Origin of the sequence: Acetobacter okinawensis JCM 25146 (genome assembly GCF_000613865.1) — a bacterium.
Lineage (GTDB): Bacteria > Pseudomonadota > Alphaproteobacteria > Acetobacterales > Acetobacteraceae > Acetobacter > Acetobacter okinawensis.
Genome location: NZ_BAJU01000001.1, coordinates 115,344 through 172,322 on the forward strand (window position 1 = coordinate 115,344; position 56,979 = coordinate 172,322).

47 protein-coding genes, 1 tRNA gene and 11 pseudogenes (2 of these 59 running past the window's edge) are annotated in these 56,979 nt (G+C 56.8%); 45 read left to right on the forward strand and 14 right to left on the reverse strand.

Translation table 11 applies throughout. The features are described 5' to 3' along the window. The 4 genes from JCM25146_RS00565 to JCM25146_RS00580 form a co-directional block, all read left to right on the forward strand. Window positions 1-669: the 3' portion of a ComF family protein gene (locus tag JCM25146_RS00565; protein ID WP_242400807.1), read on the forward strand. The gene continues 120 nt to the left of window position 1, outside the view; 669 of the gene's 789 nt are visible here — the last part of the coding sequence; its start codon lies beyond the left edge, outside the window; it ends in the stop codon at window positions 667-669. A gap of 78 nt (window positions 670-747) precedes the next feature. Next, complete coding sequence (gene grxC, locus JCM25146_RS00570) at window positions 748-1,008, forward strand: glutaredoxin 3 (RefSeq protein WP_025825082.1); 261 nt, start codon at window positions 748-750, stop codon at window positions 1,006-1,008. Between the two features lie 42 nt (window positions 1,009-1,050). Next, complete coding sequence (locus JCM25146_RS00575; RefSeq protein WP_025825084.1) at window positions 1,051-1,533, forward strand: DUF1178 family protein; 483 nt, start codon at window positions 1,051-1,053, stop codon at window positions 1,531-1,533. After that, the gene (locus JCM25146_RS00580) at window positions 1,509-2,159 is read left to right on the forward strand and encodes a DUF2147 domain-containing protein (RefSeq protein ID WP_242400808.1); all 651 of its coding nucleotides are present in this window, start codon (window positions 1,509-1,511) and stop codon (window positions 2,157-2,159) included. The genes JCM25146_RS00575 and JCM25146_RS00580 overlap by 25 nt, the downstream gene beginning before the upstream one ends. Before the next feature lie 56 nt (window positions 2,160-2,215). On the opposite strand, the gene ubiG is transcribed toward JCM25146_RS00580, so the two are convergent. Continuing rightward, window positions 2,216-2,956: a bifunctional 2-polyprenyl-6-hydroxyphenol methylase/3-demethylubiquinol 3-O-methyltransferase UbiG gene (gene ubiG, locus JCM25146_RS00585; protein ID WP_025825088.1), complete on the reverse strand. Its 741-nt coding sequence runs from the start codon at window positions 2,954-2,956 to the stop codon at window positions 2,216-2,218. Between the two features lie 168 nt (window positions 2,957-3,124). Here ubiG and JCM25146_RS00590 point away from each other — a divergent pair, with 168 nt between their 5' ends. From JCM25146_RS00590 to prfA, 6 genes and pseudogenes are all read left to right on the forward strand, one after another. Further along, the gene (locus JCM25146_RS00590) at window positions 3,125-4,378 is read left to right on the forward strand and encodes an aspartate kinase (protein ID WP_025825090.1); all 1,254 of its coding nucleotides are present in this window, start codon (window positions 3,125-3,127) and stop codon (window positions 4,376-4,378) included. Continuing rightward, entirely contained in the window at window positions 4,371-5,459 is a 1,089-nt protein-coding gene (locus JCM25146_RS00595; protein WP_051543839.1) for an NAD(P)H-dependent flavin oxidoreductase, read from the forward strand. Before JCM25146_RS00590 ends, JCM25146_RS00595 begins: the two co-directional genes overlap by 8 nt. A gap of 80 nt (window positions 5,460-5,539) precedes the next feature. Further along, window positions 5,540-6,748 (forward strand): helix-turn-helix domain-containing protein, encoded by a 1,209-nt coding sequence (locus JCM25146_RS16200; protein ID WP_242400809.1) that lies wholly within the window; start codon window positions 5,540-5,542, stop codon window positions 6,746-6,748. 138 nt (window positions 6,749-6,886) lie between these two features. Beyond that, window positions 6,887-8,046, forward strand: a pseudogene (gene ispG, locus JCM25146_RS16205) (flavodoxin-dependent (E)-4-hydroxy-3-methylbut-2-enyl-diphosphate synthase). 130 nt (window positions 8,047-8,176) lie between these two features. Continuing rightward, window positions 8,177-9,427, forward strand: coding sequence for a histidine--tRNA ligase (gene hisS / locus JCM25146_RS00610; RefSeq protein ID WP_025825093.1), 1,251 nt, complete (start codon window positions 8,177-8,179; stop codon window positions 9,425-9,427). Beyond that, entirely contained in the window at window positions 9,424-10,482 is a 1,059-nt protein-coding gene (gene prfA, locus JCM25146_RS00615; RefSeq protein ID WP_025825095.1) for a peptide chain release factor 1, read from the forward strand. Before hisS ends, prfA begins: the two co-directional genes overlap by 4 nt. Before the next feature lie 5 nt (window positions 10,483-10,487). Here prfA and JCM25146_RS00620 read toward each other — a convergent pair whose 3' ends face one another. After that, window positions 10,488-10,832: a hypothetical protein gene (locus tag JCM25146_RS00620; RefSeq protein WP_242400810.1), complete on the reverse strand. Its 345-nt coding sequence runs from the start codon at window positions 10,830-10,832 to the stop codon at window positions 10,488-10,490. Window positions 10,833-10,983: 151 nt separating this feature from the next. Between JCM25146_RS00620 and prmC the strand changes: the two are divergent. After that, window positions 10,984-11,885, forward strand: a pseudogene (gene prmC, locus JCM25146_RS16210) (peptide chain release factor N(5)-glutamine methyltransferase). Window positions 11,886-12,133: 248 nt separating this feature from the next. Further along, window positions 12,134-12,577: a DUF4167 domain-containing protein gene (locus JCM25146_RS00635; RefSeq protein WP_025825099.1), complete on the forward strand. Its 444-nt coding sequence runs from the start codon at window positions 12,134-12,136 to the stop codon at window positions 12,575-12,577. A 152-nt stretch (window positions 12,578-12,729) separates the two neighbouring features. Here JCM25146_RS00635 and JCM25146_RS00640 read toward each other — a convergent pair. Further along, window positions 12,730-12,804, reverse strand: a tRNA-Met gene (locus JCM25146_RS00640). A 96-nt stretch (window positions 12,805-12,900) separates the two neighbouring features. Next, window positions 12,901-13,358, reverse strand: a pseudogene (locus JCM25146_RS16215) (MlaD family protein). 131 nt (window positions 13,359-13,489) lie between these two features. Here JCM25146_RS16215 and JCM25146_RS00650 point away from each other — a divergent pair. Next, window positions 13,490-14,338, forward strand: coding sequence for an undecaprenyl-diphosphate phosphatase (locus tag JCM25146_RS00650; RefSeq protein ID WP_025825101.1), 849 nt, complete (start codon window positions 13,490-13,492; stop codon window positions 14,336-14,338). Between the two features lie 12 nt (window positions 14,339-14,350). Further along, window positions 14,351-15,895 (forward strand): APC family permease, encoded by a 1,545-nt coding sequence (locus tag JCM25146_RS00655; protein WP_025825103.1) that lies wholly within the window; start codon window positions 14,351-14,353, stop codon window positions 15,893-15,895. Here the strand turns inward: JCM25146_RS00655 and JCM25146_RS00660 are convergent. Both JCM25146_RS00660 and JCM25146_RS00665 read right to left on the reverse strand, forming a co-directional pair. After that, complete coding sequence (locus JCM25146_RS00660) at window positions 15,885-16,958, reverse strand: ATP-grasp domain-containing protein (protein ID WP_025825105.1); 1,074 nt, start codon at window positions 16,956-16,958, stop codon at window positions 15,885-15,887. The two genes, JCM25146_RS00655 and JCM25146_RS00660, sit on opposite strands and share 11 nt — an antisense overlap. An 8-nt stretch (window positions 16,959-16,966) precedes the next feature. Continuing rightward, on the reverse strand, window positions 16,967-17,533 hold the full coding sequence (locus tag JCM25146_RS00665) for a DedA family protein (RefSeq protein WP_025825107.1): 567 nt from the start codon (window positions 17,531-17,533) through the stop codon (window positions 16,967-16,969). Between the two features lie 207 nt (window positions 17,534-17,740). Between JCM25146_RS00665 and JCM25146_RS00670 the strand changes: the two genes are divergently transcribed. From JCM25146_RS00670 to JCM25146_RS00705, 8 genes and pseudogenes are all read left to right on the forward strand, one after another. After that, window positions 17,741-18,730 carry a lytic murein transglycosylase gene (locus tag JCM25146_RS00670; protein WP_025825109.1) on the forward strand — a complete coding sequence of 330 codons (990 nt, stop codon included), beginning with the start codon at window positions 17,741-17,743 and terminating at the stop codon, window positions 18,728-18,730. Further along, window positions 18,727-19,578 (forward strand): septal ring lytic transglycosylase RlpA family protein, encoded by an 852-nt coding sequence (locus JCM25146_RS00675; protein WP_025825111.1) that lies wholly within the window; start codon window positions 18,727-18,729, stop codon window positions 19,576-19,578. Before JCM25146_RS00670 ends, JCM25146_RS00675 begins: the two co-directional genes overlap by 4 nt. A gap of 9 nt (window positions 19,579-19,587) precedes the next feature. Further along, window positions 19,588-20,802: a D-alanyl-D-alanine carboxypeptidase family protein gene (locus JCM25146_RS00680; RefSeq protein ID WP_025825113.1), complete on the forward strand. Its 1,215-nt coding sequence runs from the start codon at window positions 19,588-19,590 to the stop codon at window positions 20,800-20,802. A 3-nt stretch (window positions 20,803-20,805) separates the two neighbouring features. Beyond that, window positions 20,806-21,444 (forward strand): dTMP kinase, encoded by a 639-nt coding sequence (tmk, locus tag JCM25146_RS00685; protein WP_025825115.1) that lies wholly within the window; start codon window positions 20,806-20,808, stop codon window positions 21,442-21,444. Further along, a pseudogene (locus JCM25146_RS16220) lies at window positions 21,437-22,395 on the forward strand (DNA polymerase III subunit delta'). The gene tmk and the pseudogene JCM25146_RS16220 overlap by 8 nt, the downstream one beginning before the upstream one ends. Then, window positions 22,392-23,929, forward strand: a pseudogene (gene metG / locus JCM25146_RS16225) (methionine--tRNA ligase). Before JCM25146_RS16220 ends, metG begins: the two co-directional pseudogenes overlap by 4 nt. Window positions 23,930-23,940: 11 nt before the next feature. Then, entirely contained in the window at window positions 23,941-24,729 is a 789-nt protein-coding gene (locus JCM25146_RS00700) for a TatD family hydrolase (RefSeq protein WP_025825117.1), read from the forward strand. Between the two features lie 18 nt (window positions 24,730-24,747). Continuing rightward, entirely contained in the window at window positions 24,748-25,554 is an 807-nt protein-coding gene (locus tag JCM25146_RS00705; protein ID WP_025825119.1) for an MBL fold metallo-hydrolase, read from the forward strand. A 30-nt stretch (window positions 25,555-25,584) separates the two neighbouring features. Here the strand turns inward: JCM25146_RS00705 and JCM25146_RS00710 are convergent, their stop codons facing one another. Together JCM25146_RS00710 and pdxH are read right to left on the reverse strand one after the other, a co-directional pair. Continuing rightward, the gene (locus JCM25146_RS00710; protein ID WP_025825121.1) at window positions 25,585-26,463 is read right to left on the reverse strand and encodes a universal stress protein; all 879 of its coding nucleotides are present in this window, start codon (window positions 26,461-26,463) and stop codon (window positions 25,585-25,587) included. A 68-nt stretch (window positions 26,464-26,531) separates the two neighbouring features. After that, complete coding sequence (gene pdxH, locus JCM25146_RS00715; RefSeq protein ID WP_025825123.1) at window positions 26,532-27,170, reverse strand: pyridoxamine 5'-phosphate oxidase; 639 nt, start codon at window positions 27,168-27,170, stop codon at window positions 26,532-26,534. 191 nt (window positions 27,171-27,361) lie between these two features. On the opposite strand from pdxH, the gene fabI reads away from it, so the two are divergent. Then, complete coding sequence (gene fabI, locus JCM25146_RS00720) at window positions 27,362-28,201, forward strand: enoyl-ACP reductase FabI (RefSeq protein ID WP_025825124.1); 840 nt, start codon at window positions 27,362-27,364, stop codon at window positions 28,199-28,201. An 8-nt stretch (window positions 28,202-28,209) separates the two neighbouring features. After that, window positions 28,210-29,282 (forward strand): annotated as a pseudogene (gene aroC / locus JCM25146_RS16230) (chorismate synthase). A gap of 5 nt (window positions 29,283-29,287) precedes the next feature. Here aroC and JCM25146_RS00730 read toward each other — a convergent pair. Further along, window positions 29,288-29,722 (reverse strand): OsmC family protein, encoded by a 435-nt coding sequence (locus tag JCM25146_RS00730; protein ID WP_035371655.1) that lies wholly within the window; start codon window positions 29,720-29,722, stop codon window positions 29,288-29,290. Window positions 29,723-29,998: 276 nt separating this feature from the next. Between JCM25146_RS00730 and JCM25146_RS00735 the strand changes: the two genes are divergently transcribed. Continuing rightward, window positions 29,999-31,498 carry a malate:quinone oxidoreductase gene (locus tag JCM25146_RS00735; protein WP_277909527.1) on the forward strand — a complete coding sequence of 500 codons (1,500 nt, stop codon included), beginning with the start codon at window positions 29,999-30,001 and terminating at the stop codon, window positions 31,496-31,498. A 48-nt stretch (window positions 31,499-31,546) separates the two neighbouring features. On the opposite strand, the gene JCM25146_RS00740 is transcribed toward JCM25146_RS00735, so the two are convergent. The 4 genes from JCM25146_RS00740 to bioB are packed head-to-tail and all read right to left on the reverse strand — an operon-like array spanning window position 31,547 to window position 34,447. Next, window positions 31,547-32,071 (reverse strand): 6-pyruvoyl trahydropterin synthase family protein, encoded by a 525-nt coding sequence (locus tag JCM25146_RS00740; RefSeq protein ID WP_025825131.1) that lies wholly within the window; start codon window positions 32,069-32,071, stop codon window positions 31,547-31,549. Further along, entirely contained in the window at window positions 32,064-32,792 is a 729-nt protein-coding gene (gene queC / locus JCM25146_RS00745; protein WP_035371656.1) for a 7-cyano-7-deazaguanine synthase QueC, read from the reverse strand. Before queC ends, JCM25146_RS00740 begins: the two co-directional genes overlap by 8 nt. A gap of 2 nt (window positions 32,793-32,794) precedes the next feature. Continuing rightward, the gene (gene queE, locus JCM25146_RS00750; protein ID WP_025825134.1) at window positions 32,795-33,439 is read right to left on the reverse strand and encodes a 7-carboxy-7-deazaguanine synthase; all 645 of its coding nucleotides are present in this window, start codon (window positions 33,437-33,439) and stop codon (window positions 32,795-32,797) included. A gap of 9 nt (window positions 33,440-33,448) precedes the next feature. Then, window positions 33,449-34,447, reverse strand: coding sequence for a biotin synthase BioB (gene bioB, locus JCM25146_RS00755; RefSeq protein WP_025825135.1), 999 nt, complete (start codon window positions 34,445-34,447; stop codon window positions 33,449-33,451). 188 nt (window positions 34,448-34,635) lie between these two features. Between bioB and JCM25146_RS00760 the strand changes: the two genes are divergently transcribed. After that, window positions 34,636-34,911 carry a putative hemolysin gene (locus tag JCM25146_RS00760; RefSeq protein WP_025825136.1) on the forward strand — a complete coding sequence of 92 codons (276 nt, stop codon included), beginning with the start codon at window positions 34,636-34,638 and terminating at the stop codon, window positions 34,909-34,911. 95 nt (window positions 34,912-35,006) lie between these two features. Here the strand turns inward: JCM25146_RS00760 and JCM25146_RS16235 are convergent, their stop codons facing one another. Further along, window positions 35,007-35,963, reverse strand: coding sequence for a YeiH family protein (locus tag JCM25146_RS16235; RefSeq protein ID WP_242400815.1), 957 nt, complete (start codon window positions 35,961-35,963; stop codon window positions 35,007-35,009). A 189-nt stretch (window positions 35,964-36,152) separates the two neighbouring features. Here JCM25146_RS16235 and JCM25146_RS00770 point away from each other — a divergent pair, with 189 nt between their 5' ends. The 19 genes and pseudogenes from JCM25146_RS00770 to JCM25146_RS00870 all read left to right on the forward strand — a co-directional run. Then, the gene (locus JCM25146_RS00770; RefSeq protein ID WP_035371657.1) at window positions 36,153-37,031 is read left to right on the forward strand and encodes a LysR substrate-binding domain-containing protein; all 879 of its coding nucleotides are present in this window, start codon (window positions 36,153-36,155) and stop codon (window positions 37,029-37,031) included. Window positions 37,032-37,305: 274 nt separating this feature from the next. After that, window positions 37,306-38,153: pseudogene (locus JCM25146_RS16240) on the forward strand (pyridoxal-phosphate dependent enzyme). Between the two features lie 388 nt (window positions 38,154-38,541). Further along, window positions 38,542-39,312, forward strand: a complete 771-nt coding sequence (locus tag JCM25146_RS00780) for an acid phosphatase (RefSeq protein ID WP_025825138.1) — start codon at window positions 38,542-38,544, stop codon at window positions 39,310-39,312. Between the two features lie 501 nt (window positions 39,313-39,813). Further along, window positions 39,814-42,262: pseudogene (locus JCM25146_RS16245) on the forward strand (TonB-dependent receptor). 61 nt (window positions 42,263-42,323) lie between these two features. Then, window positions 42,324-43,380: pseudogene (locus tag JCM25146_RS16250) on the forward strand (glycerophosphodiester phosphodiesterase family protein). Window positions 43,381-44,292: 912 nt separating this feature from the next. Further along, a pseudogene (locus JCM25146_RS16255) lies at window positions 44,293-44,884 on the forward strand (phosphoadenylyl-sulfate reductase). Between the two features lie 49 nt (window positions 44,885-44,933). Next, a complete protein-coding gene (cysD, locus tag JCM25146_RS00815) occupies window positions 44,934-45,728 on the forward strand; it encodes a sulfate adenylyltransferase subunit CysD (protein ID WP_025825148.1) in 795 nt (264 codons plus the stop codon). A gap of 26 nt (window positions 45,729-45,754) precedes the next feature. Then, complete coding sequence (cysC, locus tag JCM25146_RS00820; protein WP_025825150.1) at window positions 45,755-47,635, forward strand: adenylyl-sulfate kinase; 1,881 nt, start codon at window positions 45,755-45,757, stop codon at window positions 47,633-47,635. Between the two features lie 125 nt (window positions 47,636-47,760). Beyond that, the gene (gene cysT / locus JCM25146_RS00825; protein WP_025825152.1) at window positions 47,761-48,612 is read left to right on the forward strand and encodes a sulfate ABC transporter permease subunit CysT; all 852 of its coding nucleotides are present in this window, start codon (window positions 47,761-47,763) and stop codon (window positions 48,610-48,612) included. After that, the gene (locus tag JCM25146_RS00830; protein ID WP_025825155.1) at window positions 48,609-49,412 is read left to right on the forward strand and encodes a sulfate ABC transporter permease; all 804 of its coding nucleotides are present in this window, start codon (window positions 48,609-48,611) and stop codon (window positions 49,410-49,412) included. The genes cysT and JCM25146_RS00830 overlap by 4 nt, the downstream gene beginning before the upstream one ends. After that, a complete protein-coding gene (locus JCM25146_RS00835) occupies window positions 49,409-50,473 on the forward strand; it encodes a sulfate/molybdate ABC transporter ATP-binding protein (RefSeq protein WP_025825157.1) in 1,065 nt (354 codons plus the stop codon). Before JCM25146_RS00830 ends, JCM25146_RS00835 begins: the two co-directional genes overlap by 4 nt. A gap of 81 nt (window positions 50,474-50,554) precedes the next feature. Then, on the forward strand, window positions 50,555-50,902 hold the full coding sequence (locus tag JCM25146_RS00840; RefSeq protein WP_025825159.1) for a DUF2849 domain-containing protein: 348 nt from the start codon (window positions 50,555-50,557) through the stop codon (window positions 50,900-50,902). Between the two features lie 24 nt (window positions 50,903-50,926). Further along, a complete protein-coding gene (locus tag JCM25146_RS00845; protein ID WP_025825161.1) occupies window positions 50,927-52,618 on the forward strand; it encodes a nitrite/sulfite reductase in 1,692 nt (563 codons plus the stop codon). Continuing rightward, window positions 52,605-53,096, forward strand: a complete 492-nt coding sequence (locus JCM25146_RS00850; RefSeq protein ID WP_025825163.1) for a DUF934 domain-containing protein — start codon at window positions 52,605-52,607, stop codon at window positions 53,094-53,096. Before JCM25146_RS00845 ends, JCM25146_RS00850 begins: the two co-directional genes overlap by 14 nt. 16 nt (window positions 53,097-53,112) lie before the next feature. Beyond that, window positions 53,113-53,838 carry a 3-deoxy-D-manno-octulosonic acid transferase gene (locus JCM25146_RS23105; protein WP_051543842.1) on the forward strand — a complete coding sequence of 242 codons (726 nt, stop codon included), beginning with the start codon at window positions 53,113-53,115 and terminating at the stop codon, window positions 53,836-53,838. Continuing rightward, window positions 53,814-54,401, forward strand: a complete 588-nt coding sequence (locus JCM25146_RS23110) for a 3-deoxy-D-manno-octulosonic acid transferase (protein ID WP_051543843.1) — start codon at window positions 53,814-53,816, stop codon at window positions 54,399-54,401. Before JCM25146_RS23105 ends, JCM25146_RS23110 begins: the two co-directional genes overlap by 25 nt. 5 nt (window positions 54,402-54,406) lie before the next feature. Next, on the forward strand, window positions 54,407-55,384 hold the full coding sequence (gene lpxK, locus JCM25146_RS00860; protein WP_408734898.1) for a tetraacyldisaccharide 4'-kinase: 978 nt from the start codon (window positions 54,407-54,409) through the stop codon (window positions 55,382-55,384). Next, window positions 55,381-56,300, forward strand: a pseudogene (locus JCM25146_RS16265) (lysophospholipid acyltransferase family protein). The gene lpxK and the pseudogene JCM25146_RS16265 overlap by 4 nt, the downstream one beginning before the upstream one ends. A gap of 100 nt (window positions 56,301-56,400) precedes the next feature. Then, on the forward strand, window positions 56,401-56,979 hold the 5' portion of the coding sequence (locus tag JCM25146_RS00870) for an inositol monophosphatase family protein (RefSeq protein WP_025825167.1). It continues 222 nt past the right edge of the window; only the first 579 of its 801 coding nucleotides appear in the window; the start codon lies at window positions 56,401-56,403; its stop codon lies off the right edge, out of view.

The following is a 56,979-nucleotide window of genomic DNA, read 5'->3' on the forward strand; positions in this document are numbered from 1 at the left end:
TTGTGTGCGGCCTGTTTCGGGCGCTTGCAGGCGGTGGTCGCACCATTTTGCAAGGTCTGTGCAGTACCACAGGTAAGTTCTGCCATGCTTGGCCCGGCGGGCCTGTGCTCCGCCTGTGAGCGACACCACCCGGCGTGGGGGCAGGCGCGTGCGGCCTTTGTTTATGAAAGCGTGGCAAGGGAACTGATTTTAAAGCTTAAATATGCTGACCAGATAGATAGCGCTGCTTTTCTGGCTCCGCAGATGGTGCGGATCGGGCAGGATGTTCTGGTCTCCAACGCTCTGGTTGTGCCTGTGCCAGTCCATCGTTGGCGGTTGTTCAGGCGGCGTTACAATCAGGCCGCCGTACTGGCGCATGGCGTGGCAAAGCTGAGTGGTCTGCCCTGCCAGCCGGATGTGCTGGTGCGTGTCAGGCGGACGGTGCCTCTGGCGTCCTTTTCCCGTCAGGCGCGGTGGGATGAGGTGGCGCAGGCCATAACGCTGCGGCCATCACGGCAGGGGCTGGTGCACGGGCGTGATGTTGTGCTGGTGGATGATGTGCTGACAACAGGGGCAACGGCTGCGGCCTGCACACGTGTTTTGCTGAACGCTGGGGCGCGCAGCGTCAGCCTTTTGGTTGCGGGGGTGGTGCCCGCCCGTGCGGAGAGCGATCTGGACCGCGTTGATTAGACACACCATATAAAGTTCATGCCATGTTCTGCGGAAAGCAGATTGAATCCATGATTTATAACCAGTAAGGAAAAACGCATGCCAGAAATCAAAATTTATACCCAGCCCGGTTGCCCCTTTTGCAGGCGCGCTGTCGCCCTGCTTGAGAGCAAGAATATTCCCTTTACCGAAGTGAACGCCCCGCGTGGCACAGCCGAACGGGAAGAGGCCATTGCACTGTCTGGCGGACAGACAACAGTACCGCAGACATTTGTGGATGGCAGGTCACTGGGTGGGTGTGATGATCTGATGCGTCTGGAACGCACAGGCCAGTTGAACGGCATACTTGGGCTGAGCTGAGCTTTGTTGCATCTGCTCAGGCTAAGGCAGGGTTAAGCCACGATGATCTGCTATCGTTTACGTTGCGCCAATCATCATGAATTTGAAGGCTGGTACAAAGATAGCGCCACATTTGCCATGCTGGGGCAAAAAGGTCTTTTAAGCTGCCCCGAGTGCGGCACGGCGGATGTGGAGCAGGCCCCCATGGCTCCGGCCATTGTCAGGCGTGGTCGTGGCCGCAGCGTGCCGGAAGAGCAGCCCGCGGTTGACGAGGCACGGACAGAAGCACCACCTGCACCAGTCCAGCCCACGCAACCGGTCCTACCCGATGCCGTACTGAGTGCCCTGCGTGACGTTAGGCGCACGATTGAAGATAAGTGCGAAAATATGGGCAAAAACTTTGCCGATGAAGCCTTGCGGATTCATCATGGAGAAGCCCCTGAGCGCGGGATTTATGGCGAGATGTCAGAAACCCAGCGCGAGATGCTCGAAGATGAAGGGGTTGAGTTCCACAATATTCCATGGGTCCGAGACACGGACAGTTGAATGTCTGGCCTGACCCTTTACAAATAGGGGTGGTGCGTGTGGGCAAGGTTCCCCACATCCTTGCTGGCAGGGTTGCTGGTCACTATGCCAGTCTGGTTGAGGGAGAGGCAGACATGAGAAAAAACACCAGATCGGGCTGGGTGCGTAAGGCAGGGGTAGGTATTGTCGCCCTGTTGTCTGTCATTTTGTCCGGTAAGCCTTCTGTGTCTTTTTCTGCCGAACCCGTCGGAACCGAGGCAGCGTTAACAGGGTACTGGCTTAGTCAGGACCATGATGGCGTGTTTAAAATTGATCGGTGTGGACAAAACCTGTGCGGCCACCTGATCGGCCTGCGTTACGATGGAACAGACGTGCCGCATGGTCATGATGGAAAATCCGAATGCGATTTGTTGATGCTCACGGATTTTCAACCCATGGAGGGTAGTAACAAGGGGCGCTGGGCAGGGCATATTCTGGACCCGGATACAGGGCACCTGTACGATTCCCAGATATGGACAACCCAGCCTGACGTGCTCAAGCTGCGCGGTTACATCGGCCTGCCCATTTTTGGCGAAACCCAGACATGGACCCGCTATAAGGGGCCTGCGATGGGGCCTGTGTGCAAAATCCCCGATTCAGTCAAATAATGCGGCGCGCACGCTAGAGCACGGGGTGTGCTCCAGCGTACAAAAAAGCTTTACAATCAGTATCTTGTAAACGCTGCGATGTAGTTAACCCCGAGGTCGCGGGTTTCCTTCCAGCCCATGGGGCCGGGAGCCATGCCTGTCATGGCAATCATGCGCAGGCCTGCAGCACGGGCATACTGCCCCAATTCGGACGGCAGGATGAACTTGCGCCATTCATGTGTGCCTATGGGCAGCAGGCGCAGGATATATTCTGCGCCAATTTTACCAACGGCCAGCGAGCGCAATGTGCGGTTCATGGTGGAGACAATAACCGTACCATTGGGCCGCACAAGCTGGGCAAGCATGTCCATAAAGGCTGCAGGGTCGGTAACGTGTTCTATAATTTCCAAAGCTACAACCGCGTCAAACTGGCTGCCTTCGGCCACCAGGTCTTCCGCGCTGCCATTGCGGTAGTGCAGGGGGCCTGCATGTTCGGGCAGAGGGTGCGTGCTCAGGTGTTCCTTGGCTGCGGCAATGCCATTGGCCGAGGCATCCAGCCCCAGTACATCATACCCAGCCTTGGCGAGAGCCTCGCTCGCCAGCCCGGCACCACAGCCGATATCCAGAATTTTTGCCCGACGTGATGTGCTGCCGCGCAAGGGCAGGTGGCGGCAGGCCCAATCGATGCGGAGCGCATTCATGGCGTGCAGTGGGCGCATGGGGCCCGAAGGATTCCACCACTGCTCCGCAAGGGCGCTAAACCGGGCGATTTCTTCATCAGAGACCGAAGAGGCCGCGTGGGGGCTGGTGGCGTTCATGCAACAAATTCCTTTCCTGCGGCTCTCCCCGCTGGACGAAAGGGGGCCGGCAAGGTTATGTGACGCGCCTTGTAAAGCTGTGCAACCGTTCCAGCATGTCTTTTTGTCAAAGCCGTGGCACTGGGGCGTGTGGCATGATCTGCGGCTTGTCTGGTGGAGAATAAAGCTATGTCCGGTTCCGCACCCCGGATTGTCATGAAATTCGGCGGAACGTCTGTCGGCGACCTTGATCGTATTCGGGCCGTGGCCGAGCGCGTCAAAAAACAGAAAGACGCAGGATGTGATGTTCTGGTTGTTGTGTCCGCCATGGCGGGGGAAACAAACAGGCTCGTCGGTTTCTGCCAGTCTCTTTCCGCGCTGCATGATCCCAAGGAATACGATTCCATTGTGGCTACGGGTGAGCAGGTAACCAGCGGTCTGCTGGCCATTGCCCTGCAGAACCTTGGTGTGCCGTCCCGCTCGTTTGCCGGGTGGCAGGTGCCAATCCGGACCGATTCGGCACATGGCAAGGCCAGTCTGGATTCGATTGACGGCGAAAAACTGCTCGGCTGCATGGCAGAGGGCATGGTGCCGGTTGTCGCGGGGTTTCAGGGCGTTGCGCCAGATGGGCGGGTGTCCACCCTTGGCCGTGGTGGCTCGGACACGTCTGCCGTGGCTCTTGCTGCGGCCATCAAGGCAGACCGGTGCGATATCTACACGGATGTGGACGGTATTTATACGACCGACCCGCGCATTGTGCCCAAGGCGCGCAAGCTTGATAAAATTACCTATGAGGAAATGCTGGAACTGGCCTCGGTCGGCGCCAAGGTGCTGCAAACCCGCAGTGTCGGGCTTGCCATGCGCGAAGGGGTGCGGGTGCAGGTGCTTTCCAGCTTTGCGGATGGTCCGGCTGTTATGGAAGGGCATCTTCCCGGGTCTTTGGTGGTGGATGAGGACGAAATCGTGGAAAAAAAACTGGTTACCGGCATTGCCTACTCCCGTGATGAAGCCAAGCTGTCGGTTCGGCGCATTCCGGACCGGCCCGGTATTGCCGCCGCAATTTTTGGCCCCATGAGCGAAGCCCACGTGAACGTGGACATGATCGTGCAGAGCACAGGGGCGGACGGCACGACCAACATGACTTTTACAACCAGCAAGAGCGACCTGCCGCAGGCGATCAACGTGCTCGAAAGTGTGCGGGACTCCGTGCAGTATGAAGAGCTGGCGACCGACCCGGATATTGTGAAGGTCAGTGTTGTTGGCACGGGCATGCGCTCGCATGCCGGGGTGGCCAGCACCATGTTCCGCACGCTTTCCGAGCGTTCAATCAATATTCAGGCGATCTCCACGAGCGAGATCAAGATTTCCGTTCTGGTGGCAGCGGAATACGCGGAACTTGCCGTGCGTGCCCTGCACACCGCATACGGGTTGGATAATGTCTGAGCAAAGCAACGTGGTCTGCACGACTGAAGAACCTACCCCCGCAGAACTGAACCGGGCGCGCAAGCGGCTGGACGGGTTGTGGCGGCGTGGCACCGAGTTTTTGGGCACGCAGTACGCCATTCTTGGCGGGGCCATGTCCTGGGTCAGCGAGCGTAATCTGGTTTCTGCCATTTCCAATGCCGGTGGGTTCGGGGTCATTGCCTGCGGGGCTATGGAACCAGCCCGTCTGGCGGAAGAAATTCAGGCAACCCGCGCCCTGACAGACAGCCCCTTTGGCGTGAACCTGATTACCATGCACCCCCAGCTCAATGAGTTGGTGCAGGTCTGCCTGGACGCCGGTGTGGGTCATATCGTGCTGGCTGGAGGCATTCCGCCGGGGGCTGCGATCAAGGCGATCAAGGACGGCGGGGCAAAGGTCATTGCGTTTTCTCCTGCTCTGGTGCTGGCCAAGCGTCTGGTCAAAATGGGTGTGGACGCGCTGGTGATCGAAGGGGCAGAAGCCGGGGGCCATGTCGGCCCGGTCTCCCTGACTGTTCTGGCGCAGGAAATTCTGCCGCATATTCAGAGCGTTCCGGTCTTTGTGGCCGGTGGTCTGGGACGGGGGGATGCTCTGCTATCCTATCTGGAACTGGGAGCATCTGGTGGGCAGTTGGGTACGCGCTTTGCCGCGGCCGAGGAAAGCATTGCTCACGAAAAGTTTAAAAAAGCGTTTGTCCGCGCCGCCGCACGGGATGCCGTAACGTCGGTCCAGCTGGATGACCGCTTCCCGGTCATTCCTGTTCGCGCACTTGGTAACGAAGGTGGGCGGCAGTTTGTCAGCCATCAGGCCGATGTGATTCGTCGTTTTCAGTCCGGGGAACTCACGCGTGACGCCGCCCAGTTGGAAATCGAACATTTCTGGGCCGGTGCATTGCGCCGCGCAGTTATTGACGGCGACGTGGAACAGGGCTCTGTTATGGCAGGCCAGTCTGTTGGTATGGTAACGTCTGTTCAGCCTGTGGCGCAGATCATCGAGGATCTGGTTGAGCAGGCTGTGGTGGCACTGGTGCGTCAACAACGTCGTATGGATGCGGATGGCTGAATACGCCCAAGGTTCCGAGCAGGATCAAGGCTCGCCTCTGCCCCCCCTCCCTGATGTGGAGCTTGGGGGTAGGCGAGGCTTTGCGTAAGCGCCGGGAGCAGCTCGGCTGGTCCATCGGGGATGTGGCCGCCTGGTTGCGGATTCGTGGCGTTTATCTGGAGGCGCTGGAGAACGGCAACGCCAGCGTTCTGCCAGCGGAAGTGTATGCTCTGGGTTTCCTGCGGACCTATGGGCAGGCCCTGGGTTTTGAGCCCGAGCATCTGTTAAAGCTTTATCGGCAGGAAGGCCGGCTGGGTGTGCGTAAGCCCGAGCTGGATTTCCCCGACCCACCACCAGACCGCCGCCTGCCACCAGCCGTCAGCATTTCGTTGGGTTTGGCTGTTATTCTGGCAAGCTATATTGGTTGGTACTGTTTTGTCGGGCATGTTCCCCCTGCACCAGAGCGCGTGCCGCCTGTAGCAAGCCTTATGCCGGGTGAGAGTGCAAAAAATGCACCATCACCTCAGGTGGCCTCCATTCTGCCGGACCATAATGTCGCGCAGGTTCCACCGGTGCCTGTGGTGGCGCAGGTGGTCCCGCTGCAAAATGCGCCATCTGTGCAAAATGAAGCTCAGAGCACACCCGCACCTTCGCCAACTACACCCGTGGAGGGGGCGGTGGTTCCTCAATCAGTCAATCCTGTTGCGTCGGTGCCAGTACAGCCTGCGGCAGAACCCGCAGAGCATAACGCGCCCGACGTAGCCAATGGCACACAGGATGCTCCTCTTACGCTCAAGGCACTTGCAGCAAGTTGGGTGCAGGTCAGGAACGTGGGTGGCAAGGTGGTGTACGACCACATCTTGCAGCCGGGCGATGCGTGGACGGTGCCCGCCGATAATGGGCCTTACACTCTGACTGTGGGGAACGCAGGCGGCATAGCCCTTGCACAAGGCAGCATCACAACCCCACCTTTGGGGAAGAATGGCGCTGTTCTGCGGCATATTGCCCTAACGCCGGATGCTGTGCGGCAGGTGCAGACTGGCGGTAGTCTCAATTCTGTTGCTACCCCTGCGGTACCCGTTGTGGCGTCGCCGGCAGTGGGAGGGGCAGCGTTGCCTGTCCAAAGCGTAACGGCGGATAAACCGAAGGCTGATGTGTCCGCCGTACCTGTTGTTGGGGCGGGAGAGGGCAGTGCTGGCGCGCCTTTAGCCAGTGCGGCCAAACCACCTCTGCACAGTGCGGCACCTCCTGCGGAACCCAGCGCGGATGACCTGAATGCCCGCCAGCTTAATGGGCTTGGCGCGCACTGAATGGCTCTTTCCATGCTTTATGTGTAGCCAACCGGCCTTGATTTTGGCAGGAAAGCACCAAACCTAGAGCGGGAGACGCCGCAGCGCCGAAGCGCGGCAGATCCTCCCCCAACTGTCGTCTCGACAAAAGGATGCAAGATGAGCGGCTACCGGCCTTACCAGCATATCGAACGTCGGAAATCTCGGCAGATCCACGTCGGCAAGGTAGCCGTCGGTGGGGATGCCCCGATTTCGTCCAGACCATGACCAACACACTGACCAGCGACGCACAGGCGACTATTGAGCAGATTCGCCGCGCCGAACTGGCTGGGGTGGATATCGTGCGTGTTTCCTGCCCCGATGAGGAGAGCACGGCAGCACTGGCTGAAATTGTAAGGGAAGTGAATGTGCCCATCGTGGCCGATATTCATTTCCACTATAAACGCGCGATTGAGGCCGCCAAGGCCGGGGCTGCGTGCCTGCGTATTAACCCCGGCAATATCGGCAGCGCCGAGCGTGTGCGTGAGGTGGTGCAGGCAGCTAAGGATTATGGCTGCTCCATCCGTATTGGCGTGAACGCGGGTTCGCTGGAAAAGCATCTGCTGGAAAAATACGGCGAGCCTAACCCGGAAGCTCTGGTGGAAAGCGCTCTCGAACACGCTAAAATTCTGGAAGATCACGATTTCCGGGAATTCAAGATCAGCGTCAAGGCGTCTGACGTGTTCATGGCGGTTGCCGCGTATCAGCAACTGGCTGATGCGTGCGATTACCCGCTGCATATTGGCATTACCGAAGCAGGCAGCAAGCGTGCCGGTACGGTCAAATCCTCCATCGGGCTTGGCAATCTGCTCTGGGCTGGGGTGGGTGACACCATGCGTGTCTCCCTTTCCGCAGCCCCCGAGGAGGAAGTGCTGGTCGGCTGGGATATTCTTAAATCCCTTGGTCTGCGCCACCGTGGGGTCAAGATCATTTCCTGCCCGTCCTGCGCACGTCAGGGCTTTAATGTGGTGGAAACGGTCCAGACACTCGAAGACCGTCTGGCCCATATCAAAACCCCGCTTACCCTTTCCATCATCGGGTGCGTGGTCAATGGCCCGGGCGAAGCGCTTATGACCGACCTTGGGGTGACCGGGGGTGGTTCTGGCCGCCACATGGTTTACTCCGCTGGCAAGCAGGACCATACCATTGCTGCTGGTGACATGATCAACCATGTTGTCGAACTGGTTGAAGAGCGTGTGGCAGCTATTGAAGCCGCAGAAGCGCTTGCCAAGCAGGAAGGGGTTACCCCCGAACTGCCGGATATGGCATCCGCTAAATAAATACGCGCAACCATCCACCTGCGACCGGGTATCTCAGGTCGTGGGTGGGGTTTGTTCGCCCATCATAAATTACACATGGATCAGGCCGCACAGCCCGCAGGGCGTGTGCGTCAATCAGGAAAAACAGGCCGTGAGCAGCATTCAGCCCGTAAGAGGAACGCACGATCTTATTGGAGAAGAGCAACGCCGCCATGCGCGCGTGGTCAGCACCGCGCGCCATATTGCCGGTCTTTACGGGTTTGATGAATGGTCCACCCCCATTTTTGAAGAAACCCGTGTTTTCTCCCGCTCTTTGGGCGATACTTCGGATGTTGTCTCTAAAGAGATGTATTCCTTCAACGACCGTGACGGGGAAAGCCTGACACTGCGGCCAGAAGGTACGGCAGCTATTTGCCGGGCACTTGTCACAAATGCGCTCACACAGTCACTGCCGCAGAAGGTGTTCTATACCGGCCCCATGTTCCGCCACGAGCGGCCACAAAAGGGGCGTTACCGCCAGTTCCACCAGATTGGCGCGGAACTGCTGGGAGCGGCTGAGCCTTTGGCTGATGCGGAAGCCATAGCCCTTGGTTATGCCGTTCTGGAAGCGCTGGGGGTTGCCCAATACGTAACGCTTGAGTTGAACACCCTGGGCGATGCCGCCAGTCGGGATGCCTGGCGGCAGGCTCTGGTTGCGTATTTTTCTGCGCATGAGGGCAGGTTGTCCGAAGATAGCCGTATCAGGCTCGCAAAAAATCCGCTGCGTATTCTTGATAGCAAGGATGCAGGTGATCGCGAGCTTGTCGCCAATGCGCCCATGATGGAAGAATTCCTGACCATTGAGGCACGTACGTTCTGGGATGAGTTGCGCCTCAAGCTTGATCTGTTTGGCATTGCGTACACGGTTAATCCAGCCATTGTGCGCGGGCTTGATTACTACAACCACACCACATTTGAATTTGTGACCAACCGTCTGGGGTCGCAGGGGACAGTTCTGGCGGGTGGACGGTATGATGGTCTGGTCAAGCAGATGGGTGGGCCGGAAGTGCCAGCCATTGGCTGGGCCGCCGGGGTTGAGCGTCTGGGCATGTTGCTGGAGAGCGCGCCAGAGGCTCCACGCTCGGTGGTGCTGATCCCCGTTGGCTCGCCTGACGAAAAAGCCGTGTGCCAGATTTTGCAGGCCCTACGCCAGCAGGGGGTGCGGACGGAAATAGGCTACAAAGGGTCGCTGCGTAAGCGGATGGAGCGGGCAGGCAAGCAGAATGCAAGCCATGTCCTGTTCTTGGGCGAAGACGAACTGGCCCGTGGTGTGTTCCGTGTCAAAAGCATGGAAACCGGGCAGGAAGATGAAGTGGCGACAGATGCCCTGCTGTCTGATGCGCGGAGTGTTTTTGCGCGATGAACCTTGATGAGCGGCTGGACCGTATTGCCAGTCGGGCGCTTGAGTTGGAAGCGCATCTGGCGAGCGGGTTAAGTGGGGATGCCTTTACGCAGGCATCCCGCGAGTATGCTGAAATTGAACCGGTTGTTGCCCGTATTAACGACCTGCGCGCAACCGAGTTAAGCATTGTGCAGGCAGAATCCCTTCTGTCCGACCCTGAAATGCAGGAGCTTGCGGGCGAAGAGCTTGCGGAACTGCGTGAAAAACTGCCCCAATTGCAGCGTGAGGTCCGTCTGGCGCTTCTTCCCAAGGACGTGGCGGACGAGCGCAGCGCAATTCTGGAAGTGCGCCCCGCTGCCGGGGGGGACGAGGCAGCCCTGTTTGCCGCAGAACTGTTTGACCTGTACCGCCGTTATGCGGACCTTAAAGGCTGGCGCTTTACCGTTATGGATTATGACGAGAGCGAACTTGGCGGCCTGCGTGGTGGTATTGCCGAAATTAACGGCAAAAGTGTTTTTGCCCGCCTTAAATACGAATCTGGTGTGCACCGTGTGCAGCGCGTGCCTGCGACCGAGGCACAGGGGCGTATCCATACATCCACCGTTACTGTGGCCGTGCTGCCAGAGGCGGAAGAGGTGGATGTCACGATTAACGAAGCCGAACTGCGTATAGATGTTTTTCGGGCTTCGGGCGCTGGTGGGCAGCATGTGAACAAAACCGAAAGTGCTGTGCGCATTACCCATCTGCCGACCAATATTGTCGTGTCCATGCAGGAAGAAAAAAGCCAGCATAAAAACCGTGCCAAGGCGATGAAGATCCTGCGGGCCCGTCTGTACGAACGTGAGCGCGAGCAGGCCCATGCGCATCGCGCTGCAGACAGGCGCTCACAGGTAGGAACGGGGGATAGGTCAGAGCGGATCCGGACCTATAATTTCCCGCAGGGGCGGGTGACGGACCACCGGATCAACCTGACGCTGTACAAGATCGATCGGGTCATGCTGGGTGAGCTGGACGAGTTTGTGGATGCGCTGACGCAGGAAGAGCAGGCCGCCCTTATGGCGGATGCGGGCTTTTAACCTGTTTAGCTGATCGGGGTGGAGCAGACCTCCCCCCGACCGGGGATGCGCTCGGCAGCTTCGGGGGCTTGTGGGTCAACCAGATAAAAATCGGTAAAGCCACCAGAGCCTAAAGCGTAAAAGTGGCGGCCATCGGGGTTGTGTAGAAGACCACTACTGCTGACCTCATGCGTTTCTACCCGCCCATCCACCGTGCGAATGGTAATTTCTCCGCACAATGTGTAGGTGTGGTCCAGACGCCCCTGTGGGGTGGGAATGCGCACGGTTTTGTACCGTGTGCCATCATCAAGCCGAAAGACGGACGCCAGCTTGCCGTCCAGATAAATGCGTGAGACCTCGGAAATTTCCATGTCGCTTTTTCGTCGGTGACCGAAACTCGCCAGCCATGGCGGCATGCGCAGGCAACAGCAGACCCGCGCAGGTCATGGCCGTAAAGGTCCAAGGATTGAGAAAAAGCGGGAAGCAGGCATTTGATATGTGCAGATCGGACGATTTGTTGAAATGACAGTGCAAAGCAAAGCAGAAAACACACCGCATCACCAGCCTATACAGGAGTTGCTGGCAAACGGGGCGGCACTTTTGCGCGATGCGGGGGTGGAAAACCCCCGGCGGGAGGCGCGTCTGCTTTTGCAGCATGCTCTGGGCCTGACGCCGGAGGCCATGCTGGCTCTGTCCGTGCGTGATTGTGTGGCTGTTGAGCCTTTTCTGGCATGGGTGGCCCGTCGCGCACAGCATGAACCTTTTGCCTATATTACGGGCAGCAAGGGGTTCTGGAGTCTTGATCTGTCGGTCTCTTCAGCCTCTTTGGTGCCTAGGGGGGATACGGAAACCCTGATTGCAGCGCTGCTGGAGCACTGCCCTGACCACAATGCAGACTTGTCCTTCCTTGATCTGGGAACGGGGACAGGCTGCATATTGCTTGCAGCACTTGCGGAATACCCGAAGGCATGGGGTGTGGGGGTGGATGTCAATCCGGCAGCGGCCATTCTGGCCTATGGGAATGCCCGGCGCTGCAACATGTCCGCACGGGCGTTGATTATGGCTGGCCAGTGGGTTGAGGCCCTGAGTACTCAAAGCCGGTTTGACGTTGTTTTTAGCAACCCGCCCTACATTCCCACCACCGATCTGGATGGTCTGATGGAGGAGGTGCGGCGGCATGAACCGTGCGGGCACTTGATGGTGGGCAGGATGGTCTGGATGCCTACCGGCACCTCTGTGCTTGTCTGCCCCGGCTCTTAAAGCACAATGGCGTTGGTATTTTTGAATTTGGCATAGGGCAGGAGCCTGCATTGCGTGACATAGCGGCGCAGAATGGGCTGGAAGTTGTGCAGGTTATGCCTGATCTGGCAGGCATAGCGCGCTGCATTGTGCTCCGCCAGGGGCAGCCATATGCCGGAAACTGAAAAAACCGGTTGGCTTTGTTGTTGAGCATTGTTATTATCATAACGCTCAGTCCTGCGGCAGAAAGCAGATTAATAAAATCTGCCACGGTGGATGAGCGGTAAGGGCTTTTCTTCCGGCAAAACAAACAGATTGCCGCCAAAAGCCCATTCCGAAAAAACAATTCGGCCTTCATTCAGGAACATGCCTTTTGTATCGGACTGTTTCTTCATGCAAAGTGCCATGAACAGGAAAGCACTGTGACAAACCCATGAATGTAAAACGGATGCGTACCAGACACCATCGTTCCAGCGGGAGCAATGGAGCGTCCAGGCAGTTGAATGGCCAGATTCCCATGAACCGGAATCATGTTTTTGACAGTCATGGCCCCGATGTGCGGGTCAGAGGCACAGCACAGCAGCTTTTTGAAAAATATCTTCAGCTCGGCCGCGATGCAACAGGCAGCGGTGACCGGGTGGCGGCGGAAGCTTACTTCCAGCATGCCGAGCATTATTTCCGTATTCTGAACGCAATGGCGCAGGCTGCACAGCAGAGCCAGCAGGAGCGTGCGGAGCGTCAGGCTGCCCGGCAGCAGCGGGTTGCAGCCAATTCTTCCGAGGAAGAGGAAGAAGACCAGACCGAAATGGAAAATGATAACGCGGCTGAGGTCAAAGACCTTTCCGCCGAGCCGCAGCCGGAACTCTCCGAAGGCTGATTGCCCAAGCCATGATCCAGCCTTTGCCCTGTAGCCATGCATATGGAGCAGGGTGATGGCTCGGTCGTTTGACCATGAAGCCAAATAAGGCGTGGCTATTTATCTCACACATGCTGTGATGATAAAATAAATGCCTGTTTTTTAAGGAAATTTGGTAGCGGCGGAAGGATTTGAACCTCCGACCAAGGGATTATGATTCCCCTGCTCTACCACTGAGCTACGCCGCCACTGGTTGGTGGCGGTTATGTATCTGTTCCAAGGGGGGGCGTCAATCCATCTTGTCAGTTTTTTTTTAAAAAACTGATTGGTTGGAAGGAATTGGCCTACTGGTCCAGGTTGCCTGCACCAAAAATATAATTACTGACCTGCTGCTCAAGGCTGGATGGCTCCAGTGTGTGTGTCATCATCTGGCCCGCCTGAGCAACGGTTGTGGCTTTGCCCGGCTCGATCATCAGGCATTGTCGGAGGAGAGGGTGCTGCTGCCTATTGTCAGCGTGCTGTCGGTCGGCAGGTGGAGCGCACCATCAAGCCGGAAATGGACAATAGCCATCTGGGATGCGGGGTCCAGAATAATGCTGGAAACGCGGCCAACCTTTACACCGGCAATATCAACATCCGCACCGCGCGCCAGACCATTGGCTGAGACAAAGCGGGCCGAAAGTTCGTAGGATGTTTTGCCCGGTGTTTTCTGGGTGTTGGTCGCATACAGCCCAAACCCGGTTGCAGCAGCCAGAACCAGAGTGCTGCACATAATCGCGCCTATGTGGTTTTGTCGGCTCATGGTTGCTTTTGGCCCTTATTGCAAATGTGTGCTTGCACAAAATGTTAAACAGGACGAAATCCTTGCAGCACTTGGGCGCATGGTGCAAGGACAGCGCTCAGATATCAGCCAGTTTGGAACCCTAAACGCACATGTCCCTTTTTCAGGCACTTATCATGGCGCTGCTTCAGGGCGCTACGGAGCTTTTTCCTGTCAGCAGTCTTGGGCATGCTGTTGTCCTGCCGTCTTTGCTGCACTGGTCCTATGACCTGCATGACCCGACTTTTCTGCCTTTTCTGGTCATGTTGCATATGGGGACTTCGGTCGCGCTGCTGATCTTTTTCTGGCAGGACTGGCTGGCACTTTGCAAAGGGGCATTCGGGTCGTTCGGGCATCGGATCCAGCTTGAGAGCCTGCATATTCTGTGGCTGATCTGCCTTGCTACCGTGCCTGCTGTTATTATTGGCGGCCTGTTTGAACACTGGTTGCGCAGCGTGTTCGGTTCCGCGTCTTCTGCTGCGCTGTTCTTGTTCCTCAACGGAGTTCTGCTGCTTGTGGTGGAAAAACTGCGGGGCAGTGTGGTCAGGAAGGATGTCCGTTATCTGGCTAGCCTGACATCGCGTGATGCGCTGTTTATTGGCGCTTTCCAATGCTTTGCTTTTTTTCCCGGCCTGTCACGCTCGGGGGCAACAATCTGTGGTGGGCTGCTGCGCGGACTACACCATGATGCGGCTGCGCGCTTTTCCTTCCTTATGGCCCAGCCTGTCATTATTGCCGCAACGGTGCGAGAGGCCTTTAAAATGCGCCACACGCCCATTGACCCGGGGCAGATGCATATTGCCCTGCTGGCGGCCGTTGTGTCCGGGCTGACGGCTCTGGCCAGCACGGCCTTCCTCATGCGGTATTTCCGCCGCCATGATAGTTGGGCGATGTCGCCTTTTGCATGGTATTGCATGGTGGTTGGCGGAGTGGCTTTTCTGATCTTCCACTTTGCCGGGTGAATGGTGGAGAGGATGAAGCATGCCCGCCGCCCCCAACTCCGAAAGAGCCTTGCCAGAATTGAGCATGAAAACACACGGCAACGGCTAAAAAAAACGCTGGGGCCGTGGCAGTTGACCATGCTGGGTGTCGGCTCAACCATTGGTGCTGGCATTTATGTCATGACTGGTACGGCCGCGGCCAATTATGCCGGGCCTTCCATTCTGCTGTCATTTGTTGTTGCAGGGATTGCATGCCTGTTTACAGCCCTGTCTTATGCGGAGCTGGCGTCTGTCATGCCGGTTTCGGGGTCGGCCTATACCTATGCCTATGTATCTATGGGAGAAGGGTGGGCTTGGGCTGTGGGCTGGCTGCTTCTAATGGAATACGGCATCTCATGCGCCGGGGTGGCGGCAGGTTTTTCGGGTTATGCGGCAAGTCTGCTGGAAGATCTGGGCGTGCACGTTCCTGCTGCTCTGCACACGACAACTCTTGAGGTCGTCTATCAGGGGGCTAACAGGCACATGGCGGCTCACGGGCAGTGTGATCTGCTGGGGGCCATGTCTATTCTGGCGGTGACATCCCTGCTGATTCTGGGGGTGCGTGAATCCTTTAAAATCAACTCCCTTATTGTTGTGCTTAAAGTAGGTGTGCTGGCGGTTTTTGTGGCTTTGGGCATCTGGCAGATGCATCCGGCTTACTGGACACCGTTTATCCCACCGTATCAGGGTGGGTTCCGCTATGGCGTCCCCGGTATTTTTCGGGCGGCATCCGTTATCTTTTTTGCCTATGTCGGGTTTGAAGCAGTCTCTACTGCGGCGGCGGAAGCCAGAAACCCCAAGCGGGATGTGCCCGTGGGTATTGTGCTGTCGCTGTTGATCTGTACCGGCGTCTATATGGTGGTAGCAGCCGTGCTGATTGGCGTTGTGCCATGGCAGTCGCTGGATGTTGCAGACCCACTGGCTATTGCGGTCAACGCCATGCACCAGCCGTGGCTGGCCCTGTTTGTCAAGATTGGTGCGGTGGTGGGGTTATGCTCGGTTCTTATGGGCCTGTTGTACGCCCAGAGCCGCATCTTTTTTGCCATGGCGGAAGATGGCCTGTTGTTTTCAGTTTTTGCCCGTTTGCACAGGCGCTACCAGACACCATGGATCGGCAGCATTTTGCTGGGTTGCGTGGTGGCGCTGGCTACTGCCGTGCTGCCCATTGATATTATTGGTGATCTGGTCAGTCTGGGTACGGCTACAGCATTTGGCATTGTCTGTTTTACTGTCATATGGATGCGCAATACAGCGCCTGAATACAAGCGTGCCTTTGTGGTGCCGTTTGGTGGCTTTGTGTTGCGCGGTGTATGGGTGGGTTACGTGCCTTTGCTGGGTATGCTGTTCTGTGGTTTTATGGTTGCGCCATTATGTTGGGATATGTTTCTGGCGTTAATGGGGGGCGACCCCGTGCCAGCCTTGCTTCTGGCGGTTTATGCGTTATGTGGATGGGGCTGTTATCGTTTTTACGGTCGGCGGCATTCCCGGCTGGGGCAGGAGCAGCGTAACGCGCTGGCGTCTGCTCCGCTCAGTCATTGAGCGGGTAGGACGCTAGCAGCTTTTTCTGTTCTCGCCACAGGCGCAGGCCATACCACAGGTTTGTGGGTTTCCAGCCTGCGGCCTTGTTTTTTGCTCCTATGCGGTAGCTTTCCCCATAATGGAGGAACTGCGCTGCATAGGCCTCGCGCAGGGTGGTGGTGGAATCCCAGATGTGGATAGCTTCGGCCCCAACCCCATTGATTTCTATGATTTCAAAATTCTCTCCCCGCGCCAGATCGGCGACTGAGCGGAATTTAAGATCAATGCGTCCGAAGTAAAAATCGGGAATATCGTGCATGATCTGGTCAATCCGCTGCGTTAGCTCCGGGGTAATATCGGCTATGCCATTGCGGAAGACAGCGCCTTTGCAATGATTGCCAGCAAAAACCAGATCCAGCCTTTGGCCTTTGGGCGGAATGGTATGCAGGCTGCTTTGCAGGCGCGGAGTGTAAATATGGAGCACCTTGCTCGTGCGGGCATCCTGCTTGAGCAGTTCCAGAACCGTGTTTTCCCCGTTGCCGGTCAGGAAGGGGATGTCCTTGTAGGTTAGGGATGTCAGGCGGCCGGTGGGTTCATCCGGATGGCGGATGTAGAACAGTCCTGCCTCATGCGGCCATATGATCAGCTTTTGAATAACAAGGTCGATATTGCGCGGGAACGCGGCGCAGACCTGCGCCAGCTCGTCCTGCGTGTGGACTAGTTTAACGCCTGTCCCGTTGCAGCCGATGTCGGGTTTTACCACAACGGGGAAGCTCAGCCCCGTGTCGTGCATGGCCTGTATGGCGTTCTTTAAGTCATCTGGGCCGGTTGTCAGGGTTGCGTAGGGTGCAATCCACCGTTTTGCATAAGGCCCGGCCATATCCAGTAGGTCACTTTTTCTTTCCCCACACAGGCCACCCGTGGTTATGCGAGGGTTGGCTGCGGTGGGGAGAGTTACGTCCCTGTAGCGCAGGCCCAGCAGAATCCAGTAAGCCACGACAGGTGTGTAAAACAGCCAGCGGGGCCAGAATTCAAACAGCGAAAGCGGGTTGGGTTGTTTCTCATTTTGGGGGACGGAGGGCATGGGCAAAGTCACATCTTGCGTTTTTGGGAGCGTGCAACCAGCCGCCCCATAAGAATGATAACAGCGATAAAGCCAGCAACGCCAACCCAGCGCCAGGCCCCCAGATGGGCCAGCAATACCCCGCCCACTCGCAACGAAAGCAGGAAAAGCGCTGTTGTCCAGATCAGGGTGGCGCAGGTGGTTGCCGCGGTAAAAACCAGCAGACCTGCGCGGAAAAAACCGCAGGCCGTATAGAGTGGCAGGCGGGTGCCCGGAACAAACCGGCTGATAAACACAACCCAGAACAGGTTCTTGCTCAACCATGTCTGCTGCATCTGCTCGGGGGGTGTAGCCATCCACCGTTTTGCGCGTGGCCATCTGGCGGCCAGAGCCCCCAGTGCGTACAACCCCACATCGCCCACCACAATGCCTACGTACAGAGCCATCAGGGCATGGGGGATACTGATCGTGTGTAAATGGACCTGAATGGCCGTAATAACGGTTGCCGCGTCTTCCAGCACAAAAGTGGCCAGAATAACTATCAAAACCTGCACAAGAGGTTGTGAGGCGGTCAGTTCCAGAAAATGGTCCAGCACAGCGGGGCTTGGTCTCCAGCACGCAGGTATGGTCTGTTTTATGCACACAAGCTGCGGCAACAGGCTCTTTTACGCACCGCCTGTCAAGCTTTGGAGGTGTGAGGCACCTGTGCAGGAATGGATTTTAAAGCGCGCAACATAGCCTGACAGAGTCGTAAAAGCAGGATACTGTAAGCTCCTGTGTCGTCTGCAAGGCGGATCGTGCCCATGTTACGTAGAAAACTGCTGCTTGGAGGGAGTACCCTGCTGCTTGCTCCACCTGTTTACGCGCGTCATGCGCAAAAGGCGGGGCATACGGCGCGCGGTGCCTATGCCACTTTTCTGGCCGGGGTTGCGCGGGAGGCTAAGGGGCAGGGAGTCTCGCCTTCTGTTGTTGCGCAGGCACTGGCGCTGACGACAGCCCCCAATGCCAAGGTTTTGCAGGCAGACAGGCACCAACCTGAATTCACGCTGACATGGGCACAGTATAAAGACCGTGTTCTGAGCGAGAAAAAAATGAACGATGGCCTGGCTGCCGTGCAGCAGCGCGCAGGGCTGCTGGGGCAGATCAGCGGCCTGTATGGTGTAGGCAGGGGAGCGCTTGCTGGCATATGGGGGCTGGAATCCGCATATGGCACCCGCATGGGCAAGTTCTCTGTTATCGATGCTCTGGCAACTCTTGCTTATGATGGGCGGCGTGCCAGCTTTTTTCGCGCGGAGTTGCTCAAGGCGCTGCATGTGCTTGAGCAGGCTGGGGTAGCACCTGCTGGTATGCTGGGGAGTTACGCAGGTGCTATGGGGCAGCCGCAGTTCATGCCCAGTGCTTATCTGCGTTATGCTGCGAGCTACGCTGCGGGTGGGCGTGCGGATATATGGCATAACGAAGGCGATGTTTTTGCTTCCATTGCCAACTACCTTGCGCGGTGTGGCTGGCAGGCTGGTCAGCCTTGGGGGGAGGGCGTTTTTGTCCCCGATACACTTGAGCAGTCCCAGCTTGGCCGTAGCCAGACAAGACCACTTGCGTGGTGGCGGCAGCAGGGAGTAAGGCCGCGTGTAGGGGACTTTAATGCATCCGTGAGCGAGGGAGCCGTCATCCGGCCGGATGGTCCGGGTGGGGAAGCATTTATCGTCTACCACAATTTTAACGTGATCCGGCGGTACAATCCTTCGGATTTCTATGCATTGGCCGTAGGGCTTTTGGGTGATGCCATAACGTGAAGAAAGTTGTTTTTGGGGGATGCTGCCTGCTTGTGGTGTCGTGCTCTCCCACGCCACCACCGCGTGCGGATGTGCACTATACCGTGGGGTCTGCGTGGCAGGCGGATGGCCAGTGGTTTTACCCGCGTGAAGAATTTGCGTGGCAGGGGACCGGCCTTGCCGTGCGCCAGAACGGGCGTGAGGGTGAACTGACCGCCAATGGTGAGGTGCGCAGCATGGCCACCATGACGGCAAGCCACCCTACACTCCAGTTGCCCGCCATTGTGACCGTTATCAATCTGGAGAACGGGCGGCAGGTGCGGGTAAGGGTCAATGACCGGGGGCCAGCCCAGATCGGGCGTGCGCTGGCACTCTCCACGCAGGCGGCTAACCTGCTGGGTATGGGCAATGACCCCACGCAGGTCAGAATTGTGGAGGACGAAGCCGCAAGCCGCCAGTTGGCTGAAACCCTGCCCGGAGGTGTTGCCCTGCAAATAGAGGCAGCGCCCAAGGAGCAGGTTCTCCAGTCCAGCCTTGGTAATGCGGAGGATACTTCTGTCGTGGCGGGGAGCCGCGGGGCCGAGGCAGCAGCGCCCGCAGGGGTGCAGCTGCCCGCCCTGCCGGTGGTTTACACACAGGGTTACGCCGCACCGGGCATGCTTTGGGTGGAAACCATGGATTTTACCTCCCGTTCCGCTGCAATGATGCAGGCTGGCGGCCACGGTGGCGTGGTGCGGCCAGTTATGTCTGGCCAAAGCATGATGTGGGCTGTCCGGCAGGGACCGTTTGCGACTATAAGTGCGGCAGACGCAGCCCTTAAACGGGCCTTGTTAAATGGGTTAACTGGTTCTCACATCGTCGTCGAATAGGGAATAGCTTTGCAGACTCGACGGTTTTTACTCGCAGGGGGCGCAGCCCTTATCTCTGGTGGGCTGGTGGGTAGTGCGGTTGCGCGCCCCCGGCATGGGGCAACATCGTCCTCTGCCTCCGCAGCGGTGACTCCGGCAGGGAGTGTTGTGCCCGAATCACCGGCCATGACGCCTGTTGGGCCAGTGGATACAATGGCACGCTGGGCCTGCATTCTGGATTATGGCAGCGGCACCACCGTTTTGGAAAAAAATGCGGATGAGCGGATGCCGCCGTCATCCCTGACCAAGATGATGACGGCCTATGTCACATTTGGCATGCTGCGGGCCGGGCGGCTCAAGCTGGACCAGATGCTCCCGGTAAGCGAGCGGGCATGGCGCATGCAGGGCTCCAAAATGTTTGTCCCGCTGGGGCAGAGTGTTGCCGTGCAGGACCTTATTCAGGGTATGGTCATTCAGTCAGGGAATGACGCCTGTATTGTGCTCTCTGAAGGGATTTCCGGTTCCGAAGAGCAGTTTGTCGCCTTGATGAATGATACGGCGTCCAAGCTGGGGCTGACCAACTCGCACTTTATGAATGCAACCGGCTGGCCTGCGGAAAATCACTATATGTCCGCGCGGGATGTTGCTTATCTGGCGTTGCGTCTGATCCATGATTTTCCTGAATATTATCATTTCTTTTCCGAAAAAGAATTTGTTTTCAACAAGATACATCAGGAAAACCGCAACATTCTGGTGGTCAAGGGGCTGGCGGATGGCCTGAAGACCGGCCACACGGACGCTGGCGGGTTTGGTCTGTGCGCCTCGTCAGAGCGGGATGGGCGGCGTGTGGTCATGGCCATTAACGGCCTGCCAACAGATGGCGCGCGTGGGCGTGAAGGTGAACGCCTGATGGGATGGGCGTTTGCTAATTTTGAAACCGCGCAGATCATCAGCAAGGGCGAGATCGTGGATCAGGCCCCGGTATGGATGGGGGCAAGCCAGACCGTGCCTCTGCTTGCGGCGCAGGATTTTAAAATGCTGCTGCCCCATGGCTGGAAGAACAGCACCCGTGTGTCCATCGACTATGACAGCCCGGTGATTGCCCCCGTGCAGGATGGGCAGGTGCTCGGGCAACTGACCGTGGTGCTGCCGGGGGGCAGAAAAGCGAGTATCCCCCTTGTGGCAGGGCAGGCTGTGCCAGCGCTTGGCCTGCTTGGGCGTGCGAGCAGACGGCTGCACCTCTAGGTTATGGCGCAAGGAGTGTTCATAACGCTGGAAGGGGGGGAGGGTGTTGGTAAATCCACGCAACTCCGCCTGCTCCGCGATGCGTTGCAATCCCATGGGTACGAAGTGCTGGCCACGCGCGAGCCCGGTGGTTCCGCCGGGGCGGAGGCCCTGCGTGAATTACTGTTGTTCGGGCAGGCGCCTCTTTCCCTCCGTTCAGAAATTCTGACGCATTTTGCCGCCCGGTTTGATCATGTGGATCAGGTCATTCGTCCAGCTCTGGCGCAGGGGCGCATTGTGCTGTGCGACCGCTTTACGGATTCGACCATGGCCTATCAGGGCTATGGCCGTGCGGAGGGGGAGGCGGCAATTCTGGAATTGATCGCCGTCTTGCAGGCCCAGCTTGGCCTTGCGCCGGATATGACCTTTCTGCTTCAGGCTCCCCGGCAGATCACGCGGCAGCGTCTGGCCGTACGGGGTGCGCCAACAGATCGCTACGAACAGGCGGATGAGGCTTTCCATGCCCGTATTGCCGCAGGGTTTCGGGCTATAGCGGAGCAGCACCCAGAGCGCGTGCACTGCGTGACAACCGATCATTGCAGTGAAGAGGCTGTGACCAGCCGGATCATGAAAGACATTTTGCCCAGATTGCCCGATGTCTGATGCAGCCCCTCTTTCTCCGCGTCTGGCATCACTCCATTTACAGGGGCATAGTGCCGAACTCGCTCTGTTCCGGGGGGCATTCAGCAAGGGGCGCATGCCCCATGCTTGGCTGCTGACCGGTCCACCCGGTATTGGCAAGGCCACGTTTGCCTTCGCCCTGGCCCGAATCCTGGCTGGGGGGGAAGGTGAGGGCAGTCTGGCAGGACGTCGCATTTCAGCCGCAACCCATGCCGATCTTTTGGTGGTCGAGCGTGGTTATGATGAAAAAAAGCACCGCTACCGGCAGGAGATCGTGGCGGATGACGTTCGGCCTATCAATGCCTTTTTGCGCCGGACTGCGGCCGAAGGCGGCTGGCGTGTGGTGATTGTGGATGGTGCGGAGTGGATGAACCGGAGTGCCGCCAATGCGGTGCTTAAAATTCTGGAAGAGCCGCCGCCTGCCACCGTACTGCTCTTAACCAGTTCAGCCCCGGGGCGTTTGCTGCCAACCATACGGAGCCGCTGCCGCAGGCTTGAACTTTCTGCATTGCCAGAGGCGGACATGCGGCGGGTTCTGTCCATGTTGTGGCCGGACCTGCCAGAGCAGGAATTTATGCGTATTCTGGCGCAGGCGCATGGAGCGCCGGGCAAGGCTGTAGCCTTGTCGAGTGACACGGATGGCGGCGTGGCCGCACTGGTTACAGAAGTGCTGCAAGGTGTCAGTGCCTGCGCGGGTACGAAATAGCCGAGGCCGTCCTGCGCAAGGACTATGGTTTTGCCCTCTTTTTTTCCTTGCTGGCAGACCAGTTGCAAAGTGCCGCGCGGCAGGCCGCAAAGGCGGGCAATGCGCATTGCATGGCTTTTGCCACCGCATGGGAGCAGATTATGCGTGTTCATACCGAGACGGAACGCTTTAATCTGGATAAACAGGAAGCTCTTATTGAAGCTATGACGATTGCGAGCGCACAATGACCCGTCGTTTTTATGTCACCACCCCCATCTATTACGTGAACGGAGCACCGCATATCGGCCACGCCTATACGTCTATCGCAGCAGACGTTCTGGCGCGCTTCCATCGTCTTGCCGGGGATGATGTCTTTTTTCTGACCGGTACGGACGAACATGGGCAGAAGGTGGAGCAGGCTGCACAGGCAGCCGGAGTGGCCCCCAAGGCATTTGCGGACAGTGTTTCTGCCAATTTCCGGGCGATGGCCGATGCCATGGCCATTTCGTATGATGACTTTATTCGCACGACTGACCCCCGCCATATTGCGGGCGCACAGGCCCTGTGGCGCAAGGTGGCAGATAACGGCGCGATTTATCTGGATGCCTACGAGGCTGGTACGCCCTGCGTGACGAGTGCTTTTATGGCGAAGATGAGCTGATTGAAGGGCCAGACGGCAAAAAGGTCGCCCCCACCGGGGCACCAGTGGAGTGGCTGAAGGAGCCTTCCTATTTTTTCCGTCTGTCCGATTATCAGGACCGTCTGCTAGAACTGTATGACCGGCACCCCGAATTCCTTGGCCCGCACGGTGCGCGGAACGAGATCATAAGCTTTGTCAAGCAGGGGTTGCGCAACCTCTCCATTAGCCGCACGAGCTTTAAATGGGGCATACCCGTGCCCGGTGATGAGCAGCACGTCATGTATGTGTGGTTTGATGCGCTGGCCAATTACCTGAGCGCACTTGGCTACCCGGATACGAATGCGCAGCGCATGGCCTTCTGGCCTGCCAGCCTGCACCTTGTTGGCAAGGATATTGCGCGCTTCCATGCCATCTACTGGCCAGCTTTCCTGATGGCAGCGGGAATTGAACTGCCAGAAAAAATCTTTGCCAACGGCTGGTGGACCATTGAAGGCCAGAAGATGAGCAAGTCCTTGGGGAACGTGGTTGACCCAAGGGAACTGGTGGCAGAGTTCGGGCTTGATGCCGTGCGGTTTTTTGTGCTGCGCGAGGTGCCGTTTGGTGGAGATAGCGATCTGTCGCGCAAGGCACTGATAACGCGCAATAACGTCGAGCTTGCCAACGATCTGGGCAATCTGGCGCAGCGCACGCTGTCTCTGGTTGCGCGCAACTGTGGTGGCATTCTGCCCGAGCGCGGAACCCTGACAGAAGAGGACCAGAAGCTTCTGGCGCAGGTATCTGTTCTGCCACAACTGCTGGGCGCGCAGTTTGAGCGATGCGCTCTGACCGATGCGCTGGAAGATGTGTGGAAAGTGATCCGCGCCTGTAACGCCTATATCGACCATCAGGCTCCATGGGCGCTGCGCAAGACGGATGTGGAGCGTATGGCTGATGTGCTGCGCGTTCTGCTGGATGCACTGCGCGGCATTGCCACCATGCTTCAGCCTTTTATGCCGGACAGCATGGCCCGTATGCTGGACCAGCTTGGTGTGGCGCAGGATGAGCGGATATTTGCAGCTCTGGAGGTGCCTCTCCCCGGAGGGCGGCAGTTGCCTGCCCCGCAGGGTATTTTCCCCCGTTATGTTGAACCGGAGCCGTCATGACCACAGCATCCATGCCAGGACTGATCGACTCTCATTGCCATCTCGATCATTTTTCGGATGAGGAATTGCCTGTTCTGCTCAGTGCCGCCAAAGAGGCGGGGCTGAGTGGCATGGTCACCATTGGTACACGCCTGTCCCACGCTGCACAGCAAAAGCGCCTGACCGGTTTTGGCAGCCCCGACATGCGGGTCTGGTGCACCATAGGCACTCATCCCGATCATGTGGAGGAAGTGCCTGTTCCTGCGGTGCAGGATATTGTGGCGCTGGCAGATACGCCGGAGGTGATAGGCATAGGTGAGACCGGGCTGGATTACTTCCATGGTCAGGAAGCAGTCCGCCCCCTTCAGCAGGAAAGTTTCCGTAGGCACATTCAGGCAGCCCGGGAGCTGGATATTCCCGTCATTATCCATGCACGACAGGCAGATGAGGATGTTGCGACGATTTTGGAGGAAGAGTCCGCTATAGGGGCTTTCCCCATTCTGCTGCACTGTTTTGCCTCAGGCCCTAAACTGGCCGAACGGGTGGTTGCGCTGGGCGGGTATGTCAGCTTCTCCGGTATCGCAACCTTTCCCAAATGTGAGGAAATTCGCAGTGTTGCCCGTGAGTTACCCATAGACCGTATTCTGGTGGAAACGGATGCGCCTTACCTCGCGCCCGTACCCCAGCGCGGCAAGCGCAACCAGCCAGCGTTTGTTGCCCATACGGCAAGGCGTATTGCGCACGAGCGGGGGCTGGAGGTTGATGCTTTTGCGGAGCAGACAACCCGTAATTTTCAGCGGTTGTTCCGCAAGGTGCGTTAACGCGGGAGAGTGCTGGGTATGCAGGTTAGTGTGCTTGGGTGTGGCGGATCGTCCGGCGTGCCGGCTCTTGGTGGGGAGAATGGCCGCGGTCAGTGGGGGAGCTGCGACCCGGCTGAACCGCGTAACCGGCGTACCCGCACGTCCATTTTTTTACGGATGGGGGATGGGTGCGGCGTTCTTGTTGATACAGGGCCGGACCTGCGGGCCCAGTTGCTGGCGCATGGTATAAGCGCGTTTGATCATGTGATTTACACCCACACACACGCGGACCACGTTGCTGGTATTGATGAGTTAAGGGGCATTAACCGCCAGATTGGCAGAGCTATTAACGCTTACGGCACTGCTGACGTGCTGGAGGAGTTACAGCAGCGCTTCGCCTATGTTTTCAAGCCCGTCACACCGCCACATTTTTTTCGCGCAGCACTGGTGGGTTGTCCTGTCACGTTGGGGCGTTCTGTTGGCATTGGCGGGTATGAGTTTACTCTGTTCGAGCAGAACCATGGTTATGTCACATCCATGGGTATTCGCTGCGGAACCTTTGCTTACAGTACGGATGTGGTGGAGTTGCCAGCCGAGGCCATGGAGTGCCTGCATGGAGTGCAGACATGGATGGTGGACTGTTTTCAAAAAACACCGCACGGCGCGCATGCATGGTTGGACCGGGTGCTGGAATGGAAGGCCCGGATTCAACCCCAACGTCTCATCCTGACCCATATGGGAATGGAGATGGATTGGGAGTGGATGCGCCAGAACCTGCCCGAGGGGGTGGAGGCGGCATGGGACGGCATGAGTTTTGAAGTCCCAGACCCGCCCCGCACGCCATGAGCGGGGCGGAAATCTGAGAACCGGGGGGTTTTAGCGGCTCATCAGAACCGTAATGTTGGCTGATTCCAGCACATGGCGGGTAACACCCCCCAGAATAAGCTGCCGCAGGCGGGAGTGCGAGTAAGCTCCCATGGCCAGCATGTCGGCATTAAAGTCCTGACAGGCAGCTAGCAGACCCTTGCCGACATCCCGATCCACCGGTTGGAACTCCACCGTATCGGCCTGAATGCCGTGGGCTGCCAGATATTCCACCACATCCTTTGCACTGGGGCCGCGGCGTTGGTAATCGCCACAATGCAGTACCCGCACAGCCTCTGCCGTATGGGCCCACGCAAGCGCACCACGCAGGGCGGATGAGGATTCCGCAGTGCCGTTCCAGCCAATGCATACGCGCCTGATTGGTTCCTGGGGCGTTGTGCGGGGGGCTATGACCACAGGGCGTCCGCTATCAAACAGAACTGCGTGCAGTGTTTCGGAGGAGGATACCTCATCCCCGGAATCGGGGTGGGGGACCAGCGTAAAGTCTGACAGGCGAGCCTGTGCGGGAATAATCTCGCTTTCCACACCACGGGCTACGGTAAAGCTGATGCTGGGAGCATCCTGGGGGTAGGTGCTGTGCAGCGGCACAACCTTAATGTCGGGCTGGGTGGCCACATAGCGCTCAAACAGCGTGTGCACGTCATGGGCATGGCGTGCGCTTTCGTGGTCAGCGGAGCGCATGAGGTCTTCCACCATGGCACCCGACATGCCCTCACCAGCCAGTGGGGCAATATCGCGTCCATCGGGGCGGACGTGCAGCACGGCCAGATGGGCACCAAACCGGCGGGCAAACATGCCGCCACGGGCCAGAGCGGCCTCGGCATTGGACGTGCTGGGGAGTGGTAGCAGAATTTTGCGGACGTCTTTCATTATATCGCTCCTTTTAATGTCTGTGCCGGTGGTCTGCTTGGGTTCGGATGGAAAACCGGGAGTGGGCTTTACGGGTATAACCGCGTAACGTCCCATCCGTTCCCATGGTGTTCCCATATGGCCCTGTCATGCAGGCGGTAGGGACGTTCCTGCCAGAACTCAAAATGCTGGGGGCTGACCCGGTAGCCGGACCAGTTTTCGGGGCGGGGAATGGGGCCGTCACCAAACTCCTCTTCCGCATCCTTGAGACGTTTTTCAAAAATATCCCGGTCCGCCAACGGGCGGGACTGGCAGGAGGCAATGGCCCCAAGGCGGGATATACGGCTCCGACTCGCAAAATAGGCATCTGCCTCTGCATCGGAGACCGGGGTAATGTTCCCTTCGATTCTGATCTGGCGGCGCAGGCTCTTCCAGTAGAACAGGAGCGAGGCACATGGGTTGTCGGCCAGTTCGCGCCCTTTGCGGCTGAACATGTTGGTATAAAAAACAAACCCCCGGCGGTCGTGCCCCTTAAGCAGGACAATACGTGCAGACGGCCGTCCTTCTGTTGTGGCGGTTGCCAGCACCATGGCGTTGGGGTCGCAGGGTTCGGTTTTTTCCGCGTCGTGCAGCCATGCGTCAAAGAGGGTAAACGGGTCTGCGTTCAGGTCTAGCAGGGGATGCTCGACAAAGGGGATTGTGGGCGCGTTGGGGTCTGTTTCGGGCATGGGGCGCACTCTTGCTCTAAATGTCATGGAAAGGGGCGTTGCTCTCTTTCGTGTGTGATTCCATACTCCTGCCCGATGTGAGTTTAAAGCATGTCCATGCGTCTTTGGGCTTGTTTCACGCGCCGGTGTATGCGACCACCCCTACAGAAAACCCAGAATTTTTTCCGAAACAAGTAGGTTGAGGTTCCCACATGTCTTCTCCCAACGCCGTACTGCCCACAAAAGGCACGCTGATGAAGGGCAAAAAAGGTCTGGTGATGGGTGTTGCCAATGACCGTTCTCTCGCATGGGGCATTGCATCCGCAGTGGCCGCGCAGGGAGGTGAACTGGCATTTACCTATCAGGGCGAGGCGTTGGGCAAGCGCGTGCAGCCTCTGGCGGACAGCGTTGGCGCAAAGCTCGTTCTGCCGTGCGACGTGACCGATGACGCAGCCATAGACGAAACGTTTGCCGTGATTGAGCGCGAATGGGGCGAGCTGGACTTTGTTGTTCACGCCATTGGCTGGGCGGACAAACAGTTCCTGCGGGGACGTTACGTGGACACCCCGCGTGATGCGTTCCTGACCGCGCTTGATATTTCGTGCTACTCTTTTACAGCCGTTGCACGCCGGGCTGCCAGCCTGATGAAGAATGGCGGTTCCTTGCTGACACTCAGCTATCTGGGTGCTGAGCGTGTGATGCCCCATTACAATGTTATGGGCGTGGCCAAGGCAGCGCTTGAGGCTTCCGTGCGGTATATGGCGGCCGATCTTGGGTCGGAAGGGATCCGCGTTAACGCGGTTTCTGCCGGTCCGGTCAAGACGCTCGCTGCCAGCGGTATTGGTGACTTCCGCTATATTCTGAAGTGGAACCAGTATAACGCACCGCTCGAGCGCAATGTGCTGCTTGAGGAAGTGGGCGGGGCAGGGCTGTATATGCTCTCCGACCTGTCTTCCGGTGTTACGGGCGAAGTGCACCATGTTGACTGTGGCTACAATATTGTGGGTATGAAAAACCCGACCGCTCCCGATATTTCTGTTGCCGGAGACTAAAAACCGCCGTGTCCTACAATACTTTCGGGCATATGTTCCGGGTTACCACGTGGGGCGAAAGCCATGGCCCTGCGATCGGCTGCGTCATTGACGCTGTCCGCCACGCATTGCGTTGAGTGAGGCTGATATTCAGCCTTTTCTGGACCGCAGGCGGCCGGGGCAGTCCGCCTTTACCACGCAGCGTCAGGAGCCCGATCAGGTCCGTATTCTCTCCGGTGTGTTTGAAGGGCAGACCACAGGGACTCCCATCTCCCTGATGATTGAGAACACGGACCAGCGCTCGCGCGATTATGGTGACATTGCCCAGACATACCGCCCCGGTCATGCTGACCTTGTGTATGACCTTAAATACGGCATACGCGATTATCGCGGCGGAGGGCGTTCTTCCGCGCGGGAGACAGCCTGCCGTGTTGCCGCAGGGGCTGTGGCGCGCAAGGTGCTGGGGGCTGGTGTGCAGGTCCGTGGTGCACTGGTCCAGCTTGGCCCGAAGGATATAGACCGTACCCGTTGGGACTGGGCGGAGGTGGAACGCAACCCGTTCTTTTCCCCCGATGCAGGGGTGGTGGATGACTGGGCTGCCTATCTGGCAGGTATCCGCAAGGATGGCTCATCCATCGGAGCGGTGATCGAGATTGTGGCCGATGGTGTGCCCCCAGGGCTTGGTGCACCAATCTATGGCAAGCTGGATGCGGACATTGCAGCAGCCTTCATGAGCATCAATGCCGTGAAAGGGGTGGAGATAGGGGACGGATTTGCCTCAGCCTCACTCAGCGGGCCAGAAAATGCCGATGCCCTGTTCATGCGCAATGGTGTGCTGGAGTTTGGGTCCAACCATGCCGGAGGGGTGCTGGGGGGTATTTCCAGCGGGCAGCCGGTTGTGGCCCGTTTTGCAGTCAAGCCGACCAGTTCCATGTTAACGCCTGTTCCCTCCATTACCAAGGATGGGGTGGAAACACAGGTCATTACCAAAGGGCGGCATGACCCCTGCGTGGGTATTCGGGCTGTTCCCGTGGGGGAAGCCATGATGGCCTGCGTACTGGCAGACCACCTGCTCCGCCACCGTGCCCAGATGGGGGGCTGACCCCTTTACCCGAGCAGAGTAGCATCCAGCGTAATGGGTGCCCTGAATAGTTTGGAAACAGGGCAGCCTTCCTTGGCTTTGTTGGCCAGTTCTAAAAACTGGGACTGAGTGGCTTCTGGCACTCTGGCCTTCAGGGTCAGGGCGATGGAGGTAATCTCAAACCCTGTGTCTGTTTTGCTCAGGCTGATATCGGCCCGTGTATCAATGCTGCTCGGGGTCAGCCCTGCATCCCCCAGAATCAGTGACAAAGCCATGGAGAAACAGGCCGCATGGGCAGCCCCCAGAAGCTCCTCCGGGTTGGTGCCGGGCGTGCCTTCAAAGCGGGTGTTAAAGCCATAGGGCTGCTGGCTGAGTGCTCCGCTTTGGGTGGAGACAGTGCCTTTGCCTGTTTTGATCGCCCCTTCCCAATGTGCGCTCCCGTGTTTGACAATAGTGCCCATGCTGGCTGCGTCCTTGTGCGGTTCACCCGGCGCATTGGCCGGGCATCGTAAGGGAGAAACGTGGAGCCGGGGTATAAAGTTCGGCCAGAGCCTCTGCTCTCGCAGAGATGAAAAGGTGTTTTGGCCCAGTTGTGCCTATACTGCATTCAATAATAAGGCCGTGACTGCTCCGTAATGCCTTGCAAGCACGAAGGAGTAGGAGCATTCCGGCTGTTATCTTTGGCCCCGTTTCCATACGCAGGCGCGGCGGCGGGCGAGGCTGACAACGCGGAGACCATAATGAGTTCCACCACGACCGATACCGCTTCTTCCGTTGATGTCGTCCTGATCGGCGGCGGCGTTATGAGTGCAACGCTTGGAACATTGCTGCGTCAACTCCAGCCGGAATGGAGCATCAGCGTGTTCGAGCGTCTGGGCAGCGTTGCGGAAGAGAGTTCCAATGCGTGGAATAACGCAGGCACCGGGCACTCCGCTCTATGTGAGCTGAATTACACGCCTCAGGGAACAGACGGCAGCGTTGATATTTCCAAAGCTGTGGGGGTGAACGAACAGTTCCAGATTTCTCGCCAGTTCTGGTCCTATCTGGTGGAAAACCAGATTATTGTGTCCGCTAAAAGCTTTATAACGCCCGTCCCGCACATGAGCTTTGTATGGGGGGAAGATAACGCGGCGTTCCTGCGCAAACGTTACGAAGCCCTTGCCCAGCACCCTCTGTTCTCTGGCATGGAATATACAGAGGATACGGCCCAGATCACCCAGTGGGCACCGTTGATCATGCGTGACCGCCCTGCCGGGCAGAAGCTGGCCCTGACCCGTAGCCTTAAAGGAACGGATGTTAACTTTGGTGCCCTGACCCGCCTGATGTTCACCTATCTTGCCAGCACACCGGCCTGCACGTTGCACACGCAGCATGAGGTGAGTGACATTACCCGTAATGGCACTGACGGCTGGAATCTGAAAATACGTGACCTGCGGCAGAATACCCAGCGTGAGGTCAAAGCTCGCTTTGTCTTTATCGGCAGTGGTGGAGGAGCGCTCTCCCTGCTGCAAAAAACAGGGATTCCAGAAGCGCGGGGCGTTGGTGGCTTTCCGGTCAGTGGGCAGTTCCTGCGGTGCACCAACCCGGACCTGATTGCCCAGCACCATGCCAAAATTTACGGTAAGGCATCCGTTGGGGCTCCCCCCATGTCTGTGCCGCATCTTGATACACGCATGATCGATGGTAGTCCCGCCTTGCTGTTTGGGCCTTACGCCGGTTTTTCCACACGCTTTTTAAAGCAGGGGTCTCTGATGGACCTGCCGCTTTCGGTGCGGGCCGATAATATTGGTCCCATGCTGGCGGTCGCGCGGGATAACTGGGCCTTGACCAAATATCTGATCGAACAGGTCATGCAGACGCAGGCTGCCCGCATTAAGGCTCTGCAGGACTTTATTCCCAACGCTCAGGCCAAGGACTGGGAACTGGTTGTGGCAGGCCAGCGTGTGCAGATTATCAAAAAAGATGCAGCCAAAGGGGGCGTTCTGCAGTTTGGCACGGAAGTAATCGCCAGTGAGGACGGATCCGTTGCCGCGCTGCTCGGGGCTTCCCCCGGTGCATCTACCGCAGCGCCAATCATGTTGAATGTTCTGCAAAAATGCTTCCCCACAAAAATGCCGGAATGGACAGACAAGTTGCGCCAGATCATTCCATCATTCGGGCAAAAGCTCGCTCGTCACCCAGACCTGTGTGAGGAAGTTTTTGATAAAACAACGCAGGTGCTGGGCCTGACCCAGTAATTTCGCCAGCCCCCCGTATGCTGTGCTATGGGGGGCAAAGGCGGAGGCTTAGTCTGCGATACTCATGTCGGCGCGGTTCCACCAGTATGCCTGCCCAATGTCGGTATTGGGGATAAAGTCAGCCGGGTCGCCTGCAAAGCTGACTGTATTGGTCGGGGTTTCTTCAATGCTTAGTTCCGAGCAGTACAAAACCCCACCTTCGGCCACCAGAAAGGCATTGATCTTGGCCATGAGCAGGCAGGTCATCAGTTCGGTTGTCGGGTCGCCGGGGGTGACCACAATGCGTGCCGCACGTGTGGGTTCATGCGTTTTGAACCATGCGAGAAGTGGGTCATCTCCTGCAAGCTGGAGTGCGTGGTCCAGCCGCTCATCCACAAAACGGTGCCAGGTCTGCTTTGCTTTTTGAAAAGAGACCGGCATGTTGGCAGAACCATCCAGACGGCTGGGGCTGGTGGGTTTAAGCCGTACCGTTATAAACTCATTATGACCATGGGGCAGGGCGCAGCTCTCGCTGGCACCGTGAATAAGACGGTGTCCCATAGAAAAACGGCGTGTAAAAACTAGGTCAGGCATGTTGGTTTTCTGCTCTGTAGGCTTCCCATCCGGCGCGGCGGAGCTGGCAGGCGGGGCAGGTGCCGCACCCATAACCCCAGGCGTGGCGCTGGGTACGCTCGCCCATATAGCATGTATGGCTCTCATGGTTAATGAGCGTGACCAGTGGCGCGCCCCCCAGTTCTTCTGCCAGCGTCCATGTTTCGGCTTTGTCGAGCCACATCAGGGGGGTGTGCAGGACGTACCGGCTCTCCATCCCCAGATTAAGGGCGACCTGTAGGGCCTTTATGGTGTCGTCTCTGCAGTCCGGGTAGCCGGAATAATCTGTTTCGCACACGCCGGTTACAATGTGGCGTATGCTTCTGCGGGCAGCCAGAGCGGCGGAAAAAGTTAAAAAAATCAGGTTGCGACCGGGCACAAAGGTGTTGGGCAGGCCGCTTTGAGTCATGGAGATTTCGGCATCGCGGGTGAGTGCCGTGTCGGAAATATCGTTCAGGGCGTGCAGGGGCAGGGTATGGTCCGGCCCAAGCCGCTTTTTCCATTCCGGGTTCTGGGCTGCCAGTCCATCCCGTATGCTCTGGCGGCATTCAAGCTCAATGGCATGGCGTTGTCCGTAATCAAAACCCACGGTCTCCACATGCCCAAAGCGCGACAGCGCCCACGCCAGACAGGTTGCGGAGTCCTGCCCGCCAGAAAAAAGGACAAGTGCTGATTCGGTCTGTTCCTTGGAGGACAGGGGCATGCTCAGGGTATTCCCGTCAGCTTGTGGGTTTGCAAGGACAAGGCCCATTGCGGCGTTTGCAGGCAATAGGCAATGGCGGCCTGCGTGTTGGCCGCCTGTGCCGGGCCATCCATGGGTTGTAGCCAGAACTGAGCAAAGTCCAGCCCCGCCACATCTGCCGGTTTCAACCCGGTTTGCGGATAGACCAGTTTGAGTTCAGTACCGCTGGTTTGCACGAGTGGTGCCCCGGCTTTGGGGCTGATGCACAGCCAGTCTATGCCGGGTGGTGCCAGCACCGTGCCATTGCTCTCAACCGCAATGGAAAAACCTCTGTCATGCATGGCGGTGATCAAGGGCGGGTCTAACTGGAGCAGTGGTTCCCCCCCTGTAAAGACCACCAGACGGCGGGCAGGAGTAGGTGGGGCAGAGGTCGGCCAGAACCCGGCAATACGGTCAGCCAGTTCGGCCGCAGTGTTAAACCGCCCGCCTCCAGTGCCGTTGGTGCCGATAAAATCGGTATCGCAGAACTGGCAGGTGGCCTGTGCCCTGTCCTCTTCCCGGCCGGACCAAAGGTTGCAGCCGGTAAAGCGGCAGAACACAGCCACGCGTCCTGCCTGCCCACCTTCGCCCTGTAAGGTGAGAAAAATTTCTTTGACCGAGTAAACCATTTTAAAGTCTTACAGGCCGATCCCGGTCGTATGCATGCCCAGCGTATCCAGCAGGGCCCTGTCGCGCTGAGCCTGCGGGTTGGGTGTGGTCAGCAACCGCTCACCATAGAAAATGGAGTTGGCCCCGGCCAGAAAACACAGGGTCTGCGTTTCATCGGTCATATTTTCACGCCCGGCGGCAAGGCGCACGCGGCTTTTGGGCATGGTAATGCGGGCAGCGGCAATCATGCGCACAAAGTCCAGCGGCCGCACCTCATCCGCATGGGCAAGGGGGGTGCCCTCCACGCGGACCAGCAGGTTGATCGGTACACTCTCTGGGTGAGTGGGCATGTTTGCCAGTGCGGTTATCAGGCCCGCACGGTCGGTTTCGTTCTCGCCCATGCCGACAATGCCGCCGCAGCAGACATTGATCCCCGCATCACGCACATTGGAGAGCGTATCCAGCCGCTCCTGATAGGTGCGGGTGGTAATGATCTGGCCATAATATTCAGGCGAGGTGTCGATATTGTGGTTGTAATAGTCCAGACCAGCCTGCTTGAGCCTGTGTGCCTGTGTATCGTCCAGCATGCCAAGGGTGACGCAGGTTTCCATCCCCAGTTCCTTGACGCCTTCAATCATGGCGCAGACGGTTTCCATGTCCCGTTCCTTGGGGGTCCGCCAGGCGGCACCCATACAAAAACGGCTCGCCCCTGCGGCTTTGGCTTTTCTGGCCTCGGTCAGCACGTTTTCAACCGCCATGAGCTTTTCGGCTTTTACGCCGTCTTCATGCAGCGCGCTCTGGGGGCAATAGGCGCAATCTTCCGGGCAGCCGCCGGTTTTGATCGACAGAAGGGTGGAAATCTGAATTTCGGTCGGATCAAATGTCGCGCGGTGAATGGCTTGCGCCTGAAACATCAGTTCCGGGAAGGGGAGGTCAAGCAGTGCCTGTACTTGCGCGACACTCCAGTCATGGCGTGTGTCCACAGATGAAGGGGCAGGGCGGGTAAAAGAGGGCGAACCATCAGGCATGGAATATCAACCGAACCAGATATGCTAAAGGAAGGACTGCCGAGTATATCGCGTTTGAAACGTCAAAGCCAGTTTTTAGCAGTCAGGCATAAGGTGCCCTTAATGCGTGCACCGCCTTCACAACGGGAGTAAAGTGTTTGCATACTGCGGCCACGCTCAACCTGAAGGCAAAAACTAAGGTGTTTACGATGATAAAAAGAAAAACGGTTCTGGGGCTGACTCTGGCACTGGGCGCGCTTGGAACCCTTGGGGCATGTGAACAACACCCACAGGAACGATCAGGTCGGGGCGTTGGGCTCCTGCGCATGCCCAACCCGGCATCGCTCTATTGCGTGAAAAAGGGTGGGGAACTGAAGATGGAGACAACCGACAAGGGGCAGGTCGGGTACTGCCATCTGCCAGACGGTACTGTGGTGGAAGAATGGAAACTGTTCCGCCAGGACAACCCGCGGCAGGAGGGGTGATCTGCCGTAAAGGCGGTTCATTCTGGGGACGGGCATATCGTTCGGGTGTGCTTATGCCCCCACAATCAGCCTGACGAGTATCAGGCTGGCCCCAATCAGCCGATCAGGGAAAAAAAGACCGTCAGGGCTAAGGCTCTGCCAGCGCGCATGACCGTGCGCAGGTCTACACTCAGGCCAAGGGCTGCCATTGCCATAATGGTCAGGGCAGTTGCCGCAAGGCTTAAAGGCTCTACGGCCTGCGTGGGGACAAGGCTGGCCGTGCGTGCGACCATCATGCCCACAAACCCCAGAATATACCATGGGACAAGGCGGAAGATGGCGGAGGAGCCGGCCTGAGCTTGCGGGGCTTCTTGCATCGGTATCTTTCGGGCTGTGCCAATCAGGCCAAGTAAAAGGCAGACTGGCCCCAGCATAAGTACGCGCATAAGCTTGACCAGCGTGCCTGCATGGATGGCGGTCTGGCCAAAAGGCGCTGCTGCGGCCACAACCTGCGGCACGGCATAAACGGTCAGGCCCGCCAGCGTGCCCTGTGCTTCTGGCGTGAGGTTCAGGGATGGCAGCAGAAGTGGCAGCGCAAGAACGATCACAAGGCCACCGGCCGCAGTAAAAGCAATGGTGGTGCCTACGTCTTCATCTTGTGCATGAATAACGGGCGCTGCGGCCATTATAGCGGAGTTCCCGCATATTGCGTTCCCGCAGGCTACGAGTACGCGTTGCTGCATAGGCAAACCGGCGAGTGACCCAACCAGCAAGGTAAAAACAATGCTGGTTGCAACAAGAGCCACAACCGCTAGGAGCAGGTGCAGCCCTGCGCCAAAAACGGCATTGGGGGCAAAGGATGCACCCAAACAAACGATGGCAATGTTCAAAAGGGTTCTGGAGCAGAACCTAGTGCCTGCGGCCCAGCGGGGGCCGGGTTTGCAGGCTGTTCGTATGCCAACTCCAAGTAGAAGGGCCAGATTGAGGCTTTCCAGCCACGCTTTACCCAGAAGCCTGTGTTCTGCCATTTCCAGCGCTGCGGCAAAAGCACTGAGCAAAAGGCAGAGCAACATGCCCGGCAGAATGCTCTGTATGTGTTGAATAGAGAATCTTGTGGAAAGGTGTGCAGAGGGAAGGGCTGTTGCCACGGCGGTTTGTCCTTTTGTTCTCCCCGGTTTTAAGAGTAGCCAATTCAATCAATCCAACTCATAGTTATTGTCATTTTAATCGTTAATTGTGATTGGTTGTGTGAGATACAGGGCATGACACTGGAGCAACTCCGTCTATTTGTGGCTGTGGCCGAGCGAGAGCATGTTACGGCGGCCAGCCGTGCCCTGCACGTGACGCAATCGGCTGTATCTGCCGCCATTGCGGCGCTGGAGGAACGGCATGGCGTCAAGCTGTTCCATAGGGTCGGGCGTGGCATATGCCTGACAGAAGCCGGGCGGCTGTTCCTGCCCGAGGCCCGTGCCGTTCTGGCTCGTGCCGCCGTAGCCCGTAATGTGCTGGAAGAGGTGGGCGGGCTGAAACGGGGCACGTTGCGCCTGGTTGCCAGCCAGACCATTGCAGCTTACTGGCTACCGCCCATTCTGGTCGCTTTTAGGCGGCTCTACCCGGATATTGAGATTGATCTGGCGATCAGTAACACGCTGGATGCCGCCTCCCGCGTAAGGGATGGAGAGGCGGAGATGGGGATCGTTGAAGGCGTGGTGGATGATCCCGCTCTGGCACAATGGCCGCTTGGAGAGGACCACCTGACAATTATTCAGTCAGATCCGCAGTTCCCACGCACCATAAGCCGGACATGGCTCTGCGCGGCCCAATGGGTCGTGCGGGAGCAGGGCTCTGGTACACGTGCAGCACTGGAGCGTTATCTTGCAGGGTTGGGCATTGCGTTGCAGGAGATAAACATAAGCCTTGTTCTGCCCTCAAACGAGGCCGTACGCACGGCCATAGAGGCGGGAGCAGGGATTGGCGCGCTCTCGTCTTTGGTGGTGGCGCCGTCCTTGCTGGCTGGTACGCTGCACGCGGTGCCACAGACCTTGAGCACCCGTGCGTTTTATGGCCTTAGGCACAAGGAACGTTATCGCAGTCAGGCTGCGGATGCATTGCTGGAGTTGATTGCGCAACACAAGAGTTGACCGGGGATGCGTGCATCACCCAAGAAGAGTGCGCGCGTGTGCTCTGAAAGGGCAAAAAATCCGTTTAGGGGCATCACGTTAGGGGAAAATTATGCTAGGTTCTACGCCCTTGCTCCAATCGCTCCCGCAAGCCGCATGCGGTGGATATAACCGGACACCCAAACATGACAGTTCTGCCGACTTTTAGTGACGTAGTTGCAGCTTCGGCCAGAATACAGGGCAGGCCCATCGTACACCGGTCCTGAAGTCCCGCTATCTCAACGCGCTGAGTGGGATGGAGTTGTTTTTTAAGGCTGAAAATTTCCAACGTGTGGGTGCTTTCAAGTTCAGGGGCGCAACCAACGCGATTCTCGCTTTGCCAGAAGCCACAAGACAAAAAGGAATTGTGGCGTTTTCATCTGGCAACCATGCTCAGGCCATTGCCTGTGCCGCGCGTGATGCGGGAATCTCAGCCGTTATTGTGATGCCAGAAGACGCCCCTGCCATGAAGCTTGCGGCCACGCGCGGCTATGGGGCAGAGGTTGTGACCTATGACCGATATTCTCAGGATCGGGAGGAAATAGCCGCCCGTCTTGTTGCCCAGCGGGGCGGCACGCTGCTGCCGTCTTTCAATCACCCGGACATTATTGCAGGCCAAGGAACTGCCGCATTGGAACTGCTGGAGGAAACGGGGCCACTGGACGCACTGTTTGTGCCTGTGGGTGGGGGTGGTCTTGTCTCTGGCTGTGCGCTTGTGGCCAATAAAATTGCGCCCGACTGCGCCGTTATAGGGGTTGAGCCAGCGGCAGGGATGATGCGCGACAATCCATTGCAGCAGGGCATATTGTCAAAATTGCTACCCCGCGCACAATTGCCGATGGAGCGCAGACCACCAGCGTGGGGGATATGACATTCGCAATCATGCAGAAATACGTCCGGGATATTGTTACGGTGGATGATGCGGCGTTGGTCACAACTATGCGTCTGCTGGCTGAGCGCATGAAAATTGTTGTTGAGCCAACCGGGTGTCTGGCTCCAGCGGCGGCTTTTGCTGCTGCGCCACAATGGCAGGGGCGGCGTGTTGGTGTACTGTTATCTGGTGGGAATATTGATATTGCGGCGTTTGCTCGATTTGTTGGCTAACGCTGACTTCGGTCAGTACCCAGCACCGTGACGGGGGAGGGGGTGTGATGGCGCAAAGCGCGGCTTGATTCTGGGGCGCGAGCGTGAACATCGTGCCGGCAGTACCATCATGCGCCATGCTGGTGATGTGGTGGTCCGTTTACTTTAAAGTATAAATGTTCGATGTGTCATGCCACTATTATACTCGGACAAAAATGATCGCTAAAGCGCCCGACAGGAATGTTTGTTACGGGCGTTTAGTGCGGATTTTTGCATTTTTGACGGATCACGTGGATGTAACCAAGTATTCGCACTTTGGAATATGAATTTTCATCAGATTGTCACACTTAAATATGTTTGGATCACGTAATGGATATGCTCTGTTATAACGTGATTAAAGCCACTAGATATGTCCAGCCGTTCTACGCTTCTTTTTGTGATGTTAATCTGTGCTGACGCGCTGATTTCGTCACCAACCCTACATGCAGAACAAATACAGCTCCCTGATGGACGTATTTTTTTGCCGCCACCGCCTGCGGACAGCTCCCATGCGCAGGCAGCAGACATACAGGCTTATGAAAAATCTAGAATTTTAAAAAATAGCAATCGCTGGCAATTGGCTCAAAATGATGCAGATCTTAGGCCTGAACATATCATTGACGATTTTTCTTGTGCTGTGGGTTTCAGGGTTTTGCCAAATGAAGTGCCCACGCTTGTTAGCATACTGAGCATAATTGAGAAACCGCTAGAGCAGCGGATATCGGAAGAAAAAGAGAATTGGCAAAGAAAAAGGCCTTTCGTTGGTAAAAATCAATCCATCTGTACGCCGGATGCCAACAAACTGTCTGCGAGTTTTTCTTATCCGTCCGGGCATACTACGTGGGGCTGGTTGGTCGCTTCCATTCTGAGTAGTGCTTTACCTGATCGTTCCACATATATTATGCAGCGTGGGCGCGTTTTTGGAGAAAGCCGTATTGTCTGCGGTGTGCATTGGAAAAGCGATGTGCAGGCGGGGTATATGAATGGTGGCGCCATGTTTGCTGCGCTACAAGAACAACCGTGGTTTGCAGAGAAAATGAAAAATATTCGCAAAGAATTGCAGGAGGCGCGGCTAAAAGCAATGCCGCTGAACAATACTACCTGTTCTATTGAGCATGAGGCTGCCAAGGAAACATTTTGATATAATCAATGTGAATCTCTGGTATTAAAATATGAACGCAGTGCTCATGGTGGGTTGCAACGCATTGCCCGTTTTGAAGTGCTGCGAATATTTTGCGATGATGTAGTAATTTTATACAGAATTCTGCCGTAATATGATGTGAATTTCCAATTTTTATTCTGCATAATAATTCGCAGTGATATCTTGTTTGACTCATATGATCTGGTTTTATTGTTGTGGGATGCTCGTGTCCCAATGGTTTTTAGTATCTTATCCTGAATATTGTCGGGATAATATACATATTTTAAAAATTACGTCTGCCTCAATACTGAGGGAAAGGCGGGTGGTGTGCTCCCATCATAGGTAATTCACGGATATATGCCCGATTGACTGATTGGATAAACCCTAAGGCCAGTTCAGGGGGAGTGCAGTATTTCACAATAAAAGTGTCACACAATTTATCAGAAATTTTTTGTAATAACGCGCTCAGGAATCAACCGAGTTGAGGATAGTTTTATTCCCATGCGCCTTATACCTGTGTCGCGTCGGGCCGCTCTGTGGCTCTTCTGCTCTCCTCTGGCATTTTCCACCGGCTATGCGGCAACGGTTTCAAAAAACCAAGGCGCATCAAAAGCTGCTCAAACCCATGCAGCCGTGCCCCCACAGGATGCCAGCGCACCTGTGGTCAATGCTCCCCGTCGGTCACCTAAAAGCTCTGGCGCTACTCATGCGACGGAAGCTGAGCAGATTATTGCTACAGGTCGCCACAGCCGGTCTGAGCAGACAGTTGGTCATATCCAGATGCAGCGTATTCTGCCTGGTATTAACCCCATCAAGTCCCTGCAAATTCTGCCTGGTGTTGTGTTCAATAATGCGGACCCATGGGGGAATAACGAACAAAACTCTTCGCTCTTCATTCATGGGTTTGCAAAAAACCAGCTTGGCTACACGCTGGATGGGATCCCGCTAGGGGATCAGGATTACGGCAACTATAATGGCCTTTCGCCCCAACGCGCAGCAATTAGCGAGAATATCGCTTCCGCATCCGTTGCCACGGGTGCCGGTGCTTTGGGTACTGCCTCGACCAGTAACCTCGGTGGCACGTTGCAGTTTACGACACAAGACCCGCTGCATCATGCTGGTGGCCAGCTAAGCCAGACCTTTGGCAGTTGGTCCACTTTCCGCACCTTTGCCCGTATTGATACAGGGGATTTTGGTAACGGAAATTCGGCCTACGTCTCTTGGGGGCGTCAGGATGCGCGTGCGTGGGATTTTGCCGGGCATCAGGGTGGCAATCAGGTAAACGCAAAATTTGTGCACGAAGATGAGAAGAACAAAATCAGCGTGTTCTTCGATTGGTCGCAGAAGGTCGAACCGAACGAAGACGGCATTGTCATGCCTAATGGTGGCGACCTATATGTTCGCCCATTCATGTACCCCAATCTTTCTGAAGCTATTAATTATTACAAAAATTCTGCCGCTTATACGAATGCAGGGCTGAATTACCGGAATTATTATTCTGCTGCCCAGCGTGAAGATTACCTGATGTACACAAAATGGTCTCATAATTTCAGTAAGGACCTGAAGTGGGATACACAGATCTACTATCATCATGATCTGGGTGAAGGTGTTGTTGCTGGTCCCATTACAGCGGCGGGGCTTCCGACCCTGTTCTCATCCTATTTTCCCAATCAGAGCGCTTCTGATCTGTCCAATGTATTTGGTGGCTCAGGTATGGCTACCCGTACCACGGAATACTGGGATAACCGTGGCGGGATCATGAGCAGCCTGCACTACCATGTCGGGCATCATAATATCGAACTGGGTGGCTGGTACGAACGTAACAACAATACGCAAGCCCGTCGGTGGTATGCTCTGGATGTCAACAACCCGACCACTCCGTATGAGCGCCAGCAGAATGCGTTGATTAACCAGTATACCAACAATTTCTATACAAACACATGGACCACACATCTGCAGGACACCTGGCAGATCAGCAAGAATTTTGCACTGAATGCCGGGTTCAAGTCCGAGTTGGTCTACACCAATGGTACGCTGCCGGTCGCGGCGCTGCCCGGATCCCTGTCTCCCAAGACAGCCATTACCGTCCCGGGTGGGACCATTGCCTCTGTTAAACCGTTCCTGCCTGCTTTTGGTGCATTGTGGAATATTACCAACCACGAGCAGTGGTTTGCCAATATTCAGGAAAACATGCGCTCATTTGAAGCCGCAGGGTATGGAAACGCGACCCCGTGGGGTGTGACCAGCCAGCAGGCGTTTGATGACTTCCGCAAAAATGGTAAGCCCGAAACCTCATGGACGTATGAAACAGGCTTCCGCACCAACAGGCATTTGGATGCCGGTCCGCTGACCAATATCAGTGGTCAGCTTGAATACTACCATGTGCATTTCTCAAATCGTCTATTGGCTGTTGCCACAACACAGACACTCTCTTCCATTGTGGGGAGCGCAACAACGCTAACCAATGTGGGGTCTGTCTCTACCGATGGGATGGACTTTTCCTTTACTGCACAATTTGGCCCGCATTTTTCTTTCTACAATGCCTTATCTTATAATAAATCGGTCTATAATGATAACTATATGAATGGCACCACGTCGGTGCACACCGCTGGCAAAAACGTGGCCGGTGTTCCCAACTGGACAGAAAAATTTGTAGCCTCTACGTTGGGGAGATTTTGACGCTCAGTTTATTGGTGATGTCGTGGGTAAGCGCTACACCACTTTTACCAACGATCTACATGCTAGCGCCTATGCGCTGTTCAGCCTGAATGCCGGTTATGACATCAAGGGAATTCCGCGCATCCGGTCACTGCATGTGCAGGGGAACATTACCAATCTGACGAATGAAAAAGGCTGGTCTACGCTCAACACCAACAATGCCTCCAGCCAGTACACGGCCTTTCCCATTGCGCCACGGATGTACTTCCTGACGCTAAGCGCAACATTCTAAGGTAAGTCTGATGCAGCGTTGTTCACGGCGTTCTCTTTTGGTTGGCTCCTGCGCTGCAGCAATGTGGGCGGGGGCACGGAGTGCGCGGGCGGCTCCGGCGCTCGCTCCGCATCCACTGGTATTTGCTCACCGAGGGGCATCAGCTTCGGCCGGAACACACATTGGCATCCTACGCCAAAGCCATTGCAGATGGTGCAGACTATATTGAACCTGATCTGGTGATGACCAAGGATGGTGTGATGGTCTGCCGCCATGAAAGCAACATTGCCGAAACAACAGATGTGGCGCAGCGGCCGGAGTTTGCCAGCCGCAAGCGCACCGTCGTTATTGATGGCAAGACGGCGACGGGTTGGTTTACCACCGATTTCACCCTTGCAGAGTTGAAAACTGCGGGCGAAAGAACGTCTTGGCAAACTGCGCATGCATAACACGCGTTATGATGGGCATTTTGCCATTCCGACTTTTGAAGAGATGATTGATTTTGTAGCGGCTGAAGCGGCGGCATGTGGACGAGATCTGGGACTAATTCCTGAAATCAAACATTCCACGCATTTCCATGCGTTGGGGTTCGATCCAGAAGCGTTGTTCCTGCGTACTATTGCCGCTAATGACTATACGCGTACAGCCCCACTGGAGGTACAGTCATTTGAAACCAGCAACCTCCAGCGCATTGGTCATGAGATCCGTGCGATCAACCCGCAGGCAAGAGTGATGCTATTGATGGGGGAACGCACGAACGTACCCCCAGATCTTGCTGCAAAGGGACAAAAAACCACCTTTGGTGACCTGATGACCCTGCGGGCTTGAGAGAGGTACGGCATTATGCGGATGTTATTGGTCCATCCTTGACTGACCTGATTCCGCGAGATGCGCAGGGAGCTTGGCTTGAGCCATCTTCTTTAGTGGATGATGCTCATGCCGCTGGCTTGCTGGTTCACGCTTATACCTGCCGCCCCGAAAACTACTTCCTGCCTCGCCAGCTACGCAATGCGGATGGGGATGGTGCACGCAATGTAGCGGGATCTATAACGGAAATCCGTCGCTATCTGGACATGGGGCTGGATGGCTTCTTTACAGATGACCCTGCAATTGGCCGGATGGCCGTAAATCAGTGTTAAGTTCAGGCCTTATTCTTCAAAATAGAAGGTAAAATTTGCGGTGATGTGGATTGCGGACACAAAATGATGAAGGCATAGGTTGTGCCTCGCAACCACACGTCGTCGGTCTTGCAGCTTTAGAGTCTCAAGATAACGGTTTGTGCTCTCGCTGGGTGTAAAGGGGAGGGGTATCAAACCAAAGAATGGGTCACCAATGCAGTTATCTGTGTTTTGCACGGGAATTTCGGGCAACGTGTCGATCCTGCGCAACTCTCATTTATCCGTTCTCTCAAATTGCGCAAAAGGGGCTGGAAAATGAGTGCCTAACCAGATAGGGATGGCATTTTTATCCCGCCCAAGAGGAACAATTCAATCTTGGCGGTCAAGGTTGATTGCAAACTTCAAATAGCCAATTATCGCATAAGATATATTATGCCAACAAAATGAGGCCTCTCAATTGTCGACCATCACCGTATCCGGTCCAGCGCGTGCGGGGTCAATCATGGTGTGTTTTACACCTGATTTGGTCGTTGCATTGCGTAAGTTACCATCCAAATCAGCATTCGTTGAGGTTCTCGGTGTTGAAACACAGGCATTTTGCGACGTTTGAGGTCACCGCACCCGCCAAAAATGAGACAATGATGTCATTCCCTGTTTTGTGGCGCCAGATATGCTGATGGAGTTTGTATTGCACAAAATCGAATCGTGTATTGTGGGGGGCGCTGGGTAGGATTGTCTATTTTTATGTGTTGTTTTTGCCCAAATATATCTATAAGGGGTCGTTAAATATGCTTCTATCATTCACTGTGGTGGGTTGTGGATATTTTGTCTTCTGACAATGCAAGTGTTATCAGAGAGTTGACTGCGGTGCAGGATGACCCGGTTTTGCTGCTGCGCAAGGCGCACGCGCTGCTGGGGAACAGGCTTGCCGTCATGTCCTCCTTTGGCGCGGAATCTGCGCTTCTGCTCGCTTTTGTGGCTGAGGCTGACCCCGGCATAAAGGTCCTGTTCCTGAATACGGGCAAGCACTTCCCTCAGACACTCGCATATCGTCAGGAACTGGCGGATGCGCTGGGCCTGACCAATGTGGAAGACATAGGGCCATCCCCTGCCCAGATCAGCGACCGGGATCCTAGCGGAGAACTCTGGCTTTTGACCCGGACGCCTGCTGTAATCTGCGCAAGGTGGAGCCGTTGCAGGTGGCATCCCTGCCGTATGAGGTTCTGGTAACAGGGCGCAAGCGTGGGCAGGCTGCGACGCGCGCCACAATGACCATTGTGGAAGAGCGTGCCGATAGCCAGCAGCTGCGCATCAACCGCTGGCGTTCTGGAGTGCGCAGGATATTCAGGCGGAAATGCAGCGCCGTGCATTACCGCCGCACCCGCTTGTGGCTGAGGGATATTTGTCCATTGGATGTGAGCCATGCACGCGTCCGGTGGATGGGCAGGAAGATGCCCGGTCGGGCCGCTGGTCCGGTTTGAACAAAACCGAGTGCGGGATACACATTGCGGCCAAACCGCTATAATGCATTTGGTAAACTAGACTTACCCGTCAAAACTACAGGGTCGTGGAACATGGATCATCTTGATCAACTGGAAGCTCAGAGCGTTTTTATTCTGCGGGAGGCTTATCGCAAGCTTAAGCCGCTAGCCATGCTGTGGTCATTGGGCAAGGACTCCAATGTTATGGTCTGGCTCGCCAAAAAGGCGTTTCTTGGGCGTGTCCCCTTCCCTGTCATGCATGTGGACACGGGAAAAAAGTTCCCGGAAATGTACCAGTTCCGTGATGAGTACACCAAAAAATGGGAGCTCGATCTGCTGCTCGGTGACTGCCCGCCGGTAGAGGAGATGGACCCCTCCTTGCCGCCTGCCGCCCGTTCTGCCGCGCGTAAGACCGCAGGTCTTGCCGCCATGATTGAAAAGCACAAATTGCAGGGTGTTATCGCCGGTATCCGCCGTGACGAGCAGGGAACCCGCGCAAAGGAGCGTGTGTTTAGCCCCCGTGGTGCCAGCCATAAATGGGATATTCGTAACCAGCCGCCCGAATTCTGGGACCAGTACGCGACCCCGCACGAAGATGGCATGCATATTCGTGTCCATCCGCTCCTGTCTTGGCGTGAGATTGATATCTGGCGTTATATCGAGCGTGAAGGCATTCCGTTGGTTGATCTGTATTTTGCCAAAAATGGTAAGCGTTACCGTTCCTTGGGGGATGCGGATATTACGTCTCCGGTGGAAAGCAATGCCGCGACATTGGCCGAAGTGATTGCTGAGCTGGAAACAACAAAAACCTCCGAACGTTCGGGCCGGGCCATGGATCATGAATCCGAAGATGCCTTTGAACGCCTGCGTGTTGCTGGTTATCTCTGATAGAGCGTGGATCGGAAAAAACGAAAATGAGTGATACGATTTCTTCCTCTCAGGATGCAGCAACCCCGATCGTTATTGTCGGGCATGTTGATCATGGTAAATCCACGCTGATCGGTCGTCTTTTGCATGACACGGACAACCTGCAGGATGGCAAGGTTGCCCAGATCATTGAATCGTCCAAAAAGCGCGGGCTGAAGATCGAATGGAGCTTCCTGCTGGACTCCCTGCAGATTGAGCGCGATCAGGGTGTTACGGTTGATTCCACACGTATTCCCTTCAGGCTTGATACGCGTGAATATGTGATTGTGGATGCGCCGGGACACCGCCAGTTCCTGCGGAACATGATTACAGGTGCCGCCGATGCGGAAGCCGCCGTGCTGGTGGTGGATGCTGTGGAGGGCGCGCGCGAGCAGACCCGCCGCCACGCCATGCTGCTGCATCTGATCGGCATCCGGCACGTCATCGTGCTTCTGAACAAGGTTGATCTGCTGGACTTTGATCAGGCCAAGGTCGAGGCTGTTGAGGTTTCGGTCAATGAACTGCTGGGCAAACTGGGGCTGGAAGCCGCCTATTTTGTGCCCGCTTCTGCCCGTGATGGTGATAACATTGCCAGCCGATCCGAGCGTATGCCCTGGTACAGCGGTCCTACCCTGACCGAAGCACTGGCCCGTGTTCCCACTCCAGCGTCCCGCTCGGAACTGGCTCTGCGCTTTCCCGTGCAGGATGTATACCGCTTTGGCGACAAGCGTTATGTTGCAGGTCGTATTGAGCGTGGCCGGGTGCGTGTGGGCGATACGGTAGTTATTGGCACACAAAAAACCCCTGCGCGCATTGCGTCCATTGAAAGCTGGCACACAGCGCCGCATGTTAGCGCTTCGGCTGGTCAGTCCATTGCGGTAACGCTGGAACCCGACGTTATCCCCGACCGGGGAGACCTGCTGCATCATGTGGATACCCCGCCCGCTCAGGCATCGCGCGTGCGCACACGCCTGTTCTGGCTGCGCCAGGAACCCCTGCGCGTGGGTGAGAGCTTTCGTCTGCGTCTGGCCACGGCAGAACATGCTGTAACGGTCACCAGCATTGAATCGGTTGTTAATCTGGACGACCTGACCATGCACCCGGGCACGGAAGTGCCGCCCGAAGGCTTTGCCGAAATTACACTGTCTGCTGCGGAAAACATCCAGTTTGATGCGTTTGCACCGGGGACCCCGGATGGACGCGGTGTTCTGGTGGACCTTCAGCAGCGTATTGTCGGTGGTGCGCCCCTTATTGGCCCTGCTGACATTGCTGTGGGTGAAAAATCCATTCACCCAAGTGCCAGTGTTGTGACAACCCAGGACCGCCAGCGGGTAAAAGGGCACAAGGGGCAGGTATTCTGGCTGACTGGCCTGTCAGGCTCTGGCAAAAGCACGTTGGCACGTGCGGCTGAAAATGCCCTGTTCAGCGCTGGTGTGGACGTGAGCGTGCTTGATGGAGACACGCTGCGTGCAGGCCTGTGCAAGGACCTTGGCTTTACCGAGGCAGACAGGACCGAGAACGTGCGCCGCGCGGCTGAAGTGGCACGTATCCTGCGTGACGCTGGTCAGGTTGTGCTGGTAGCCCTGATTTCCCCACTTCGTTCGGACCGTGAACTGGCTCGCCAGATTATTGGTGACGGGTTTGAGGAAGTGTTCGTGGATGCGGATCTGGATACCTGCGAACAGCGTGACCCCAAAGGTCTGTACGCAGCTGCTCGCGCGGGTAAAATTAACGGCTTTACGGGGATAGATGCTCCTTACGAAGCACCACAGGCCCCTGCCCTGCGTGTTGCAACGGGCGATGGAAGTGTGGAAAGCGCGGTCGCACAGCTTGTCTCCTTCGTGGAAGGCAGCGTGCGCGCAGGTAGTAACGCACGCGCGCGTTCCTGACAGGACTGCCAGTAAAGAGGCTGTCAGGGGGTAAAGCCTCTGGCGGCCACTTTTCAGATCACATGATACGCCTGTATGCTGGCTTTTTGGTCTGGGGGGGCAGGCAGATATATGAGTGTTGGGTCATGACACTGTCTCGTCTTGCTTTTTTCAGGGCCGGGGGCTCCGCGCTGCCCGGTTACAGGCTGTCGTTAACGCTGACACTCGCGTGGACGGGCTTTTTTATTATCCTCCCCCTGTCGACCCTGCTGGTTTACCCGTGGCAGGGTGGACCTGCAGCCATGCTGTCTGCCCTGCATGACAGCCGCATGCTGGCTGCACTATGGACGAGTTTTTCCTGCGCGGGCATTGCCGCAGCCTGTAACATTCCCTTCGGCTTTCTGCTGGCATGGGCGTTGGCGCGTGGTCATTTGCCGGGGCGCCGTCTGGCGGATGCCTTGATCGACCTGCCTCTTGCCCTGCCGACCGCCGTATCGGGTATTACGCTGGCCACGCTGTATGGCCCACATGGGTGGCTTGGTGCGGTGCTGGCAGAGTTTGGGATCAGTGTCTCCTACAACAAGACTGGCATTGTGCTGGCCCTTATGTTTGTCGGGCTTCCATTCGTTGTGCGTGCTGTGGAGCCTGTTCTGCGCAACCTGCCGCAGGAGCTGGAGGAGGCTGCGCACCTGCTGGGGGCAAGGCCATGGCAGGTGTTTATGCGCGTGATTGCGGCCCCCGTGCTGCCAGCTCTGATAACAGGTTTTGGTCTGGCTTTTGCCCGGGGGATCGGGGAATATGGGTCAGTTATTTTTATTGCCGGGAACCAGCCCTTTAAGAGCGAGATCGCACCGCTGCTCATTGTCGTGCGGCTTCAGGAGTTTGATTATCCGGGGGCTACGGCCATAGCGTTGGTCTTGCTGTGTGTCTCGCTTCTGTCGCTTGCACTTATTGGTGGTGTGCGGCGGCGTTTTGCCTTGTGGAGTGAACCGGCATGACCCGTTATCTGGTCTGGGGGGCAAGTTGGCTCTTCATTCTGCTGGTGCTGGTTACTCCCCCCGCCATGGTGCTGACCGAGGCGTTAAAGGATGGTCTGGCCGCATCGCTGGCAACACTATCTGACCCGGATGCACAGTCCGCCATCTGGCTGACCTTGCGGGTGAGTGTTGTGGCTGTAGTGCTTAATACAATTTTTGGTATTCTGGCGGCGTGGGTGTTGGTTAAATTCCGTTTCCCGGGGCGGCAGTTTCTGCAAATTCTGGTGGAATTGCCCCTGAGCATTTCTCCCGTTGTGTCCGGGCTTGTCTGGTTGCTCCTTTTTGGGGCGCAGGGGTGGTTCGGGCCTTTGCTGGAGCGATGGAATATTCACATCGCCTTTGCCGTGCCCGGTATTATTCTGGCGACGCTGTTTGTAACCCTACCCTATGTCGTGCGTACCGTTATGCCGGTTATGGAGGTGCAGGGGCGTGATGCGGAGGAGGCTGCCGTTCTGGCAGGAGCCGGGTTCTGGCAGGTTCTGTGGCACGTGACCTTGCCTGGTGTGCGGGGGGCTCTGCTGTCCGGGGTGTTGCTGACCACGGCTCGTGCGCTGGGTGAATTCGGAGCTGTCTCCGTTGTGTCCGGCCATATTCCGGGCGAAACCGAGACCATGCCGTTGCATATTGAAAATCTGTATAATGGTTACCAGTCGGTGGCGGCCTTTACCATGGCAGCACTGCTTGCCTTTATGGCCATGAGCGCTGTTCTGTTGCGTTCAGCCCCGGACTGGATTGCAAGATTGCAGGAGAAAAAGGCGTGAGTATTGAGGTCTGCAATCTGGTCCGCTTGGCGCCGGGTACGCAGCAACGGCTGCTGGATGATGTATCGCTCAAGGTGCCTGATGGTGCTTTTGTAGCACTTGTAGGTCCATCGGGTGCGGGCAAGACAACCCTGCTACGGGCCATAGCCGGGCTTGATGGCTGCAATAGTGGTAGTGTGCTGCTGGATGACCGGCCCATGACCAGTGTTAAGGACCGTGCCGGTCGTATGGGGTTTGTGTTCCAGAATTATGCGTTGTTTCCGCATATGACGGTTGCACGCAATATTGCCTTTGGGCTGGACGTATTACCCCGTGGGGAGCGCCCTGCCCGTTCCGCGATTGCCAAACGGGTTGAGGAACTGCTCGAGCTTATGCAGCTACAGGGCATGGGGGGCAAACACCCGGCCAAACTGTCCGGTGGCCAGCGCCAGCGTGTGGCACTGGCGCGTGCGTTGGCCACAGGCCCGCGTGTTCTGCTGCTGGACGAACCTTTTGGCGCGCTGGACCCTATTGTCCGCCGCTCCATTCGTACATGGCTGCGTGAACTGCATGATACGTTGGGCCTGACCACCATTCTGGTAACGCATGATCAGGAAGAAGCGCTGGAGATAGCCGACCGGATTGTGGTCATGCAGTCGGGGCGGATTATGCAGGATGCCACACCGCAGGATCTGGACGAGCAGCCTGCGACCGAATTTGTTATGGAATTTCTGGGTGAAGCAGTATCCTTTGCCGGAGAGGTGCGCCATGGACGTATGATAGCAGATGATGCGCTGGTACTACCTTTTGCGGTGCCCGAAGGTGTAACGGATGGCCCGATCACGGCCATGATCCGTCCGTATGAAATGACGATAAAAAAACCGGCTTCTGAGCAGGATGTGCTCAGTCTGTACGCAGCACCACGGGGCACACGTAATGGCTACAGGCATTATACGCTCCAGCTTGGGGAGCGTATTATTCCGTTCTACCGACCGGTAGAAGCCGCCGATGCGCAGGTACAGGGAGTTGCACTGGATATTGGTCGCGCCCGGTTGTTCCGGCAGGGGCTGTTGTGTGGATGACACGTGTTTCATGCGTGATATATTGATAAAGACGAAAATTTATGTAATTTTCTGTCGTGGAATACGCGGAAAGGTATGAGCGTGGATCGCAGGAATAATCGTCGTGATACTGAGGGTTGTAGCGTTGTTACGGCCAACCGTCTGCTTGATGGCCGGATTGTCTGGCTGGATGCACAGGGTAAATGGCAACTGAGCATTGCTCATGCTCGCCTTTTCCCCAATGACGGCATGGAGGATGTGCTGCGCTCCCAGAATGCGCGCGCAGGTGCAGACTATGTTGTGGGCGTTTACGGGGTGCAGGTCGAGCAGACAGCCCATGGCACAACCCCGCGTACCACGCGTGAACGTATCCGTGCTGATGGACCGAGTGTTCATGCCGAATTCACGCCCTCATGGCAGCCTGCCCCCGCTGCTGTGAGTGGCTCCTGACCTAACACCCCACGGACCAGAACCATGCCCCAGACCCCCACGCCCCCCACAGATGTCGGCCGGTATGCGTATGACGCGGTTGACCGCACTTTTCTCAAGCAGCGGGTCGAACAGTTCCGCGATCAGGTGCAGCGTCGCATATCTGGCGCCCTGAGCGAGGATGAGTTCAAACCCCTGCGTCTGATGAACGGGCTATACCTGCAACTGCATGCCTATATGCTGCGGGTGGCTATTCCCTACGGTATTCTCAGTGCTGGTCAGATGCGCACACTGGCGTATATTGCCCGCAGGTATGACCGCGATTACGGGCATTTTACAACGCGCCAGAACATCCAGTTCAACTGGATCAAGCTGGAGGATACGCCCGATATCCTCAATATTCTGGCTGATGCGGAAATGCACGCCATCCAGACCAGTGGGAACTGCATTCGCAACGTCACATCCGACCAGTTTGCCGGCGCTGCGCGTGACGAGGTACTGGACCCGCGTGTACATGCGGAAATCCTGCGCCAGTGGTCCACGCTGCATCCGGAATTTACGTTTTTGCCGCGTAAATTCAAAATCGCTATTTCCGGTAGTGCTCAGGACCGCGTTGCCGCCCGTTTTCATGATATCGGGTTGCTGGCCCGTAAGGGAGACAATGGGCGTGCGGTGTTTGAGGTCTATGTGGGCGGCGGTCTGGGGCGTACCCCGGTTATTGGCGTAAAGCTGCGCAATGACCTGCCCGAAGAAGACCTGATCGCATATCTGGAGGCCGTACTGCGTGTGTATAACGCGTATGGTCGGCGCGATAATATTTACAAGGCCCGGATCAAAATCCTTGTGCAGGCTCTGGGGCTGGATGCGTTCAGGGATGAAGTCAACGCCGAGTTCATGGCCATGGATCGCAACCGCTACCGCCTGCAACCCGAGGTGGTGGAGGCTATTCGCGCGCGCTTTGCCAGCCCGGTTTTTGAGGATGCATCCGCTACATCTGCTCAGTTGGCGGAACAGGTAAAAACCGATCCCGATTTTGCCACATGGGTTGGCACCAATACTCATCCGCACCAGCGGGATGGGTATTGCAGTGTCACCATTTCGTGCAAGCCTGCGGGCGGTATTCCGGGGGATATCACATCTGCCCAGATGGATCTTCTGGCCAATCTGGCAGATCAGTACAGCTTTGGTGAACTGCGTATCACACACCTGCAGAATGTAGTGCTGGGGCATGTGCGCAAGGACGGGCTGCTGGCATTGTGGCAGGTGCTTACAGCTAATGGTCTGGGTACGGCCAATGTTGGCATGATCACCGACATTATTGCCTGCCCCGGTCTGGATTACTGCGCTCTGGCCAATGCACGTTCCATTCCCATTGCGCAAAAACTCAGCCAGCGTTTTTCCAGTGTCACACTCCAGCACGAAATTGGGGCGCTGCGCCTGAATATCTCCGGCTGCATCAATGCCTGCGGGCATCATCACGCCGGTCATATCGGTATTCTGGGTGTTGATAAGCGTGGTGAGGAGGCTTTCCAGATCACACTGGGGGGCAATGCGGGGGAAGATGCCTCCATCGGCCAGATTATTGGCTCCGCCATGTCTGAGGACGAAACGGTTGATGCCATTGCCAGAATTGTTGATACATATCTGGTCCAGCGCAAGCCGGGCGAACGCTTTATAGAAACATGCCGTCGCCTAGGCGCCGCGCCGTTCAAGGATGCAGCTTATGCCACTGCTTGAGAACGCTCAGATTATAGAGGATAGCTGGACGCTGGTCCCCGACGACCAGCCCCTGCCTGATGGTGATATTCTGGTGCCTCTTTCCCGTCTGGCCGAAGGTCTGGGCCGCAACGGCAAGGGGCGTCTGGGCGTTGTGCTTAAGGCAGATGAGCGGGTAGATGCGCTTAGGGAGGCCCTGCCGCGCCTTGATCTGGTGAGCCTGAGCTTTTCCATTTTCCGTGATGGCAGAGCTTTTACACAGGCGCGCTCCTTACGCGAACATCTGCATTTTGCGGGTGCTGTACGTGTTACGGGGCATTTTCTGCCCGATCAGTATGAGTTCCTGCTGCGCTGTGGTGTGACACAGTTTGTCATTCCCGAGCAGAGCGATCTTGCTGTCTGGAAAAAAGCGCATGAACTGGTAACCCTTGCTTACCAGCCATCCGTCTTGAACGAACGGCAGGAAGGGTTTGCATTCAGGCGGTTCCTTTCTCCCTGATGGTCTGAAGACGTTCATGGACCAGCTCAAGGCCGTGCGGCGTAACGCCCGTGGAGCATTGGCGCTCCACGTCTGGGCGGCTTTGGGAACATGCCTAGCCCCTTTACTCCCTTTTTATCTGCGCAGGCGGCAGATGCGGGGTAAAGAAATTCCAGCACGTGTGCGGGAAAAAATGGGTTTCCCGTCCCTTCCCCGTCCATCCGGCCCTCTACTGTGGTTTCATGCGGCCAGTGTGGGCGAGGTTTTGTCCATTCTCCCTTTGGTGCAGGCCTGCCTGCGGCAAGAGCCTGACATAACTGTGCTGGTGACAACGGTTACCGTTACGGCCAGCACAATTGTGGCGCAGCGTTTTGCACATTCCCGCGTTGTGCATCAGTTCGTGCCACTGGACGTGCCACGGTGGTGCCAGCGTTTTCTGGATAGCTGGACTCCGCAGGTTGCCATTTTCACCGAAAGCGAGTTGTGGCCAACCCTTTTGAGTGCCTGCCATACCCGTGATCTGCCGGTGGTGCTGGTGAATGGGCGTATGTCTGCATCTTCTTTTCAGGTGTGGCGTCACATACCCGGTGTGGCACGGCATATGCTCAGCTGCGTTGCATGGGTATCGGCCCGGAGCAAGGTCGATGCACAGCGTTTACGCACTCTGGGGGCTACAACGCAAACCGATCCGGGGGACCTGAAACCGCGGCCCCGCCCCTGCCTGTGCAAGCAGCCGAAATGGCGCATTTGCAGGCGTTTATAGGGGCGCGTCCCGTGTTCGTGGCGGCCTCCACCCATGCGGGGGAAGAAGCGCAGATTGCTCAGGCTACGTATCTTGCCCGCCAGACCTGCCCTACTTTGCTGACCATTGTTGTGCCTCGCCACCCTGAGCGCGGGGCAGAGGTTGCCTCCCTTCTGAATTCCGCACCAAGGCGTGCGCTCGATGCCTTGCCCACTGCGCAGGATGCCTTTTGGGTCTGCGATACGCTTGGCGAGCTCGGGCTTTTTTTTCGGCTCGCGACCTGTGTTTTTGTGGGCAACAGCCTGCCGGGGTGCCATGGAGGCGGGCATAATCCTTTTGAGCCCGCACGCCTTGGTTGCGCCATCGCTACGGGGCCGCTGATCCATAATTTTGAGGAGGCGTTTCAGGCTCTCCATGGTTGTGTGCAGCATGTGCGCGATGCGCGCAGCATGGCGGCGTGGGTCGAGCAGATGGTAATGCACCCCAGCCGCCGGGCGGAGTTGGGGAAACTGGCACAACAGGTGGCGACTGTTAATGAAGCCCTGCCAGATGATCTGGCAGAGAAAATTCTGGCGCTTGTCTGATGCGGTTGTCCCCACCAGCATTCTGGCGTCACCCACAGGCTCGGTTATGGCCAGCACTACTGGCGCCGTGTGCGTGGGGTGTCGCGGCGTTTACGCGTCGCAGAATGCGCCGCGCGGGCTGGCGTGCACCAGTACCAGTGCTGTGTTGTGGCAATATGACGGTGGGTGGCACCGGAAAAACAACGGTTGTCATTGATTTGGTGCAGCGCCTGAATGCGCGTGGCCGCAAGCCGCATGTTTTGACCCGTGGTTATGGGGGGCATGTGGCGGATGGTACGCGTGTCGACCCTACCTGCCACACCGCACGGCAGGTGGGAGATGAGCCATTGATGTTGGCTCGGTACTGCCCTGTCTGGGTTGGTGGTGATCGGGCCTTAACGGCCCGCCATGCCGTTAAGGCCGGCGCTGATTGTCTGATTATGGATGATGGCTTCCAAAATCCTTCATTGGTTAAAACATTCTCGCTTTTAGTGGTGGATGGAGCTGTGGGGGTTGGAAATGGACATGTGCTGCCAGCAGGTCCCCTCAGGGAGCGGGTTGAGGATGCACTGGCCCGGGCGGATGCGCTGCTTGTAATCGGGGCGGATCAAACCCAAGAGGCGCAACACTTTGGTGCTTTGCCCGTCGTATGGGCTGAGCTGGAGCAGGTTGATGTGCTCCATAAAATCAGGGAGCTGCCCTGTGTAGCTTTTGCCGGAATAGGCAGGCCGGAAAAGTTTTTTAACGGTCTGCGTGCTGCGGGGGCTCATTTGGTGGATACGCTTTCTTACCCCGACCATTATATGTATGGCCCGCAGGATATGTTGAATCTGGCTGTGCGCGCCAGCAGGCAGGGTGCGCAGCTTGTGACAACCCCAAAGGACGCCATGCGCTTGCCTGCCAGTTTTCGTCAGAATGTTGTGGAGGTGGGGGTGCGGCTGGTTTGGCAGGACTCACAGGTTCCTGAACATATACTGGATGTATTTTTGGCACATAATTCATGAAAAAGCGGTTTGTAGCGATAAGGTACCGGCTGGAAGCCTTGCTTGCGGTGTCTTTGGTGCGTGTTCTGGAGCGTCTGCGCCCGGACCAGTCTTCCACGCTGCTTGGCTCTTTCTGCCGTTTTGTGGGGCCGTATCTTCCTTCTTCGCGGATTGTGCTGCGGAATCTCGAACTGGCCATGCCAGAGCTGGATGCGGCTGCGCGGGCACGGATTGTGCGGGGGGTATGGGAAAATCTGGGTCGGACCTTGGGCGAATTACCCCATCTTGCTGCCTTGGAGGAAAACACGCCAACCGGACCGGGGTTCGAGGTTCAGGGGGCGGAATATCTGGCACAGCAGGCTGCCCGTGGAGGCCCAGTTCTGTTTGTCTCTGGCCATATCGGCAACTGGGAAATGCTGCCCCCGGCGGTGGCTCGGCACGGCACACCTTTTGCCTCTTTTTACCGTGCTGCGGGTAATCCGCTGGTGGATAACCTGCTCCGCTCCCTGAGGAACAGGGCTATGGGAAGCAATGTTGTGCCTCTTTTTGCCAAGGGAGCAAAAGGTGCACGGGGTGCGCTGGCCTATGTGTCCGGTGGTGGTCGTCTTGGCATGCTGGTCGACCAGAAGATGAACGATGGCATTGAAGCCACGTTTTTTGGCCGCCCAACCATGACGGCTCCGGCTCTTGCGGCTATGGCTCTGCGCTATCGCTGCCCGGTTATACCCGGTTATGTTGAACGTTTGGGGCCTGCCCGCCTGCGCATTGTTGTTGAACCACCTCTGGAGTTGCCAGATACAGGAGACAAAAAGCAGGATCTGCAACTGCTGGTGCAAATGGTGAATGACCGTTTGGAAGTTGGATAAGGCAAAATCCTTCCGCATGGCTATGGCTGCATCGCCGTTGGGCCAAGGAATTGTACCGCGCGCAAAAATAGCTGGCATGCGGCATAGTGGGGCATAAAGCGGGTCGCCCTGTGGCGGGCTTGGCAGTAAGGTGCGGCGGACATATTTTTAGAATTTGGAGCAGCGATTTCCATGCCATCCCTCCCCAGCCCTGCCCTTGCCTACCGACTGGAAGCCGCGCGCGCTGTGGTGCATGATGCAGCCCGGCTGGCCATGTCCATGCGCCCCCCACCGGGTGGCCCGCAGGGAGAGTTGAAATCTGCGCAGGACTGGCTGACGGAGACAGATGGCGCGGTAGAGGCGTTTATTGCACAACGCATGCAGGCACTTTTCCCCGAAGATGGTTTTCAGGGGGAAGAAGGGGGCATCAGCCGCACAGGGAGCCTGCGTTGGGTTGTTGATCCTATTGATGGAACATCCAACTATGCCCGTGGTCGGTGCCGGTGGTGCGTGTCCCTCGGTCTGATGGATGGTGATGAACCTGTAGCCGGCGTGATAGATGCCCCTGCACTGGGTGAGGTTTATACGGCGCTGCGTGGGTATGGTGCTTTTTTAAATGGTAAACCCATCAAAGCCTCGCCCATACGTGACCCAGCCCGCTCCATGATTGAAATGGGCTGGAGTGGTCGTGTTCCCAAACCTGTATTCATGGAAAAAATGGACGCCATTATGGCGCTTGGCACTATGCCCCGTTCTGGTGGATGTGGCGCG

What these genes read in the sequence shown, in the direction of transcription:
- grxC (WP_025825082.1), top strand. Translation starts at nt 748, where the DNA reads ATGCCAGAAATCAAAATTTATACCCAGCCCGGTTGCCCCTTTTGCAGG.
- JCM25146_RS00575 (WP_025825084.1), top strand. Translation starts at nt 1,051, where the DNA reads ATGATCTGCTATCGTTTACGTTGCGCCAATCATCATGAATTTGAAGGC.
- JCM25146_RS00580 (WP_242400808.1), top strand. Translation starts at nt 1,509, where the DNA reads ATGGGTCCGAGACACGGACAGTTGAATGTCTGGCCTGACCCTTTACAA.
- ubiG (WP_025825088.1), bottom strand. Translation starts at nt 2,956, where the DNA reads ATGAACGCCACCAGCCCCCACGCGGCCTCTTCGGTCTCTGATGAAGAA.
- JCM25146_RS00590 (WP_025825090.1), top strand. Translation starts at nt 3,125, where the DNA reads ATGTCCGGTTCCGCACCCCGGATTGTCATGAAATTCGGCGGAACGTCT.
- JCM25146_RS00595 (WP_051543839.1), top strand. Translation starts at nt 4,371, where the DNA reads ATGTCTGAGCAAAGCAACGTGGTCTGCACGACTGAAGAACCTACCCCC.
- prfA (WP_025825095.1), top strand. Translation starts at nt 9,424, where the DNA reads ATGAACCTTGATGAGCGGCTGGACCGTATTGCCAGTCGGGCGCTTGAG.
- JCM25146_RS00620 (WP_242400810.1), bottom strand. Translation starts at nt 10,832, where the DNA reads ATGGAAATTTCCGAGGTCTCACGCATTTATCTGGACGGCAAGCTGGCG.
- JCM25146_RS00635 (WP_025825099.1), top strand. Translation starts at nt 12,134, where the DNA reads ATGAATGTAAAACGGATGCGTACCAGACACCATCGTTCCAGCGGGAGC.
- JCM25146_RS00650 (WP_025825101.1), top strand. Translation starts at nt 13,490, where the DNA reads ATGTCCCTTTTTCAGGCACTTATCATGGCGCTGCTTCAGGGCGCTACG.
- JCM25146_RS00655 (WP_025825103.1), top strand. Translation starts at nt 14,351, where the DNA reads ATGAAGCATGCCCGCCGCCCCCAACTCCGAAAGAGCCTTGCCAGAATT.
- JCM25146_RS00660 (WP_025825105.1), bottom strand. Translation starts at nt 16,958, where the DNA reads ATGCCCTCCGTCCCCCAAAATGAGAAACAACCCAACCCGCTTTCGCTG.
- JCM25146_RS00670 (WP_025825109.1), top strand. Translation starts at nt 17,741, where the DNA reads ATGTTACGTAGAAAACTGCTGCTTGGAGGGAGTACCCTGCTGCTTGCT.
- tmk (WP_025825115.1), top strand. Translation starts at nt 20,806, where the DNA reads ATGGCGCAAGGAGTGTTCATAACGCTGGAAGGGGGGGAGGGTGTTGGT.
- JCM25146_RS00700 (WP_025825117.1), top strand. Translation starts at nt 23,941, where the DNA reads ATGCCAGGACTGATCGACTCTCATTGCCATCTCGATCATTTTTCGGAT.
- JCM25146_RS00705 (WP_025825119.1), top strand. Translation starts at nt 24,748, where the DNA reads ATGCAGGTTAGTGTGCTTGGGTGTGGCGGATCGTCCGGCGTGCCGGCT.
- JCM25146_RS00710 (WP_025825121.1), bottom strand. Translation starts at nt 26,463, where the DNA reads ATGAAAGACGTCCGCAAAATTCTGCTACCACTCCCCAGCACGTCCAAT.
- pdxH (WP_025825123.1), bottom strand. Translation starts at nt 27,170, where the DNA reads ATGCCCGAAACAGACCCCAACGCGCCCACAATCCCCTTTGTCGAGCAT.
- fabI (WP_025825124.1), top strand. Translation starts at nt 27,362, where the DNA reads ATGTCTTCTCCCAACGCCGTACTGCCCACAAAAGGCACGCTGATGAAG.
- JCM25146_RS00730 (WP_035371655.1), bottom strand. Translation starts at nt 29,722, where the DNA reads ATGGGCACTATTGTCAAACACGGGAGCGCACATTGGGAAGGGGCGATC.
- JCM25146_RS00740 (WP_025825131.1), bottom strand. Translation starts at nt 32,071, where the DNA reads ATGCCTGACCTAGTTTTTACACGCCGTTTTTCTATGGGACACCGTCTT.
- queC (WP_035371656.1), bottom strand. Translation starts at nt 32,792, where the DNA reads ATGCCCCTGTCCTCCAAGGAACAGACCGAATCAGCACTTGTCCTTTTT.
- queE (WP_025825134.1), bottom strand. Translation starts at nt 33,439, where the DNA reads ATGGTTTACTCGGTCAAAGAAATTTTTCTCACCTTACAGGGCGAAGGT.
- bioB (WP_025825135.1), bottom strand. Translation starts at nt 34,447, where the DNA reads ATGCCTGATGGTTCGCCCTCTTTTACCCGCCCTGCCCCTTCATCTGTG.
- JCM25146_RS00760 (WP_025825136.1), top strand. Translation starts at nt 34,636, where the DNA reads ATGATAAAAAGAAAAACGGTTCTGGGGCTGACTCTGGCACTGGGCGCG.
- JCM25146_RS16235 (WP_242400815.1), bottom strand. Translation starts at nt 35,963, where the DNA reads ATGTTGCTCTGCCTTTTGCTCAGTGCTTTTGCCGCAGCGCTGGAAATG.
- JCM25146_RS00770 (WP_035371657.1), top strand. Translation starts at nt 36,153, where the DNA reads ATGACACTGGAGCAACTCCGTCTATTTGTGGCTGTGGCCGAGCGAGAG.
- JCM25146_RS00780 (WP_025825138.1), top strand. Translation starts at nt 38,542, where the DNA reads ATGTCCAGCCGTTCTACGCTTCTTTTTGTGATGTTAATCTGTGCTGAC.
- cysD (WP_025825148.1), top strand. Translation starts at nt 44,934, where the DNA reads ATGGATCATCTTGATCAACTGGAAGCTCAGAGCGTTTTTATTCTGCGG.
- cysC (WP_025825150.1), top strand. Translation starts at nt 45,755, where the DNA reads ATGAGTGATACGATTTCTTCCTCTCAGGATGCAGCAACCCCGATCGTT.
- cysT (WP_025825152.1), top strand. Translation starts at nt 47,761, where the DNA reads ATGACACTGTCTCGTCTTGCTTTTTTCAGGGCCGGGGGCTCCGCGCTG.
- JCM25146_RS00830 (WP_025825155.1), top strand. Translation starts at nt 48,609, where the DNA reads ATGACCCGTTATCTGGTCTGGGGGGCAAGTTGGCTCTTCATTCTGCTG.
- JCM25146_RS00845 (WP_025825161.1), top strand. Translation starts at nt 50,927, where the DNA reads ATGCCCCAGACCCCCACGCCCCCCACAGATGTCGGCCGGTATGCGTAT.
- JCM25146_RS00850 (WP_025825163.1), top strand. Translation starts at nt 52,605, where the DNA reads ATGCCACTGCTTGAGAACGCTCAGATTATAGAGGATAGCTGGACGCTG.
- JCM25146_RS23105 (WP_051543842.1), top strand. Translation starts at nt 53,113, where the DNA reads ATGGACCAGCTCAAGGCCGTGCGGCGTAACGCCCGTGGAGCATTGGCG.
- JCM25146_RS23110 (WP_051543843.1), top strand. Translation starts at nt 53,814, where the DNA reads ATGGCGCATTTGCAGGCGTTTATAGGGGCGCGTCCCGTGTTCGTGGCG.